The following is a 55346-nucleotide window of genomic DNA, read 5'->3' as shown; positions in this document are numbered from 1 at the left end:
GCGCAGGAAGCCGGTCCTGCGCCGGACGTCGAAGACCTTCTCCAGCCCGTCCAGCTCGATGAAGGCAGGCCCGCCGCCCGTGCCCGTACCCATGCCGTTTCCTCTCCCGTCCCGGTTCAACTTCCCGTACTGCGGTACGACCGCAGCCCCCTGCGCCACGCGAGCCCCGCCGCCGTCGCGCACACCGCCGCCACGACCGGCGGCAGGAACGCCACCCCGTCCGGCAGCCCCAGCGGCAGCGGCCTGTCCAGCAGATACAGCGCGGGCAGCCAGTTCACGAAGGCCAGCGGCACCACGAACGTCACGCCGCGCACCAGGTCCTGCGCGAACACCGTCGGCGGGTACTGGAGCAGCGTGTTCCCGCCGTACGTGAACGAGTTCTGCACCTGCGAGGCGTCCTGCGCGACGAACTGGAACGCGCCCCCCGCCACGAACAGCGAACCGAAGATCACCGCCCCGCTCAGCAGCATCAGCGGCAGCACCGGCACCTTGACCGCGGTCCAGTCGATGTCCGCGGCCACCAGGCCGTAGCCGAGGACCAGCAGCCCCTGGGTCACCCGGCCAAGACGGCGCAGCGCGAACCGGTCGGCCGCCACCTGCGCCAGGACCGGAACGGGCCGCACCAGCAGCGTGTCCAGCGTGCCGTCGCGGACCCGGCGGCCCAGCCGGTCCATCGACCCCATCAGCAGGTCCGCCAGGCCGAACGCCGTCCCCGACGCCCCGTACAGCAGTGCGATCTCCGGGAGCGTGTAGCCGCCCAGCGCGTCGACGTGCGCGAACATCAGCAGGATCGTCACGAAGTCGAACGCCGTCGCCACGAAGTTCCCGAACGCCGTCATCAGGAACGACGCCCGGTACGCCATCGTCGAGCGCAGCCACATCGCGACGATCAGGCCGTACGCCCGGACCCCCTCGACCAGCCGGGACCTCGGTTCGTACGCCGTCACCGGCGCCGGCTCCACCGCGGCCTCGGCCGCCTCGGCCACGTCAGCCACCCTGGACCACCACCCTCCGCGTCGCCGCCGACTGCACCAGCCGCCCCAGGAGCAGCAACACCGCGGCCCAGGACGCCTGGAACGCGTACACCCGCACCAGGCCCCAGCCCGTGTGCTTCCCCAGGAACACATCGGCCGGCAGCTGGAGCAGCGCCGACCACGGCAGCGCCCGCGCCACCTCGCCCAGCAGCCCCGGGAACAGGCTCAGCGGCAGCAGCATCCCGGTGAAGAACAGCCCGGCCAGGAACGCGATCTGCGCCGCGCCCGCCCCGTCCATCAGCCAGAAGGCGGACAGCGCCACCAGATAGCGGATCGCGAAGCTCACCACCACGCCGAGCGCCACCGCCACCAGGAACGCCAGCCAGGGGCCGGGGGACCCCGGAAGCGCCAGGTCGAAGGCGAGCGCGCCGAGCACCATCGGCACGATGCCGCGCCCCAGCAGATGGAAGGCCGCCCGCCCCAAGTCCTGCGCCAGCCACCACAGCTGGAGGTCGACCGGCCGGTAGAGGTCCACCGCGATGTCGCCCGTGCGGATGCGCTCGATCAGCTCGTCCTCGAAGCCGCCGCCCATCATCACGCAGGTCATCAGCAGGGCCTGGCCCAGCCAGACGAAGGTGAGGGCCTGCGGCATGTCGTAACCGCCCAGGTGGGGCCGCTCGTCCCACAACGCCCGGTAGGTGTAGGCGAGGATGAAGCCGAAGACGGTGTTGGTGAACACCCCCGCCGCCGTCTCGATCCGATAGGTGGCATAACGGCGGAAACCACCCGCCGCGACCACCGCGTAGACCCGCACAGCAACCGCCTCCCCGCTCACGGGTGCCGCACCGCGCGTGGACACCAAAGCGCAGAACCCTAGCCCGGCCGGGCCGGCCGCCGCGACCGTTTTTCGGCAGATGTTCCGAGGGTTATGAGACAGAAAAGGGCACTATGGGGGAACTGACCGCTGCCGAGGAGTCTGCACCGACATGAGCGACGAGCCACAGCAGAACGGGGAGACCGGCCCGCCGGGCTGGGCCCCCAGGGACCGGTCTGCCGACGCCGCCGCGGCCCCCGACGACACCGGCACGAACGGCACCGGCACCGGTAGCGACACCGACCCCGGCACCGGTGCGAAGAAGTCCGGCAAGGCCCGGCGGCCCAGGCGCACCGGCTGGCGGCGGCTGATCCCCACCTGGCGCATGGTCCTCGGCGGCGTCCTGCTCATCGCCCTGCTCCTGGTCGGCGGATTCGTCGCCGGCTACCAGCTCGTGGACATCCCGGCGGCCAACGCCAGCGCCACCGCCCAGTCCAACGTCTACCTGTACGCGGACGGCAGCGTCATCGCCCGCGACGGCGACGTCAACCGCGAGAACATCCGGCTCGCCCAGGTCCCGCGCAACGTCCAGCACGCCGTCCTCGCCGCCGAGGACCGCGACTTCTACTCCGAACGCGCCGTCGACATCAAGGCGATGTTCCGGGCCGGCTGGAACACCCTCACCGGCAAGGGCAAGCAGGGCGGCTCGACCATCACCCAGCAGTACGTCAAGAACTACTACCTGGGCCAGGAACAGACCGTCGTCCGCAAGGTGAAGGAATTCTTCATCGCCATCAAGCTCAACCGGGAACAGTCCAAGGACCAGATCCTGGAGGGCTACCTCAACACCAGCTACTTCGGCCGCAACGCCTACGGCATCCAGGCCGCCTCCCAGGCGTACTACGGCAAGGACGCCAAGGACGTCACCACCGCCGAAGGCGCGTACCTCGCCTCGCTGCTCAACGCGCCCAGCGCCTACGACGTCGTCGCCCACCCGCAGAACAAGCCCGCCGCCGTCGCCCGCTGGAACTACGTGCTCGACGGCATGGTCAAGGAGAAGTGGCTCACCCCCGCGCAGCGCGGGGCGATGACCTTCCCCGTCCCCGGACCGGTCAAACCGGCCAACAGCCTCTCCGGCCAGCGCGGCTACATCGTCAAGGCCGTCGACGACTACCTCGTGGACCACGGCATCCTCGACGAGAAGACCCTCGCCACCCGCGGCTACCGCATCACCACCACGCTCCAGAAGAAGAAGCAGAGCGCCCTCGTGGCCGCCGTCGACGACCAGGTCATGTCCAAGACCGACGACGAACGCGCGGCCGACCGCAACGTCCGCGTCGGCGGCGCCTCCATCGACCCCGGCAACGGCCACGTCGTCGCCCTGTACGGCGGCATCGACTACACCCGGCAGTACGTCAACAACGCCACCCGCCGCGACTACCAGGTCGGCTCCACCTTCAAGCCCTTCGTCTTCACCTCCGCCGTCGCCAACGACTCCACCACCCAGGACGGCCGCCGCATCACCCCCAGCACCATCTACGACGGCACCAACAAGCGCATGGTCCAGGGCCCGGACGGCCCCACCGGCTACGACCCCGCCAACGAGGACGACGTCGACTACGGCCCCGTCACCGTGCGCACCGCCACCGACAAGTCCGTCAACGCCGTATACGCCCAGATGGCCGAGGACGTCGGCCCCGAGAAGGTCCGGCGCACCGCCATCGGCCTCGGCATCCCGAAGAACACCCCCGACCTCACCCCCACCCCCTCCATCGCGCTCGGCGTCGCCACCGCCAGCGTCCTGGACATGACCGAGGCGTACGCGACCCTCGCCGCCCACGGCAAGCACGGCGACCACGTCCTGGTCACCGACGTCACCAAGGACGGCGAGCACGTCACGCTCCCCGGCCGCACGGTGAAGCAGGCCGTCAGCCGCGAGGCCGCCGACACCACCACCTCGATCCTCCGCAGCGTCGTCGACGGCGGAACCGGCACCGCCGCCCAGGGCGCGGGCCGCCCCGCCGCCGGGAAGACCGGCACCGCCGAGGAGGACCGGGCCGCCTGGTTCGCCGGCTACACCCCCGGCCTCGCCACCGTCATCGCCGTCATGGGCCAGGACCCCGACACCGGGGCGCAGAAGTCCCTCTACGGCGCGCTCGGGCTCCCCCGCGTCAACGGCGGCGGCGCCCCCGCCCAGACCTGGGCCCAGTACACCGGCGCCGCCCTGCGCGGCACCCCGGTCGAGGAGTTCGACCTGGACACGGAGGAGGAGAGCGGCGACACCGCGCTGCCCACCGAGGAGGACACCGCCCCCGGCGAGACCGGCCGCCGCACCCCCTCGGCCACGCCCCGGCGCACCCCGTCCACCACCCCGTCCCGGACGCCCTCCGCGCCCGGCACCACCCCCGGCACCACGGACTCCCCCGACGGCGGCACCGACAGCGGCGGCACCGCGGACGGCGGCGCGGACACCGGCGGCACGGACGGGGGCGACGGCGGGGACACCGGGGGCGGGGACGGCGGCGGCGACGGCGGCGACGGGGGCGGGGACGGCGGCACCCTCGAAGGGCCCCGCGGCACCCGCGCCCCCGTCGCGCGGCCCGCCGGGCGGGCCTGAGTCACGGACCCGAGTCAGTGACCCGAGGTGGCCTTCAGCCCCACGACGGCCACCAGCAGCAGACAGACGAAGAAGATCCGGGCCGCCGTCACCGGCTCGTGCAGCACCACCATGCCCAGGATCGCCGCGCCCGCGGCGCCGATGCCGACCCACACCCCGTACGCCGTACCGATCGGCAGCGTCCGGGCCGCGTGCGACAGCAGCACCATGCTCGCCACGATGCCCAGACCGGTGAACACACTCGGCCACAGCCGGGTGAACCCCTCGGTGTACTTCATCCCGATCGACCAGGCCACTTCCAGCAGACCGGCGACGATCAGCAGCACCCACGCCATGACAGAACCTCCGACGAGTCAGAACACGCGAACTTCACGGGTGCGTCGTCTTTGCCAACCCGGTACGGCGCGTCTCGTCGGGGTCCCTCCACCGTAGCAAAAAACAGGCAAAGGGCCTGGTGACAGCCGTCACCAGGCCCTTTCACGCCATCTCGGCGACTACAGATACAGGCCGGTCGAGTCCGTCGAGCCCTCGAACCGGTCGGCGGCCACCGCGTGCAGGTCGCGCTCGCGCATCAGTACGTACGCCACGCCCCGCACCTCGACCTCCGCCCGGTCCTCCGGGTCGAACAGCACCCGGTCCCCCGGCTCGACCGTGCGCACGTTCTGCCCCACCGCCACCACCACGGCCCACGCCAGCCGCCGGCCGACCGCGGCCGTCGCGGGAATCAGAATGCCGCCGCCGGAACGCCGCTCGCCCTCGGGCGACTCGGACCGGACCAGCACTCGGTCGTGCAGCATCCGGATGGGCAGCTTGTCGTCGGTGTTCTCGCTCACGCCCCGCAACCTACCGGGCGGCGGCCCGCGCACGCGCGAGGGGGCGGCGCTTCACGCCCGTACCGGCCGGGAGCGCCGGGGCGCCGCGTCAGCGCTTGTTGCGGCGGGAGGAGACCACGACCAGGCCGACCACGCCCGCCGCGAGCAGCGCCGCCGGGATCACGCGCTCCAGCCGGGGGCTGCCGGTCTCGGTGACGAACTGGGCCTTCACGTCCGAGACCGCGCGGTTCACCGCCACGTACGCGCGGCCGGCCGTCCGGTCCACGGTTCCGGCCACCTTCGCCTTCGCGTCACCGATGATCGTCTTCGGGTGCACCCGCACCCCGATCTCATCGAGTACCACCGCCAGCTGCTCGCGCCTGCTGATGATGTCCGCCTCGATCTGCGCAGGGGTCCTGGCATCCGACACCGCGCCGCCTCCGTGGTCCTCGTCCGGTAAACCTTCATCGACAGTCTGTCAGTTCCACCGCGTCCGCACCCGGCGGCACCCCCATTACGCTCGGTCCCGTAGACCCCACGTACCAACGAGGAGAACCATGAGCGAGCGCCTCACCACCGGCGACACCGCCCCCGCCTTCACCCTCCCCGACGCCGACGGCAACGACGTCTCGCTCGCGGACCACAAGGGCCGCAAGGTCATCGTCTACTTCTACCCCGCCGCTCTCACCCCCGGCTGCACCAAGCAGGCGTGCGACTTCACGGACAACCTCGACCTGCTCGCCGAGGCCGGCTACGACGTCATCGGGGTCTCCCCGGACAAGCCGGAGAAGCTGGCGAAGTTCCGCGAGAAGGAGAACCTCAAGGTCACGCTGGTGGGCGATCCCGCCAAGGAGACCCTTGAGGCGTACGGCGCGTACGGCGAGAAGAAGCTCTACGGCAAAACGGTGACGGGCGTCATCCGGTCCACCGTCGTGGTCGACGAGGACGGCAAGGTCGCGCACGCCTTCTACAACGTCAAGGCCACCGGCCATGTCGCGAAGATCATCAAGGACCTGAAGATCTGACGTCCGGGGTATTCCGGGGGAATGCGGTGCCTCTTCCCGGCCCGCCCGGAACGAACCGTCCATTGAGCCGTACGGCCGAAATCGTGTGACGGACATCGCATTCCCTCGCCGAACCGGTTTGCGACCACCATGTCCGCGCAGAAGCCTTTCCTGAAACAGTCGCCGAGGAAAGGAACCGGCCATGGCGGGCCCCGCCCCCCAGCAGGTGGCCGACCCGGAAGCGGTCAAACGCCATCCCGCGCTGTTCCGCGCCATCCGCAAGCGCCGGAACCCGAAGCTCCGGCGCACGGACATCACGGTCACGGACGACCGGGCGGTGAAGCGCGCGGTCAAGGCGGCCTCGCTCGGCAACGCGATGGAGTGGTTCGACTTCGGCATCTACTCCTATCTGGCCGGCACCATCGGGCATGTGTTCTTCCCGTCCGGGAACGACACCACCCAGTTGCTGTCCTCGTTCGCCACCTTCGCGGTCGCCTTCCTGGTCCGCCCGCTGGGCGGCATGTTCTTCGGGCCGATGGGCGACAAGATCGGCCGCAAGAAGGTCCTCGCCCTCACCATGATCCTGATGGCGACGGGCACCTTCGCGATCGGCCTCATCCCCTCGCACCGGACCATCGGCGTGTGGGCCGCGGTCCTGCTGATCTTCTTCCGCATGCTCCAGGGCTTCTCGACGGGCGGCGAGTACGGCGGTGCCTCGACGTTCATCGCGGAGTACGCGCCCGACAAGCGGCGTGGCTTCTTCGGCAGCTTCCTGGAGTTCGGCACCCTCGCCGGTTACGTGGGCGCGGCCGGCCTGGTGACGCTGCTGTACGCGCTCCTGGACGACGCCCAGATGAACTCCTGGGGCTGGCGCGTCCCGTTCCTGGTGGCCGGCCCGCTCGGCCTCGTCGGCCTCTACCTGCGGCTGCGGCTGGACGAGACCCCGGCCTTCCAGAAGCTGGAGGGCGGCACGGCGCACGCCACGGATGCGGCGGACAGCGTGGAGACCACGGCCAAGGGCGACCTCGCCAAGATCTTCCGGGACTACTGGCCGACGCTGATCCTGTGCATCTGCCTGGTCGGCGCGTACAACATCACCGACTACATGCTGCTGTCGTACATGCCGACGTACCTCTCGGACGAGCTGGGCTACAGCGAGACGCACGGTCTGCTGATCCTGCTCGGCGTGATGGTGTTCCTGATGCTGATCATCAATCAGGTCGGCAAGCTCTCGGACCGCTTCGGCCGCAAGCCGCTGCTGATGGCCGGCATGCTGGGCTTCCTGATCTTCTCGCTGCCGTCGTTCCTGCTGATCCGTCAGGGCAGCATCCCGGCCATCATCATCGGCATGGCGCTGCTGGGCCTCTCCCTGGTCTGCATGCTCGGCACGATGTCCGCGGCGCTCCCGGCCCTGTTCCCCACCCACGTCCGCTACGGCTCCCTCTCTGTGGGCTACAACCTCTCCGCGTCGATCTTCGGTGGCACGACCCCGCTGGTGATCACGGCCCTGATCAGCGTCTCGGGCTCCAACCTGATGCCGGCGTACTACTCGATGGCGGCGGCCCTGGTCGGCGTGATCGCGGTCGCCTGCATGAAGGAAACCGCCAACAAACCCCTGGCAGGCTCCCCACCCTCGGTGGAAACCCCGGAAGAAGCAGAAGAACTGGTCGCCTCCCAAACCCCGGACCCCAAATTCTGACCCCTGTCGAACGTGACTCCCCGATCACGGCTTCGTTACTCCGTACGAGGCCACGAACGAATGGCCGGAACGGGGAGGCACATGCCAGTTCGCTATACACGCGAGCTGCTCGAAGAGGCGGCGCGCATGACGACGAACATCAATGATGCCGTGCGGTGGTGCGGTGGGACACCGACGCCGGGAACGCGAAGCTACCTGCGGCAGAAGGTGGCGGAGTGGGGTGTGGACGTATCGCACTTCGCCGATACGAGAGTGCGTCACACAGAAGAGGTGCTGCGCGATCTGGTGGCCCGTTCCACGAGCGTGGCGGAGGTCGTACGCCGTCTCGGCATCAATCCGGTGGGCGGAAACCACACGCACATCAGCCGCCGCATCGCCGCTCTCCGCATCGACACCTCCCACTTCGTGCACACACCACCACGCCGCCCGAAGGGCACACGGGGAAACCCTCTTGTTCTCGGCGACCCGCAGAACGGCCGGATTCCCGGCGAACGGCTGCGCCGAGCGCTGGCACGCACGGGGGTGATCGACGTGTGCGCGGAGTGCGGCAACCCGGGCGAGTGGCAGGGACAGCCGCTTCGGCTCGAAGTCGATCACATCAACGGCGACTGGTGGGACAACCGTCCGACGAATCTCCGCATCCTGTGCCCGAACTGCCACGCGGCGACCGACACGTACCGCGGGCGCAACCGCGCGAGGACGGCATGAGCGGCACATACACGCGCAGTCGCCTCGAAAAGGCCGCAGCCACGGCGACCAGCCTGGTCGATCTGGTGCGTCGGCTCGACGGACCGCTTGGCAGCCGAACCTGCCGATACGTACGCGATCGGCTCCGGCACTACGGCATCGACACCTCCCACTTCGTGGATGAGCCTCTCCCCGAACGGCCGCGCACGGCCTACCCGGCCGCACTTCTCGCCGAAGCGGCCGCCAACTCGTGCAGTATCAGAGGGATGTTCGAGTACATGGGACTGCCGCCGAGCGACAGCCCGTACGGATATGTACGGGCGAAGCTCGATCGGCTCGGTATAGACACGTCCCACTTCACGAGCGGACACAGGCAGGGGGCGCCTTCGGTCCCGCGCGACCAACTGGAGGCCGCAGTCGCCGAATCCCGCAGCCTCGCCGCCGTACTGGAGGTGTTGGGGCAAGTCAACAACGGCGGCGCCCGCATCCGCCTGAAGCGAGACATCGAAAAGTACCAGCTGTCGACCGCCCACTTCGTCGGCCAGGGCCACTCGGCGGGAACGCGCTCCCCAAGTCGCAAAGGGGCTGACGAGATCCTTGTCCTGAGGGATGGCGCATCCCGGACACGGACGTCCCTCTTGAGACGCGCACTGGACGACGTGGGGCTGCCGCGTGCGTGCGCGGTGTGCGGAACCGGCGAGTCGTGGCGAGGGAAACGCCTCGTGCTGGAGATCGACCACATCAACGGGAACCGTGCCGACGACCGCCAAGCCAATCTGCGCTATCTCTGCCCTTCGCGCCACAGCCAAACGGCGACTTTCTCGAAGAGGCGTGCCACCACACAGTAGAGTGGGTTGCGGGAGCCCGTACCCCAGCAGGCTAGAGGGCGCTGGCTTAGAATCAGTGTGTCGTGGGTTCAAATCCCACCGGGCTCACAAGCGAGAAGCGGCTTTCACCTTCACTTCGAAGGTGAAAGCCGCTTCTCGCGTCAGCCCACCAACTCCCGCACCACTGGTACCAGCGCCCGGAACGCCTTGCCTCGGTGGCTGATCGCGTTCTTTTCGGGCGGGGTCAGTTCCGCGCAGGTGCGGGTTTCGCCGGAGGGTTCGAGGATCGGGTCGTAGCCGAAGCCGTGGGTGCCGGCCGGGGTGTGGCGCAGGGTGCCGGTGAGGCGGCCCTCGACCACGCGTTCCGTGCCGTCCGGGAGGGCGAGCGCTGCCGCGCAGGCGAAGTGGGCGGCGCGGTGCGGGGCGTCGATGTCCGCGAGCTGGGCCAGGAGCAGGTCCAGGTTGGCGCGGTCGTCGCCGTGGCGGCCGGACCAGCGGGCCGAGAAGATGCCGGGGGCGCCGCCGAGGACGTCCACGCAGAGGCCCGAGTCGTCCGCGATGGCCGGGTGGCCGGTGGCCCGCGCGAGGGCGTGGGCCTTGAGCAGGGCGTTCTCGGCGAAGGTGACGCCGGTCTCCTTGACGTCGGGGATCTCCGGATACGCGTCGGCGCCGACCAGTTCGTGGGTGAGGCCGGCGGCGGCGAGGATCGCGTGGAGCTCGGTGATCTTCCCGGCGTTCCGGGTGGCGAGGATGAGACGGGTCATGCGTCCAGTATCGCCTCGTCCACCCGGCCGGATCACGGGCTGCAGACCTTGGCGATCTCGCCGGCCGCGTCGGTGACCGGGGTGATGTCCGGGGTGGCGTCGCCCTTCTCGATGGCGTCGCGGACGTTGGTGACGCCGGCGCGGAGGTCGTCCACGGCCTTGCCGAGGTCGGCGTTGTCCGTGGTGTCGCTGAGGTCGCCCAGTTCCTTCTGGATGTCGTCGAGGGCCTCGGACGCCCGGGTGGGGTCGCTGGAGGCGTCGGACACCGCCTGCTGGAGGTTGTCGACGCTGGTGGCGATGGCGTCGGCGGTGCGGACGCAGTCGAGCGTCTTGTCGAGGGCGCCGCAGCCCGCCACCGCGGTGACGGTGACGAGCGCGGCCGTGACGGCCAGGGCGATGCGTGCGTGACGGTGGCGCGAGGCCATGGTGTGGTCCCTCCCCGGTGAGCGGATACGCGGACGGGCGCCCGGTTCGACCCGTGCGCCCGTATGCGTATCGACGCCGCCGGGGGCCTCTTGGTTGCCTCTTTACCCGTGTCAGGCGCCGAGGGTGGTGGCCAGCGCCTCGTTCTGGAGCCGGGCGAGGTCGACGCAGCCGGCGGTGGCGAGGTCGAGCAGGGCGTTCAGCTCCGCGCGGTCGAAGGGCTCGGCCTCGGCGGTGCCCTGGACCTCCACGAAACGGCCGTCGCCCGTGCAGACGACGTTCATGTCGGTCTCGGCCCGTACGTCCTCCTCGTAGCAGAGGTCGAGGAGCGGGGTGCCGGCCACGATGCCGACGCTGACGGCGGCGACGGTCCCGGTCAGCGGCTTGCGGCCGTGCTTGATCAGCTTGCGGCCCTGGGCCCAGGCGACCGCGTCGGCCAGGGCGACGTAGGCGCCGGTGATGGCGGCGGTGCGGGTGCCGCCGTCGGCCTGGAGGACGTCGCAGTCCAGCACGATCGTGTTCTCGCCGAGCGCCTTGTAGTCGATGACGGCGCGCAGGGAGCGGCCGATGAGCCGGCTGATCTCGTGCGTCCGGCCGCCGATCTTGCCGCGTACGGATTCGCGGTCGCCGCGGGTGTTGGTGGCCCGGGGCAGCATGGAGTACTCGGCGGTGACCCAGCCCTCGCCGCTGCCCTTGCGCCAGCGGGGCACGCCTTCGGTGACGGAGGCGGTGCAGAAGACCTTGGTGTCCCCGAAGGAGACGAGGACGGAACCTTCGGCGTGCTTGCTCCATCCGCGTTCGATGGTGACGGGGCGGAGCTGCTCGGGGGTACGGCCGTCGATACGAGACATGCGGCCGAGCCTATCGGTTGCGCGGGGCGGCGATTTCCGCCGCGGGCGGGTACGCCGAGGGCCCCGGTACCTGGGGGTGAACTCCAGGGGGGCCGGGGCCTTCGGTTATCGGCAGGTGGGGCGCCGACAGGCGTTCAGGGGTGTAAAACCGGTCGGTCTTACATCATGTCTTCGATGTCGGCGGCGATCGGGTCCGCGTCCGTGCCGATCACGACCTGGATCGCGGTGCCCATCTTGACGACGCCGTGGGCACCGGCGGCCTTGAGCGCGGCCTCGTCGACCTTGCTCGGGTCGACGACCTCGGTGCGCAGGCGCGTGATGCAGCCCTCGACCTCCTCGATGTTCTCGATTCCGCCGAGCCCGGCGACGATCTTCTCAGCCTTGCTGGCCATGGCCTTCTCCCTGGTTCTTCACGTACGTGCGACGGCCCACCCTGGGTCCGTTTCGTCACGGTAACGCACGGTTGGCCCAACTTCACGGGCGAGCACCCCGTCCATCACCAATGATGACGATCACCGGCACCCTGTCCCGACGGGCAGGCACCGCACCGTACCCCAACTGGTCTACACCAGTCTGCAACGACCGCCAAATACGCCGTGTTCCGGGAGGATGCCGATGAGCTCGAGCAGCGAAGCCGTCCCGCAGAAGAACGTGTGGAACAGACTGTTCCAGGGCCTTCAGAAGATGGGCCGCAGCCTCCAACTGCCGATCGCCGTGCTGCCCGCGGCCGGCATCCTCAACCGGCTGGGCCAGCCGGACGTCTTCGGCGACGACGGCCTGGGCTGGAACAACGTCGCCAAGGTGTTCGCGGCCGCGGGCGGCGCCCTGCTGGACTCCGGCATCGGCCTGCCGCTGCTGTTCTGCGTCGGGGTGGCGATCGGCATGGCCCGGAAGGCGGACGGCTCGACCGCACTCGCCGCCGTGACCGGCTTCCTCGTCTACTACGCGGTACTGCACGCGTTCCCGGTGGACTGCGACAAGGGCCAGACATTCGTCTCGGGCGGCATCTGGTTCGGCTCGTGCGTCGCGGGGGACGCGACCGTGACGCCGGCCGCGTACCAGAACCCGGGCGTCTTCGGCGGCATCGTGATGGGTCTGATGGCGGCCTGGTTCTGGCAGCGGTTCCACCGCGTCAAGCTGGTGGACTGGCTCGGCTTCTTCAACGGCCGCCGGCTCGTCCCGATCATCATGGCCTTCGTCGGCCTGCTCTTCGCGGCGCTGTGCGCCTGGCTGTGGCAGCCGATCGGCGACGGCCTGACGAGCTTCTCGAAGTGGCTGGTGGACCTGAACTGGCTGGGCTCCGGCATCTTCGGCGTCGCCAACCGCGCGCTGCTGGTCATCGGCATGCACCAGTTCCTGAACACCTTCGTCTGGTTCCAGTTCGGCGACTTCGAGAAGCCGGACGGCACGATGGTGCACGGTGACATCAACCGGTTCCTGGCGGGCGACCCCACGGCCGGCCAGTTCACCTCGGGCTTCTTCCCGATCATGATGTTCGCCCTGCCGGCGGCGGCCCTCGCCATCTACCACTGCGCCAAGCCGCACCGGCGCAAGGCGGTGGCGGGTCTGATGATCTCGGTCGGCCTGACCTCGTTCGTCACGGGCATCACCGAACCGATCGAGTACTCGTTCCTCTTCGTCGCTCCCCTCCTCTACGCGATCCACGCGGTGCTCACCGGTGTGTCGATGGCGGTGACGTGGGCACTGGGGGTGAAGGACGGCTTCAGCTTCTCGGCCGGCCTGATCGACTACGTCATCAACTGGAGCCTGGCGACGAAACCGTGGCTGATCATCCCCATCGGGCTGGCGTTCGCCGTCGTGTATTACGTCATCTTCAGGTTCGCGATCACCAAGTTCAATCTCCAGACGCCGGGCCGCGAGCCCGACGAACTGGAGGACGAGATCGAGAAGAACCTGACCAAGTAGCGGCATTATGCAAGGTCACTGACCTAGTCGGCGCAGACCCCCGGACCCTTTGGTCCGGGGGTTTCCCGCATGTCACGGTGCGTATGCGCCAGCTGCTGAGAAGTAGTCGGAAATTGCAGGTTCCTTATCTATCCCTCACCGTGCTACAACTGGTCTACACCACTCAGTGGTCCAGACCACGCGACGCCTCGCGCGCCGCGTTTCTCGAGTCGTCGCCCACCAAAAACCCCCTGTCCCCGGCGGCGCCTTGCTTACTGGAGGAAGTTGATGAGTACGGCCACCGCTTCGGCGGCCCCCGCGAAGAAGCGGGGCTCCGGCCTGTTCCAGGGCCTGCAAAAGGTGGGTCGCAGCCTGCAGCTGCCGATCGCGGTGCTGCCGGCAGCAGGCATTCTGCTCCGTCTCGGCCAGCCCGACGTCTTCGGTGACGACGGGCTGGGCTGGCACAAGGTCGCCTCCGTGTTCGCCACCGCGGGCGACGCGGTCTTCGGCAACCTGCCGCTGCTCTTCTGCATCGGTGTCGCCATCGGCTTCGCCAAGAAGTCGGACGGCTCGACCGCCCTCGCGGCGCTGGTCGGCTTCCTGGTGTACAGCAATGTGCTCAAGGCCTTCCCGGTCACCGAAGCGGTGGTCCAGAAGGGTGCGGACACGGCCGCCACGTACAACAACCCGGGTGTCCTCGGCGGCATCCTGATGGGTCTCGTCTCCGCGCTCCTGTGGCAGAAGTTCCACCGCACCAAGCTGGTGGACTGGCTCGGCTTCTTCAACGGCCGCCGCCTCGTCCCGATCATCATGGCCTTCGTCGGCGTGGTCTTCGGTGTCTTCTTCGGCCTGGTCTGGGAACCGATCGGGGACGGCATATCCAACTTCGGCGAGTGGATGACCAGTCTCGGCTCCGGCGGCGCCGCGCTGTTCGGCCTGATCAACCGCGCGCTGATCCCGATCGGCATGCACCAGTTCGTCAACACGGTCTCCTGGTTCCAGCTGGGTGACTTCACGGACGCCGCCGGTGCGGTCGTGCACGGTGACCTGAACCGCTTCTTCGCCGGTGACCCGACCGCCGGTCAGTTCATGACGGGCTTCTTCCCGATCATGATGTTCGGTCTTCCGGCCGCCGCCATCGCCATCGCGCACTCCGCCCGCCCCGAGCGCCGCAAGGCGGTCATGGGCATGATGGTCTCGCTGGCCCTGACCTCGTTCGTCACCGGTGTGACCGAGCCGATCGAGTTCTCGTTCATGTTCATCGCGCCGCTGCTGTACGCGATCCACGCGGTGCTCACCGCCATCTCGATGGCCGTCACCTGGGCCCTGGGTGTCCACGCCGGATTCACCTTCTCGGCCGGCTTCATCGACTACGCGCTGAACTGGAACCTGGCGACCAAGCCGTGGCTGATCATCCCGATCGGCCTGGTCTTCGCAGCGATCTACTACGTGGTCTTCCGCTTCGCGATCACGAAGTTCAACCTCACCACCCCGGGCCGCGAGCCCGAGGAAGAGGTCGAGGACCTGACCAAGTAGTCCGGTCCCCGCAGACCGAAGCCCTCACCTTCCCGGCGGAAGGTGAGGGCTTCGTCGTACCCGCGCCCGTACGCGTACGGGCGCGCCGCTCAGAGTTCGTACACCGCGCCCGGCGCCGCGAGTTCCGTGGGGCCGGTGAAGACCGCGCGGGCGTCGGTGAGGTTCTGGCCGGCGTCCGTCCACGGCGGGATGTGCGTCAGCACCAGGCGCCCGGCGCGCGCCCGCTCCGCCAGCTCGCCCGCTTCCCGGCCATTGAGATGGAGGTCCGGGATGTCCTCCTTGCCGTGCACGAACGACGCCTCGCACAGGAGGAGGTCCGTGTCCTCGGCCAGCTCGTCCAGGGCCTCGCAGGTGCCGGTGTCCCCGGAGTACGTGAGCGAGGCGCCGCCGTGCTCGATGCGGATGCCGAAGGTGTCGACGGGGTGGCGGAGCTTCTCCGTACGCACCGAGAAGGGGCCGACGTCGAACCAGCCGGACTTCAGCGTCCGGAAGTCGAAGACCTCGCTCATCGCGTGCTCGGACGGGGTGTCCGCGTGCGCCGTGGTGAGCCGCCGCTCCGTGCCCTCGGGTCCGTAGACCGGGATACGGGCGGGGCGCTCGCCGCCGTGCGGGTAGTAGCGGACGACGAAGTACGCGCACATGTCGATGCAGTGGTCGGCGTGCAGGTGGCTGAGGAAGATGGCGTCGAGGTCGTAGAGACCTACATGGCGCTGCAGCTCGCCGAGGGCACCGTTGCCCATGTCGAGGAGCAGCCGGAAGCCGTCGGCCTCTACGAGGTAGCTCGAGCATGCCGAACCCGCGGAGGGGAACGAGCCGGAGCAGCCGACGACGGTGAGCTTCATGGAGCGTGAACCTCCGAGACGTGGGAACGGGGAGGGTTCGTGCGGTTCTCGCGGTGCGGTTCGTTGAGCGTAAGGCGCGAAAGTGCGGGTCGCTCCTCCGGGGCGGGTCGTTGTGGGGGAACTCACCTGTGCTGTCACCGGTTCGGGTGGCGAAAGCGGGGCGGTGCCCCGGGGATACGACGACGCCGGGGCCGGACCTCTACGGTCCGGCCCCGGCGTGGGGTGTGCGCCGCGCGAGCGGCTAGGCCCAGAGTTGGCCCTGGAGGGTTTCGATGGCGGCTTCCGTCGTGGGTGCGGTGTAGACGCCGGTCGACAGGTACTTCCAGCCACCGTCGGCGACGACGAAGACGATGTCGGCCGGTTCGCCGGCCTTGACCGCCTTGCGGCCGACGCCGATCGCGGCGTGCAGTGCCGCGCCCGTGGAGACGCCCGCGAAGATGCCCTCCTGCTGGAGGAGTTCGCGGGTGCGGGTGACGGCGTCGGCGGAGCCGACCGAGAAGCGGGTCGTGAGGACCGAGGGGTCGTACAGCTCGGGCACGAAGCCCTCGTCGAGGTTGCGCAGCCCGTACACGAGGTCGTCGTAGCGCGGCTCGGCGGCCACGATGCTGATGCCCTCGACGTGCTCGCGGAGGTAGCGGCCGACGCCCATCAGGGTGCCCGTGGTGCCGAGGCCGGCGACGAAGTGGGTGATGGACGGGAGGTCGGCGAGGATCTCCGGGCCGGTGGTCGCGTAGTGGGCGCCCGCGTTGTCCGGGTTGCCGTACTGGTAGAGCATGACCCAGTCCGGGTGCTCGGCCGACAGCTCCTTGGCGACGCGGACCGCGGTGTTGGAGCCGCCCGCGGCCGGCGAGGAGATGATCTCGGCGCCCCACATGGCGAGGAGGTCGCGCCGTTCCTGGGAGGTGTTCTCGGGCATCACGCACACGATGCGGTAGCCCTTGAGCTTGGCCGCCATGGCGAGCGAGATGCCGGTGTTGCCGCTGGTGGGTTCGAGGATCGTGCAGCCGGGGGTGAGCCGGCCGTCCTTCTCGGCCTGCTCGACCATGTGGAGCGCGGGGCGGTCCTTGATCGAGCCGGTGGGGTTGCGGTCCTCCAGCTTGGCCCAGATGCGGACGTCCGCGGAGGGCGACAGCCGCGGCAGGCGCACCAGAGGGGTGTTGCCCACCGCGGCGAGGGGGCTGTCGAAGCGCATCAGTTCATGCCGCCGGCGACGGCCGGGAGGATGGTGATGCTGTCGCCGTCGCTGAGCGCGGTGGAGATGCCGTCCAGGAAGCGGACGTCCTCGTCGTTCAGGTAGACGTTGACGAAGCGGCGGAGCTGGTCGCCGTCCACGATCCGCTCCCGGATGCCGGTGTGGCGGCTCTCCAGGTCCGTCAGGAGGTCGGCGAGGGTGTCCCCCTTGCCCTCGACGGCCTTGGCGCCGTCGGTGTAGGTGCGGAGGATGGTCGGGATGCGGACCTCGATGGCCATGGCGTGGGCTCCTGTCGAAGCTGTGTGGTGGCGGTGGGCGTATGGCGTGCGGCTCTGCCCCCGCGCGGGGGTCGGTGCGTGGTGCGGTGGCGCCAGGCCGTACGGCGGCGCCCTGACGTGGTCCGGCTCAGGCCCGGCGGGCGGCGGACCGTTGGGTCGTACAGATCGCGCTGGCGAGGCGGCACAGGTCGACGTGCAGGCGCGCCACGAGCAGCGAGCCCGGCGTCTTGTCACTCACGTCATGGGGAACCATGCGGTCATCGTATCGATTCCCGGTCGGGGATTCGGAGTGTGATCTCATCTTGTGGATACTGAGCGTTCGAGGGGCGGACAGTGCTGGTCACAGGGCCTGTCCGCCCCTCGCGGGAGGGCTCAGGCCGCCGGGTACGCCTCGACGACCCGGACCTCCTCCTCGGTGATCTCGCCGTCCACGATCCGGTACGAGCGGAACTGGAAGGGGCCCGCGTCGTCGGTGTCCGCGGTGGAGACCAGCACGTAGTGGGCGCCGGGCTCGTTGGCGTACGTGACGTCGGTGCGCGAGGGGTACGCCTCGGTCGCCGTGTGCGAGTGGTAGACGATCACGGGCTCCTCGTCCCGGTCGTCCATCTCGCGGTAGAGCTTGAGCAGGTCGGCGGAGTCGAACTCGTAGAACGTGGGCGAGCGCGCGGCGTTGAGCATCGGGATGAAGCGCTCGGGGCGGCCGCTGCCCTCGGGGCCGGCGACGACGCCGCACGCCTCGTCGGGGTGATCGGCGCGGGCGTGCGCCACGATCCGGTCGTACAGCGTCTGGGTGATGGTCAGCATGGCGCCAGGATAGGCCGACCGGCCCCGGTGTACCGAGGGGTGGTACGCGGGGGCCCGCATCGTGGAACATCGCTGGTGGGGGGCGTACGCCTCAGCGCCTCGTACGCCCGGCGAAGGCCCGGCCCCGCGGGTTGCGGGAGCGCAGGACCAGGTAGGAGACGCCCAGGATCAGGGCCCACAGCGGGGCGCAGTACAGCGAGATCCTGGTGTCCTCGTCGATGCCCATCATGACGACGACCACGGCGATGAAGGCGAGCGCGAAGACGCTGGTGTACGGGGCGCCGGGGGCCCGGAACGTGGACTGCGGGAGCAGTCCGCGCACGGCCAGGCGGCGGTAGCGGAGCTGGCTGACCAGGATCATGATCCAGGCCCACATGCCGGAGATCGTGGCGAAGGAGACGACGTAGGTGAAGGCTTCGCCGGGCCACTGGTAGTTGATCCAGACGCCGACGAGCATGAGGGCGGCGGAGAACGTGGTGCCGACGAGGGGGGTGCCGCCGCGGGTGAGCCGGGTGAAGAGTGCCGGGCCCTGGCCGTTGAGCGCGAGGTCGCGCAGCATGCGGCCGGTGGAGTACATGCCGGAGTTGCAGGAGGAGAGCGCGGCGGTCAGGACGACGAAGTTGACGATGCCGGCGCCGAGGCCGAGGCCCATCTTCCGGAACGCCTCGACGAAGGGTGAGACGCCCGGTGAGAACGCGGTCCACGGCACCACCGAGAGGATCATGACCAGGGCGCCGACGTAGAAGACGGCGATGCGCCAGGGGACGGTGTTGATGGCCCTGGGCAGCACGGTCGCGGGGTCCTTGGACTCGCCGGCGGTGACGCCGACGAGTTCGACGGCGAGGAAGGCGAACATCACGATCTGGAGCGTCATCAGGGTGCCCTTGATCCCGTGCGGGAAGAAGCCGCCGTCGGACCAGAGGTGGGTGACGCTCGCGGTGTCCCCGGCGTCGGAGAAGCCGAGGGTGAGGATGCCGGCGCAGATGAGGATCATGCCTACGATGGCGGTGACCTTGACCATCGAGAACCAGAACTCCAGCTCGCCGAAGAGCTTCACGGAGATGAGGTTCACGCCGTAGAGGACGACCGTGAAGCCGAGGGCGGAGACCCAGGGCGGGATGGCGAACCAGTAGGTCATGTACTGGGCGGCGGCGGTGACTTCGGTGATCCCGGTGACGACCCAGAACAGCCAGTACGTCCAGCCGGTGACGAAGCCCGCGAAGGGGCCGACGAATTCGCGGGCGTACTCCGAGAAGGAGCCGGACACCGGGCGGTACATGAGGAGTTCGCCCAGGGCCCGCATGATGAAAAAAATAACCAGTCCGGCCACGGCGTAGGCGAGGACGATGCTGGGGCCGGCCTTGGCGATGGCCTTGCCGGCGCCGAGGAAGAGCCCGGTGCCGATGGCGCCGCCGATCGCGATCATCTGGATCTGGCGGGCGCCGAGCGCTCTGCGGTAGCCCTCGGCGGAGGTGGTGGTGTCCGCGGCCGCGGGGTGCGGGCCGTCCTGCCCCTTGTCGTCGATCTGCGCGGATGTCATTGGCTGCGCCCTTCTCCGGCCGGATCACCAGTAGACGCGGGCCGGGCGGGCGGGGCGCAGCCGGGGACGGCCGTTCGGGTGATGCCGGGGCGCCGGGGGGCGTCAGGGCATCATCGTCTCGACCAGGGTCTCCTGGAGGGCGCCGAGCCAGAGGTAGGCCATGACCATGGGCTTGCGGGGGTCGCTGTCGGGGAGCCGGTAGAGGGAGCCCTCCTCGCCGTCGTCCTCGTCGGTGACCTCCAGGCGGGTGCCGATGGTGAGCCGGAGGTCGTTGAGCGAGCGCAGCCAGTTGCGGCACTCCTCGGCGTTGAGCGTGAGCACGGCCGCCTGGTCGCCGGCGGGCGTCAGGGCGTCCAGGGTGCGTACGACCGCGAGGGCGTCCTCGCGCTTGCGGGTGCGCAGGTCGTTCTCGGTGAACCTGCGGAACTCGGCGGAGGCGGCGCGCAGTTCGTCGTCCCCGTCGCCGTACGCCTCGGGGAAGAGGCGGGCCAGGGCCGGGTCGGCGGGCGGTTCGCTGGGGCCCTCGGCGAAGAGGGCGGCGAGCGGGTCCTCGCCCTCGGCGGGCTCGTCGCCGGGGCCGATGAGTTCCAGGAGCTGGACGGCGAGGGAGCGCAGGATCGCGATCTCCACCTCGTCGAGCGCGACGGCCGCGCCGCCGGGGGTGGCCTCGAAGTGGCCGGCCATGGGTTCTCTCCGATGATGGTCGGGCGGGCGGTGCGGAAGGGACTGTGCGGGTGGGGCGCCGCGCGTGCGGCGCTAGTTGCGGTCCTGGGTGAGCGTGGCCCACAGGCCGTAGCCGTGCATGGCCTGGACGTCGCGTTCCATCTCCTCGCGGGTGCCGCTGGAGACGACGGCGCGGCCCTTCTGGTGGACGTCCAGCATCAGCTTGCGCGCCTTGTCCTTGGAGTAGCCGAAGTACGCCTGGAACACATACGTCACATAGCTCATGAGGTTGACCGGGTCGTTGTGGACCAGCGTCACCCAGGGGACGTCGGGCTCGGGGACGACGAGGTGTTCCTCGGCCGATTCGGGACGTTCGATCTCTGTAGGGGCGACGCTCACCTGTCCCATGCTGCCACCCTCAGTGGCGCATCGCACAAACGGCCCCCTCGCCGCGCCGCCCCCGGACCCCATCTCGTCACTTTGACGAAATAGGGGTAGCATCCCCGGCATGAACTCTCCGGACCTCGCGCGGCGGGTCGGTGTGCCGTCGACCGCGCTCTTCACCGACCAGTACGAGCTCACGATGGTGCAGGCCGCGCTGAAGGGCGGCACGGCCGGGCGGCGCTCCGTCTTCGAGGCGTTCACCCGCCGGCTGCCCGAGGGCAGGCGCTACGGCGTCGTCGCCGGCACCGGACGGGTCCTGGACGCGGTGGAGAACTTCCACTTCGACGACGAGATGCTCGGCTTCCTGCGCGACCGGGCCGTCGTGGACGGGCCGACCCTGGACTATCTGGCGGACTACCGGTTCAGCGGCGACATCTGGGGCTACCCGGAGGGCGAGGTGTACTTCCCGGGCTCGCCGATCCTGCGCGTGGAGGGCTCCTTCGCCGAGTGCGTGCTGCTGGAGACGGTGATCCTGTCGATCCTCAACCACGACTCGGCGATCGCCGCCGCGGCCTCCCGGATGTCGGCGGCGGCGGGCGGGCGCGGGCTGATCGAGATGGGCGCGCGCCGCACCCACGAGCTGTCGGCGGTCGCCTCGGCGCGCGCCGCGTACATCGGCGGCTTCGACACCACGTCCGACCTGGCCGCCGGCTTCCGCTACAACATCCCGACGGTCGGCACGAGCGCCCACGCCTTCACCCTGCTGCACGACTCGGAGCGGGACGCCTTCACGGCCCAGGTGGACTCGCTGGGGCGCGGGACGACGCTGCTGGTCGACACGTACGACGTGACGGAGGCCGTCCGCGCGGCGGTCGAGATCGCCGGGCCCGAGCTGGGCGCGGTACGGATCGACTCCGGCGATCTGCTGCTCGTCGCCCACCGGGTGCGCCAGCAGCTCGACGAGCTGGGCGCCACCGGGACGAAGATCGTGGTCACCTCGGACCTGGACGAGTACGCCATCGCCTCGCTGGCCGCCGCCCCGGTGGACGCGTACGGGGTGGGCACGCAGCTCGTCACGGGCAGCGGGCACCCCACCTGCTCGATGGTCTACAAGCTCGTCGCCCGCGCGGGGTCCGCCGACCCGGCCGACGAGCTGCGCCCGGTCGCGAAGAAGTCGATGGGCGCGAAGTCGTCCAAGGGCGGCCGCAAGTGGGCGGCGCGCCGGCTGGACGAGCACGGGGTCGCGGAGGCCGAGGTCGTCGGCACCGGGCCGGTCCCGGCGGAGCCGGCCGGCCGGCAGCTGCTGGTGGAGCTGGTCCGGGGCGGCGAGGTGGTCGCCCGCGAGCCGCTGGACGCGGCGCGGGAGCGGCACATCGCGGCGCGGGAGGGGCTGCCGCTGTCGGCGACGCAGCTGTCGCGCGGCGAGGCGGTCATCCCCACCGAGTACGTGTGACGCGGCCTGTCCGGCGTACCGGCGCGCCCCGCCGGGAGGCCGGACGGGCTTGATTTCCCCCTCGCCCCGCTGGAATCTCCAGTGACGGAACCATCTCCCCGTACCGCTCCGCACCGCTCCCCCACCACCGCTCCCCACCCCGAAGGACCACTGCCATGCACCGCGCCTTGATCGTCGTGGACGTTCAGAACGACTTCTGTGAGGGCGGGAGCCTCGCCGTGGCGGGGGGTGCCGATGTCGCCGCCGCCATCACGGACCTGATCGGCGAGAGCCGGCCCGCCTACCGGTACGTGGTGGCCACGCGGGACCACCACATCGATCCGGGCGACCACTTCTCGGCCACGCCGGACTTCGAGCACTCCTGGCCGCCCCACTGCGTGGCCGGTACGGAGGGCGTGGGCTTCCACCCCAATTTCGCCCCGGCGGTCGCCTCCGGGGCGATCGACACGGTGTTCGACAAGGGGGCCCACGCGGCGGCGTACAGCGGCTTCGAGGGGCTCGACGAGAACGGCACCGGGCTCGCCCGGTGGCTGCGCGAGCGCGACGTCGGCGAGGTGGACGTGGTCGGCATCGCGACCGACCACTGCGTCCGGGCCACCGCGCTGGACGCCGCCCGTGAGGGCTTCACCACGCAGGTGCTGCTCGGCCTGACGGCGGGGGTCGCCCCGGCGACGACGGAGCGGGCGCTGACGGAGCTGCGCGAGGCGGGCGTGGCGCTGACGGGCGAGCCGGTCGTCTGAGCGGCCGTACGGGCGCCACGGCCCTCCGGGGCCGGGCTCAGCCCCGCACGGCCGGGACGGCCGGTACAGCCGGTGCGGCGGTGGGTTCCAGCAGGGTGCGGATGGGGTGCCACAGCTCCTCGGCCCGTTCCGGGCGGGCGCGCCACAGCAGGCCGTCCGGGTGGTGCAGCACTGCGGTGATCTCGTCCGGGGTCGGCGGCTCGGCGTTGCCGCGCAGATAGACGGCGCGCAGGCCCAGGTTGCGCAGCCGGGTCAGGGCGCGGGGCCGGTTGGCGGCGTGCACCAGGACCCGGACCGGGGTGCCGGGTCCGGGGCCCCCCGCCGGGCGCGGCAGGGTGATCGCGACGACCACGCTGCCGTTCGGCAACTTGCTGAATCCTCCGCCTGCCATACGTACGCGCTCCCCCGTGAGACGTCGTGTCAATAAGAAAGTGAACAGGGGCACCTAAACACGATCGGCCGCCGCCCGCTAGTGGGCGACGGCCGATCATGCTGTGACCTGCGGTGATGCGGTACTACTTCTTCGAGGGACCCACCTTGACGGTCATCGTCTCGCCGCTGCGCGGCTCGCTGACGATGGTGATCCGGGTGTTGGTGTCAGGAACCTTGACGCTGCCGGTCGGGTTCTCCTTGTACCAGTACGTGCCCGTACGGTCGTCGAAGGCCGGGACGCCGAGCCGCGGCTTGATCTTCACGGCCTGGTCGGCCGAGTGCAGCGTGAAGCCGTCCGTCGGGTACCAGCTGAACGGGGCGTCGAAGGGCTGGATCTTGTTGCGCATGATCGAGCCGTTCGACCACTTCAGCGGCTTCGCGTGTGCGTCCACCGGCAGGATCAGGCCCTGGCCGGGGTGCTGCGAGACGTTGTTGTCCTTCTGGGAGGTGTCCCACAGCCAGACCAGCAGGCCGTTCTGGTAGGGGAAGTGCTCGACCCAGTCCGGACGGGTCTTGGAGAAGCCGAAGTTGTACGGGCCGACCTGGAGGGTCTTGTCGTAGCTGACGTACTGGCGGTTCTCCGCGATGTAGTACTGCGGGTAGTTCTTGGTGAACGACGCGCCGACCCGCGAGAAGCCCTTGCTGGTCCAGCCGTTGTCACCGGCCTCGGCGTTGTCCGAGAACAGCGCGGTGCCGTCCGCGGTCACCGAGATGGTGTCGGCGGTGAAGCCCTTGCCGCCCGCGCCGCCGTCGGTGGCGTAGCGGAAGCGGATGTCGATCTTCTGGCCCGCGTAGGCGTCCAGCGAGTACGACAGGTTCTTGTACGCGCCGGAGACGTCGGTCAGGGCCGGCTTGTCGCTGGCGTCGCGCGGGATGGCCTTGCCGTCGGCGGTGCCGTCGATCGCGGTCCAGCTGGCGCCGCCGTTGGTGGACACCTCGGTGTAGAGGTAGTCGTAGTCCTTCTCGATGTCCCACCAGCCCTGGAGGTCCAGGGACGCCTCGGTCTTGCCGGTGAGGTCGACCGGGCGGGACAGCGTGTTGCCGAGGTTGTCGCCCATGTTGCTCCACCACTGCGAGGCGCCCTCGGCGGGGGCCGTGACGTCGGTGGTGACGGGCTTCTCGGGCAGCGTGACGACGAGCGCCTGCTTGTCCTTGGTGTTGTACTCGGAGACGCCCAGCTTGTGGGTGGACTTCGTGGCGGCCTTGGCCTCGTCGAAGTTCAGCCAGCCCAGCTGGAGCTTGTCCCAGGAGGTCATGTCACCGGGCATGTCCCCGATGCTGTCCTTGCCGGTGCCGAGCCAGGAGCCCGCCGACATCAGCGACCAGAAGCCGACCGAGTTCTCGGCGGTGTTGGTCGTGTCGTAGAGGTCCGGGAGACCGAGGTCGTGGGCGTACTCGTGGGCGAAGACGCCCAGTCCGCCGTTCTCGGGCTGCGCGGTGTAGTCGCCGACCCAGATGCCGGTGTCGCCGATCTCGGTGCCGCCCGCCTTGTTGGCGGAGGGGCCGGTGGCGCCTGCGTCGGTGCCGTACGCGTACCAGCGGTGCGCCCAGACGGCGTCGGCGCCCTGGGCACCGCCGCCGGCGGACTCGTCCTCACCCGCGTGCACGATCTGGAAGTGATCGATGTAGCCGTCGGGCTCGTTGAAGTTGCCGTCGTTGTCGAAGTCGTAGCGGTCCCACTTGTCGTACTGCGACAGGTCCGCCTTGATCTGGTCGAGCGTGCGGCCCTTCGCCTTCTGGTCCGCGACCCAGGCGTTGACGCCGTCCCGGACCATGTCCCAGGAGTTGGCGCAGTTGCTCTGGCCGCAGTAGTTCGAGCCGTACCGGGCCTCGTTGTACGGGACCTTGACCCAGTCGGAGACCTCGCCCTCGACCGAGTAGCGGCCGGACGACGTCTTCTCGTAGTACGTCTTGAGCGAGTTGGTGCCCGCGCCCTCGCCGAAGTACAGCTGCTGGAAGTGCGCCTGGTCGTAGTCGGCCTGCCAGGCGGTGCTGTTGTCCTTCTTCGGGTCCGGCTGGGCTATCTGGTTGTGCAGCGGGCCCGGCGTGCCGCCGTAGGCCGGGACGGGCGGCTTGGGGCCGTCACCGTCCGGGTCGTACATGGTCGTGTTGTCGACCTGGTCGCCGAACTCCACCAGAACGGTGAAGATCTTGTCGGTCTTCTCGCGGCCCAGCTCGACGTACTTCTTGTCGTCGAGCTTGACGACCTTGGAGCCTCCGCGCGACGAAACCTTCTTGTCGCCGGATATGACCTGTTCCAGGGCAGCCTGGCGCTGAGCGGCCTGCTGCTTGCTGAACGGGCCCTCCAGATTGTGTTCGCCGCCCCTGGCCGACGCCGGGTCCCGGCGGTCGATCTTGGCGGTGCCTGACGCCTGGTCATCAGCCTGAGCGGTGGCGAAGGCGGATGCGGTCGCGGCGGTCGCGGCCATGGCCACGACAATCGCTCCGGTCCGAAGCGCCCGTCTCTTAATGATCACGTGATGCAGTCCTCCCCGGCGTCCGCGTCGGCGGCCCGGAGGTGTAGGAGAGGCCGCGCGCGCGGAAACGCGTCACAAGTGACGACATTCGACCGGAGTTACGGGAGAAAAGACAGACCTTGACTTGGACAGAGCAAGTGCACTATGCAGGAGCGCCATTCCGGTATCCGGACGAAATGTCGCCCCCTGTCCGTGACCTACCGGTGCGTCAGAAGCGTACCCGGGCGCCCGGCATGACTCCGTGCGCCCCCTGTGCACCGGCACTGTGGGTTAGGTTACGCTTACCAGCCGTTCCTCACGGGCATCCACCGACATAGAGTCGCTCGACAGCGCGACCGTGTCGAGAGAACGCCCATCCGACGTCCCGAGGACGGAATCAGCCATGCCGCGTCCCACTGCCGCACAGCTCGTCTACGGTTCGGTCACCGTCGTCTTCGCGGACCTGGCCATGTTGCTGCTGTTCCAGGTCGGTTCGGGCGTCGGCATCGCCGTGGCCGGGACGGCCGCGCTCGCGCTCGGACTCGCCGTGTCCGTCACCGTACCCACCGGGCACCGCCGCCACACCGCGCGATCGGCGGAGCCGGCGGGCGCCGCCCCGGTGCCGGCTCCGCGCCGCTCCGCGGCCGCCACGGAGGGCCGGGCGCCCGTCTCCGCCCAGAGCCACCGCTGAGCCCCGGCCGAGACCGGGCGGAATCTCAGTTGACGGTCACCACCACGGTCTTGGCCGCCTTGTCCTGGAGGCCCTGCCGGTAGGGCTTGTCGGTGAACATCAGCACGATGTTGATGAGCCACCACAGGCACGGGCAGCACAGCAGCGCCGGCAGCCACAGCACCACGGCCCGCATGAACGCCGCCCCGGTGTCCGGCACCCGGCCGTCGTCGAGCATCGCGACCCGCATCTTCAGCAGCCGCTTGCCGAGGGTGCGGCCGTCCTTGTGCGTGAAGTACGTGTCGTACGCGACGTAGACCACCAGGCCGATCAGCGTCCAGAGCAGCTGATGCCCGCTGTAGGTCTGGGCGAACAGGTCGCTGACGTCGTCGTCGTTGCCGTTGCCGTCGGTGTTGCCGACCGCGCCGCCCCAGGGCAGTGAGATCAGGTAGAGCGGGATGGAGATGATCAGGAAGTCGATCAGCCGGGCCAGGATGCGCTTGCCCGGTTCGGCGAGCGGCGGCATCCCCGCCAGCGGGTCCGCGCCGTACGGCCCGCCGCCGCCCCCGGAGGGCCCCGGATCGTACGGGGGCGGCGGCGGGGGCGCGCCGTCGTAGGGCGAGCCGGACGACGACGGCGGCTGGTCACCGGGCGGCCGCTTCCGGAACGGATCGTCCTCGGGCGGCTGACCGGGCGGCGGCTGATCGTTGCTCATGGGGGCAGTGCATCCCGGCGACCGGGCCCCCGCAACGGCTCAGGTGCGTTCGGGGGAAGGGGGTGCGGCCACGAAGGTGCCGGCCGCCTTGTCGTGCCAGCACTGCCGCCACGGCCGGTCGACCAGGCACCGGAGCACGCCGGCCGCCCCGACCACCAGCAGGCCGGGGACCGCGTACACCAGCCAGCGGCGGAGCGCGGCGCCGAAGCCGGGCGGTTCGTGGGACTCGATGTCCCGGACGTCGAGCCCGCACAGCTTCTTGCCGAGCGTACGGCCCCACTTCGCGGTGGGCAGCGCCTCCAGGAGGACGCCGAGGACCAGAAGGACGCCGAGGACCGCCCCGCCCAGCGCGGCCGTGGTGGAGTCCAGCAGCCATACGGTGACCGTCTCGCCGGACAGCTTCGCCGCGTCGATCTTGGCGTCGATGTGGTCCAGGGCCCGGCCGGCCAGGGGAACGGCCGCCGCCGCGGTGAGCGCGCCCAGCACCGCCGTGTCGATGAGCCGGGCGGCGAACCGTCTGCCGAGCGGGGCGGGCCGCCCCGCGCTCCGGGCCGCGACGAGCCGCTGGAACGGGTCCTCGACGGGCGGCTTCCACGGGGCGGGCCGCGCCTGCGGCACGGGGGCGGGGGCGGGCGCGGCAGGCTGCGGGGCGAGGGCCGGGCGCAGCTGCGGTGCCGGGGCGGGGGCGGGCGGCTGCGGGGCGGGGACGGGGCGCGCCTGCGGGACCGGGGCTCGGCTCACCGGACTCTGGCCCACGGGGCTCGGACCTGCCGAGGGCCGGCTCACCTCACTCGGGCTCACCGGACTCGGGCTCACCGAAGGCTGGCTCACCGGGCCCTGACGGTCCCACGGGGCGCTCGGGGTGCGCGGGTCCGTGTCGCGCACGGGGGCCGGGGCGCCGCTTGCGGCGGGCGGCCGGGCGGTGTCGCCGCCGGGGCGGTTCACCCGGAGGGCGACGGTGTTCTCGGGCACGGGCACGGGCGCGGGCGCGGGCACGGGCGCGGCGGGCTGCGGTTCCGGCTCGGGGGCGGCGGGCTCCGGTGCCTCCGGCGCCGCGCCCGTGCCCCGCTCGCCCCACGACACTCGGTGGTCGCCGAAGCCGGTCTGGCGGGAGGCGTCGGCCTGCCAGGCGGTCGCGGGTTCGGGGCGTGCCCCGTCGGGCGGGGCGTCCGCCGGCGCCTCGTCCAGGAAGACCGGACCGGTCTCCTCGACCGCGTCCTGCTTCGGGGCCGGACGGCTGGTGCCGGGCACCCAGGCGGCGCCGTTCCAGTAGCGGACGTAACCGGGGATGGACGGGTCGGGGTAGTACCCCTCGCGGGGGCTTTCGTCACCGGGTGCCGGGGTTGGGGCGCTCATCACCGTGGTCCCGTATCTCTTCGCGGCCTCAATACATCAATACAGGGGTCCACATCTACCAGACGGGCGTGGATCGCCGGGCCGGTCCGGGCGTTTGACCCCCATTTCGGTCACGCGAAGTTTTTTCCCGAAGTCGCGTAATGAACCGCGTGGAAGGCGCTCTCACCTGTGCGGGCCGGTCGAGGGACCGGCTTCTGACAACGGAAGGACGCCCCCATGAACACCGTCGTGGAACGCGAGCTTGAGCTCAAGCTGGTCCTGTCGCCCGAGCGCAGCATCCCGGTGCCGGCCCGGCTGACGTATCGCACCGAGGACCCGTACGCGGTGCACATCACCTTCCACATCACCTCGGAATCGCCCGTGTACTGGACGTTCGCCCGCGATCTGCTGGTGGAGGGGGTGTTCCGGCCGTGCGGGCAGGGCGATGTGCGGATCTGGCCCACCAAGGTGGACGGGAACAGCGTCATCTGTGTGGCGCTGACGTCCCCGGAGGGCAACGCGCTGCTGGAGGTCCCGGCGGCGGCCGTGGCGGTCTGGGTGGAGCGGACGCTGCGCGTCGTCCCGCCGGGCACCGAGAGCGAGCGGCTCGGCATCGACGAGGGCCTGGCCGAGCTGCTCGCGCCGCTGCCGGCCGACGACCTGTGGATGAGCGACCCGTGGCCGTCGGACGAGTCGCAGGCGCAGGAGGGGGAGAACTGAGCGGCGTGGGCCAGGGACGGTCAGAAGATTTTGCCGGGGTTGAGCAGCCCGAGCGGGTCGAAGGCCCGCTTCACGCCCCGGTGCAGTTCCACGCCGGTCTCGCCGAGTTCGCGGGCCAGCCACTCCTTCTTGAGGACGCCGACGCCGTGCTCGCCGGTGATCGTGCCGCCGAGGGCGAGGCCGAGGGCCATGATCTCGTCGAAGGACTCGCGCGCCCGCCGGGACTCGTCGGCGTCCGCCGGGTCGAAGCAGACGACGGGGTGGGTGTTGCCGTCGCCCGCGTGGGCGCAGACGCCGATGGTGAGGGCGTACTTCGCGGCGATCTCCGCCGTGCCCTCCAGCATGGCGGCGAGCCGGGAACGCGGTACGCACACGTCGTCGATCATCGTCGCCGGCTTGAGGGTCTCCAGCGCGGTCAGCGACATCCGCCGGGCCCTCAGCAGCATCTCGGACTCGGCCGCGTCCTCGGCCGGCACGACCTCGGTGGCCCCGGCCGCCGTGCACAGGGCGGCGACGGCGTCGAGGTCGGCGGCCGGGTCCGGGGTGTCGAAGGCGGCGAGGAGCAGGGCCTCGGTGGTCTCGGGGAGGCCCATGCGGGCCATGCGGTTGACGGCCCGGACGGTCGTACGGTCCATCAGTTCGAGGAGTGAGGGGGTGTGGCCGCTCTCCATGATCCGGCAGACGGCGTCGCAGGCGGCGGAGACGCTGGGGAACTCGGCGGCGAGGACGAGCTGCCGGGGCGGCCGGGGCTTCAGCGCGAGGACGGCCTTCACGATGATGCCGAGGCTGCCCTCGGAGCCGACGAGGAGTCGGGTGAGGTCGTAGCCCGCGACGCCCTTGGCGGTGCGCCGGCCGGTGCTGAGCAGGCGTCCGTCCGCGAGGACGACGTCGAGGCCGAGGACGTACTCGGCGGTGACCCCGTACTTCACGCAGCACAGGCCGCCGGACGCGGTGCCGATGTTGCCGCCGATGGTGCACATTTCCCAGCTGGAGGGGTCCGGCGGGTAGTACAGGCCGTGTTCCTCCACCGCGCGGGAGAGCACGGCGTTGATCACTCCGGGTTCGACGACGGCGATCCGGTCGACGGGGCTGATCTCCAGGATGCGGTCCATCTTGACCAGGGAGAGCACGATGCAGCCGTCGGTGGCGTTGGCGGCGCCCGACAGGCCCGTGCGGGCGCCCTGGGGGACGACCGGGACGCGCAGCGCGGTGGCGGTGCGCATGACGTGCTGGACCTGCTCGACGGTGCGCGGGAGCACCACGACGGCGGGGGTGCCGGCCGCGCAGAAGCTCGCCATGTCGTGGGCGTAGGAGGCGGTGACGTCCGGATCGGTGATCACTGCCCCGGCCGGGAGGCCCGCCCGCAGGAGTTCGGGGAGATCGTCCATGATCCAAGCGTGGCACCCGGACCCATTGGTGTGAACCCGTCTGCGGTGGCGATCCCAAGACACGGTGTGATCTTCATACTGACGCACAGTGAGCGGCATGGAACTCACGCCTCAGCAGCCCCCGAGGGCCTCCGGGCCCGAGGACTCCTCCGACACCGGCCTGCCCGACCCCGGTCTGCCGGACCCCGGCCTGCTCGACCCGGGCCCCTATCCGCCGGACGCCGCCTCCCTGGCCGAGCCGCCGCCCCCCACGATGCGCACGACGCTGCGCCGGGCGGCCTTCGGCATGGTCGCGGGGGCGGTCCTGGTGACGGGCGCGGTGGTCGCGGTGCCCGACGACGACAAGGACGCGGCGCCGCTGCCCGGTCCGGTCTCGCGCGCGATGTCCGCGACGGCCGCCGGTTCCCCGGCCTCGCTCGCCGATCTGACGGCGCTCATCGGGGACCGGCAGAAGTGGGTGGGCACGCATCCCTCGGACGCGCCCGCGTGGGCGGTGCTGGGGTCGGCGTACGTGGAGTGGGGGCGGCGCGCCGCCGACCCGGCGTACTACACGCGGGCCGAGCAGGCGCTCAAGCGTTCGCTGGACGTGCGGCCGGGCGAGCGGGGCAACACGGCGGCCTGGGTCGGCCTCGCCTCGCTCGCCAACGCCCGGCACGACTTCGTGACGGCCAAGAAGTGGGGCGAGACGGTCCGCAAGCGGCAGCCCAAGGAGTGGACGGTCTACCCGGAGCTGATCGACGCCTACAACGGCCTGGGCGACCGCAAGTCGGCGATCACCGCGGTGGAGAAGTTCACCGAGCTGCGGGCCGGGGTGCCGGCGCTGGGCCGGGCGGCCGAGATGTACCGGGACCGGGGCTGGCGCGAGGACGCGCTGGCCACCGCGCAGAACGCGGCGAACCGGGCGAGGACACCGGCCGAGAAGGCCGCCTGCCTGTCCCGGCTGGGCGAGCTGGCCTGGGAGCGCGGTGAGCCGAAGGAGGCCGTGGCCCAGTACGGGGCGGCGCTGCGCGTCCTGAAGGGCCATCACCCCGCGCTCGCAGGGCGGGCCCGCGCGCTGGCGGCCCTCGGGCGCACCGACGAGGCCGTACGGGACTACCAGGCGGCGCTCGCCAAGTCGCCGCGCCCGCAGTACCTGCTGGAGCTGGGCGAGCTGTACGAGTCGATGGGGCTGGACGGAGACTCGGTGGACCAGTTCAAGAAGCTGCGCGCGGCGCTGGACCGGGGCCGGGCCCGCGGGGTGGACGAGTCGCTGCCGCTGGGCCGCTTCGAGGCCGCGCACGGCGACGCGGACGCGGCGGTGGAGCTGCTGCGGGGCGCCTGGCAGCGGGGGCACCGCAGCCCGGCGACGGCCGACGCGCTGGGCTGGGCGCTGCACCGGGCGGGCGACCCGGACGCGGCCCTGGAGTACGCGCGGCGGGCGGTGGAGCAGGGCGGGCAGAACGCCTCGTACGCGTACCACCTGGGCATGACGGAGCGCGCGGTGGGCGACTACGGGTCGGCGCGCCGCCATCTGGAGGACGCGCTGCGCACCAATCCGGAGTTCTCGCCGCTGGACGCGTCGTCGGCGCGGGACGCGCTGGACGCGCTGGGTGAGCCGCCGGCGGGCGGTCCGGCGGACATGCGGCCGCCGGCGCCCCCGGCACCGCAGGCCCCGGCCCCTCAGTCCCCGGCACCGCAGGCTCCGGCGCCCGTTCCCGCGCCGCAGCAGCCCGCGCCGGGTGGCGGTGCGGCCGTGCCCGCGCCTCCGGCGGCCGCGGGTCCGCAGGCGGCCCCGGCGCCCTCGGCGGGCGGCGCGCAGGCCCCCGTACCGGCGCCGGCCGTCACGGTGGCGGCCGGCTGACGCGGGCGGGAGGCCGCGGCGCGAACGCGGACAGGGGCGGGCCGGATTCCGGCCCGCCCCTGCGTCATGCCCGGCGTGTCACAGGTTGCCGCGCTTCTCCTGCTCGCGCTCGATCGCCTCGAACAGGGCCTTGAAGTTGCCCTTGCCGAAGCCCATGGAGCCGTGGCGCTCGATCATCTCGAAGAAGACGGTCGGGCGGTCCTGGACCGGCTTGGTGAAGATCTGCAGCAGGTAGCCGTCCTCGTCGCGGTCCACGAGGATCTTCAGCTCGCGCAGGGTCTCCACGGGCACGCGGGTCTCGCCCGCCCACTCGCCGAGGGTGTCGTAGTACGAGTCCGGGGTGTCGAGGAACTGCACACCGGCGGCGCGCATCGCCTTCACCGAGGCGACGATGTCGTTCGTGGCGAGCGCCATGTGCTGGACGCCGGCGGCGCCGTAGAACTCCAGGTACTCGTCGATCTGCGACTTCTTCTTGGCGATGGCCGGCTCGTTGATCGGGAACTTGACCTTGAGCGTGCCGTCGGCGACGACCTTGGACATGAGCGCGGAGTACTCGGTGGCGATGTCGTCGCCCACGAACTCCTTCATGTTCGTGAAGCCCATGACCTTGTTGTAGAACTCGACCCACTCGTTCATCCGGCCGAGTTCGACGTTGCCGACGCAGTGGTCGATGGCCTGGAAGTAGCGCTTGGCCGGCGGCTCGACGATCGGCGCCGCCTCGACGTATCCGGGCAGGTAGGGGCCGGTGTAGCCGGTGCGCTCGACGAGGGTGTGGCGGGTCTTGCCGTACGTGGCGATGGCGGCGCGCACGACGGTGCCGTGCTCGTCCTTCGTCTCGTAGGGCTCCTCGATGCCGGTGGCGCCGTGCTCGACGGCGTAGGCGTAGGCGGCGCGGGCGTCCGGCACCTCGATGGCGAGGTCGATGACCCCGTCGCCGTGCGCCGTGACGTGGTCCTCCAGGAAGTGGCCCCAGTCGGTGGACGCCTTCACCACGGAGGTGAGGACGAAGCGGGCGGAGCCGCTGGTGAGGACGTAGCCGGCGGTCTCGCGGCTGCCGGTCTCCGGGCCCGCGTAGGCGACCAGCTTCATGCCGAAGGCCGTCGAGTAGAAGTGCGCGGCCTGCTTGGCGTTGCCCACGGCGAAGACGACGGCGTCCATCCCCTTGACGGGGAAGGGGTCGGCCTGCCGGGACGTCTCGGGAACGCTGTGCGTCGTCTCTGTCATGCCCCGAGGTTCCCGCCGCTTCGCAAGGTGCGCAACAGTTCGCGTTCTCACTGGTCAACCTGTACAGCGGTTGGCCATGATGGGCGGACGATCTGTACATGATGACCATCACACCGACGGAGGCCGGACATGGCGATCGACCGACTGGACGGGCGGCTCATCGTGCTGCTGGCCCGTGAACCCAGGATCGGGGTCCTGGAGGCGTCGCGCAGGCTGGGCGTGGCGCGCGGGACGGTGCAGGCGCGGCTCGACCGGCTTCAGTCGAATGGCGTCATCCGCGGATTCGGCCCGGACGTCGATCCGGCGGCCCTGGGCTATCCGGTCACCGCGTTCGCCACGCTGGAGATCAAACAGGGCCAAGGCGCCGACGTACGGGCGCACTTGAGCGGCGTACCGGAGGTGCTGGAGCTGCACACCACCACCGGGCACGGGGACATGCTGTGCCGGCTGGTGGCCCGGTCCAACGCGGATCTCCAGCGGGTGATCGACCGGGTTGTCGGATTTGATGGGATCGTCCGGGCCTCCACGGCCATCGTCATGGAGAACGCCGTGCCCCTGCGCGTCATCCCGCTCGTCGAACAGGCGGCGCAGGACACCGACTGAGCCGAGGAGTGACGGTGAGCTTCTGGGAGTATCTGGCCAACCGCCACCAGCAGTTGCTCACCGACGCGTTCCAGCACGTCAGCGCCGTCTTCCAGTGCATGGTCATCGCCACCCTGCTCGGGGTCCTGATCGGGGTCGTCAGCTACCGCAGCGGATGGGGCTCCTCACTGGCGATCACCTCGACGGCGACCGTGCTGACCATTCCGTCCCTGGCCGCGATCGGCCTGCTCATCCCGCTGGTCGGCCTCGGCGTCGCGCCCACGGTGATCACCCTGACGCTGTACGGGCTGCTGCCCGTCGTCCGCAACGCCATCGTGGGGCTGCGCGGCGTCGATCCGGCGCTGGTGGACGCGGCGAAGGGCATCGGGATGTCCCGTACGGCGCGGCTGCTGCGCGTGGAGCTGCCGCTGGCCTGGCCGCCGATCCTCACCGGCATCCGGGTCTCCACCCAGATGCTGATGGGCATCGCCGCCATCGCCGCGTACGCCTCCGGGCCCGGCCTGGGCAACGAGATCTTCCGCGGCATCGCCTCACTGGGCAGCGCCAACGCGATCAACCAGGTGCTCACGGGCACGCTCGGCATCGTCGTCCTCGCCCTGCTCTTCGACGCCGCCTACGTCCTGCTGGGGCGGCTCACCATTCCGAGGGGTATCCGTGTCTGAGACCGCAGCACCCTCCGATCGGCGCCCCGCGCCCGACGCCTCCTCCGGCGCCGCGTCCGGCGCGGCCATCGAGCTGGAGAACCTCTCCAAGCGCTACCCGGGCAACCCCAGCCCGGCAGTGGACAACGTGTCGATGGAGATCAGGGCCGGCGAGACGGTGATCTTCGTGGGCCCGTCCGGCTGCGGGAAGTCCACCACCCTGAAGATGATCAACCGGCTGATCGAGCCCAGCTCCGGCCGGATCAGGATCGACGACGAGGACGTCACCGACATCGACCCGGTGAAGCTGCGCCGCAAGATCGGTTACGCGATCCAGTCCTCCGGGCTCTTCCCGCACATGACGGTCGCCGAGAACATCGCGCTCGTCCCGAGGATGGTGGGCTGGTCCAAGGCGCGGGTGAAGGACCGGGTCGAGGAGATGCTCGACCTGGTCGGGCTCGACCCGCGCGAGTTCCACGGCCGCTATCCGCGCGCCCTGTCCGGCGGCCAGCAGCAGCGCGTCGGCGTGGCCAGGGCGCTGGCCGCCGACCCGCCGGTGCTGCTGATGGACGAGCCGTTCGGCGCGGTCGACCCGATCACCCGCGACCACCTCCAGGACGAGCTGATCCGGCTCCAGCACGAACTCCGCAAGACGATCGTCTTCGTCACCCACGACTTCGACGAGGCGATCAAGCTGGGCGACCGGATCGCCGTGCTGCGCGAGCGCTCGCACATCGCGCAGTTCGACACCCCGGAGGCCATCCTCACCAACCCGACCGACGACTTCGTCTCCGGCTTCGTCGGCGCGGGCGCGGCGCTGAAACGGCTCAATCTGACCCGGGTGCGCGAGGTGGAGATCGCCGACTTCCCGACCGTCACCGTGGACGACCCGCTCCAGTCGATCTTCAACAAGCTGCGCTCCGGCCCGCACAACGAGCTGCTGATGCTGGACCGCAGGAACCGCCCCTACAAATGGCTGCGGCGCGGCGACCTGATGCGGGCGCGCGGCTCCCTGGCACGGGCCGGGCAGCTGGTCCACGACACGGTGACCCGCGACGCCACGCTGCACGACGCGCTGGAGGCGGTCCTCACCGACAGCGGCGGGCGGGTCGCGGTGACCGGCCGGCGCGGCGAGTTCACCGGGGTCGTGGACATGCACACCCTGATGAACTCGGTGCACGAACTCCTGGAGGCGGACCGGCTCACCGCCATCGAGCACCAGCACGTGCTGGAGGAGCTGCGCGAACACCGCACCGCCGAGGAGCTGGAGGGCGGTGCGGGCGCATGACCTCCGGCCCCTCCCCCACACCCGGCCCCTCCCCCGCCCCCGGCCGCGAACGGCCGCCGGGCGAGCACGACGTGAAGGGCCACGCCTTCCGGGACGAGGAGGAGGAGCCCGCCCCGCAACCCGCCGGGCCGCCGCGCCGGATCACCTGGCGGAAGCTGGTGGTGCTCCCGGCCGTGCTGGCCGTGGTGCTGGTCCTGACCTACATCTGGATCGAGAACGTGTCCCTGGACTCGATCGCGGAGAACTCGCTGGCCGGTGACACGGTCGAGGTGCGCTGGTGGCAGCATGTGCGGCTGACCGCGATCTCCACGTTCTGGGTGCTGGTCATCGCCATTCCGCTGGGCATCGCGCTGACCCGGCGGGGGCTGAGCCGGGCGGCCCCGGTGGTGACGGCGATCGCCAACATCGGGCAGGCCACCCCGGCGATCGGGCTGCTGGCCCTGCTGGTGATCTGGCTCGGCATCGGCCCGTCCACGGCGATCACCGGCATGGTGATCTACGCGGTGCTGCCGGTGCTCTCCAACACGGTCGCCGGTCTCAAGGCGATCGAGCCCGGCATGGTGGAGGCGGCGCGCGGCATCGGCATGTCGGCCATGGGCACCCTGACCCGCGTCGAACTCCCGCTCGCCGTCCCGCTGATCCTGGCCGGGGTGCGCACGGCGCTCGTCCTGAACGTCGGCACGGCGACCCTGGCGACCTTCGGGGGCGGCGGCGGGCTCGGCGACCTGATCACCTCGGGCATCCAGACCCAGCGCATGCCGGTCCTGGTCCTCGGCTCGATCCTGACGGTGGTGCTGGCGCTCCTGGTGGACTGGCTGGCCTCACTGGCCGAGGTCGCGCTCACCCCGCGCGGCCTGGAGGTGGGGCGATGAGGGCGCGGCGGGTGCGTACGGCCCTGGCGGGCGGGGCCGCGCTGGCCCTGGTGCTGGCGGGGTGCGGGCTGAAGAGCGGGTCGCCGATGGTGGACGACGTGGTGCCCGGGTCGGTCGGGCGGGGGGAGCCGCTGGACGGTGCCTCGCTGACCGTGACCTCGAAGAACTTCAGCGAGAACATCATCCTGGGCCAGATGATCGGGCTGATCTTCAAGGCGGCCGGGGCGGAGGTCCTGGACCGGACGAACCTGCCGGGCTCGATCAGCGCCCGCGAGGCGATCGCCCAGGGCGAGGCGGACGCCATGTACGAGTACACGGGCACCGGCTGGATCACGTACCTCGGGCACGCGAAGCCCATCTCCGACCCGCTGGAGCAGTGGAAGGCGGTGCGCGACGCGGACCTGCGCAACGGGGTGACCTGGCTGCGGCCGTCCACCCTCAACAACACGTACGCGCTCGCCGTCAGCCGCCGCAACAACGCCAAGTACCACCTCAAGACGCTGTCCGACGCGGCAGCTCTGGCGAAGAAGGACCCGTCGGCGGTGACGGTCTGCGTCGAGAACGAGTTCGCCTCGCGCGACGACGGACTGCCCGGCATGGAGAAGGCGTACGGGATGTCCCTGCCGTCCGCCAACATCAAGAAGATGGACGCGGGGATCATCTACACCCAGGTCTCGAAGTCCGACTCCTGCCTGCTCGGCGAGGTCTTCACCACGGACGGCCGCATCAATGCGATGGACCTGGAGGTCCTGGCGGACGACAAGCACTTCTTCCCCAACTACAACGCGGCGCCCGTGGTGCACACCCCCACGCTGGAGAAGTACCCGGAGATCGCCGGCCTCCTCGACCCCCTCAGCAAGCGGCTGACCACGGAGGTGGCCCAGGAGCTGAACGCCCGCGTAGACGTGGACGGCCGGGACCCGCACGAGGTGGCCAAGGACTGGCTGGTCGAGGAGGGCTTCATCAAGGAGGGCTGAACCCCCGCGACCGCGTGGGGCGAGCCCGCCGCGAACCGCGTGCAAAGGTTCTTTGCAAAAACCCGTTGCAAAACACTCTTTGCAACTCTACGGTGGAGCCATGCCCTCCAGCGAAGTTCACGACGACCACAGCGCCACGGCGGTGGACCCCAGCCTCCTGCACATCGACGCCCGCGCCCTGCGCGGACTCGCCCACCCGCTGCGGCTCCGCCTGCTCAACGCCCTGCGCGAGCACGGCCCCGCCACCGCGTCCGGCGTCGCCGAGCGGCTCGGCGAGTCCAGCGGCGCCACCAGTTACCACCTGCGCCAGCTGGCTTCGTACGGCTTCGTCGAGGACGACCCGACCCGCGGCAAGGGCCGCGAACGCTGGTGGCGGGCCGCACACGCCGGTGCCGCCTTCGACTCCGACCTCATGCAGCACGCCGACCCCGAGGTGCGGGGCGCCATGGGCGTCGTCCTGCACGAGATCGCCACCCTGCACGCGCAGGAGCTCAGCACCTGGCTCGGCACGATGCACGAGTGGTCCCACGAGTGGTACGAGGGCTCCGGCCTCAGCGACTTCAAGCTCCGCCTGACGCCCGAGCTCTCCCTCGAACTCACCCAGAAGGTCAATGACCTGATCAACAGCTACCGCGGCCGCGTCCCCGAGGGCACCGAGGGTTCCGCCGTGGTCCGCGCCCATGTGCACGTCTTCCCGCGCCGCACCGACTGAAAGGACCGACCGTCATGGACCCCGAAACCTGCCTCGCCCCGTACCGCGTCCACTCCTCCGAGATGCGCCTGCACGTCCGCGACCTCCGTCTCGCCCGCCGCACGGCCCTGCGCCGGAAGCTGCGAAACCGGCTGGGCTGGGCCATCGTCGAGATGGGGCTGCGCGTGCTCCCGGCCGGCGCCGCGGGCCGCCCGGCCCGCGCTCCCCGTCCCGCGTAGCGCCGCCGGGTTCAGCAGCCCGGGACCTTCCCCCCGCGCTCCAAGGCGCGCAGCGAGTCCACCGCCCCCTTGAGCGTGGTGACCGGGATCAGCCGCAGGCCGTCGGGGAGTTCGGACTTCGCCTGCGAGCACTCCGCCTTCGGCACCAGGAAGACGGTCGCCCCGTCCCGGCGGGCCGCCTGCGTCTTGAGCGAGACCCCGCCGACCGCGCCGACGTCCCCGTCCGCGTCGATCGTGCCCGTGCCCGCGATGACACGGCCGCCGGTGAGGTCGCCGCCGGAGCCGTCGCCGTCCAGCTTGTCCACGATGCCCAGCGCGAAGAAGAGGCCGGCGCTGGGGCCGCCGATGTCCGCCAGATGCAGCGTGATGTCCACGGAGCCGGGCTTCCGGCCCAGGTAGTTCAGCGCGGCGTCCACGGCGGCGTCCTGCGACTTCGCCATGTCGTCCAGGTTGTGCCGCTCGATCTCCTTCTCGGAGCCGCCCGTCGGGTACACCGAGTCGCGGGGCATCACGGCCCGGTCCGTACGGAACCAGCTGTCCACGACGTCCCCGAGGCCGACGTCCGCCTCCGGGCCCGTCGCCACGATCGTCGTCATCCGCAGCTCGCCCTCGGTGGAGCGGGTCGGGGTGCCCTTGACGCTGATCACGGGCGTGCCGTGGTCGTCCCCCAGCACATTCGCGGTCGTCCCCGGCTGCGCCAGCGTGAACGGCAGCGGCGCGAAGGCGGCCGTGCCGATGAGGGCGGCGACGGGCAGGGCGGCGAGGGCGAGGGTACGGGCGCGCGGTGTGAACACGCGCCCAATCTAACGTGCCTCCCTCAGCGCAACGCGTCCGCGACCTCACGGGCGGCGTCCACCACGCGGGGGCCGACGCGCTCCGGCACGGAGTCCGCCAGCATGACCACGCCGACGCTTCCCTCCACCCCGGTCACCCCCATCAGCGCCGCCGCCGCACCGCTCGCGCCCGCCTCCAGCTCCCCGTGGGTGAGCGTGAAGGCGGTCTCGGCCACCGGCCGCTGGCGGGCGGCCAGGATCGCGCGCCCGGCGGCGCCCCGGTCCAGCGGATGGCGGAAGCCCGCCCGGTAGGCGACGTGGTAGTCGGTCCAGGTCGGCTCCACCACCGCGACCGCCAGCGCGTCCGAGCCGTCGACCAGCGTGAGGTGGGCGGTGGCCCCGATGTCCTCGGCCAGCGAGCGCAGCGCCGGCAGCGCCGCTTCCCGGACCAGCGGATGCACCTGGCGGCCCAGGCGCAGCACGCCGAGGCCGACCCGTGCCCGGCCGCCCAAGTCGCGGCGTATCAGGGTGTGTTGTTCGAGCGTGGCGAGCAGACGGTAGACCACGGTCCGGTTGACGCCGAGTTTGTTGGACAACTCGGTGACCGTGAGGCCGTGGTCGGTGTCGGCGAGCAGTTTGAGGACACGCAGTCCTCTGTCGAGCGTCTGGGAGGTTTCCGCGGTCACGACGCCCTCTCCTCCGTGGGTGAGCGGCGGCGGCTGTCCCGTGGGAAGTGCGCCACCGGTCCCGGAGGCGACGCACGGAGAGGCCGCCGGCCTGGCCAAGGCACCGGCTGCGCTCCGCGGCGGCATTGCCACGGGGCGTTCACTTTTTTTGGACAGTAGCGAGCGAGTCCGCTCAGCGGAAGACCTCGTCCAGAATCCGGGCGCCCGCGCGAGCCCGGTTGTGCGGCACGAGCATAAGCGCCGGTCAGCGGCGCGCGGGCGGCGGGTGGTCCATCTACGCGCGTCCATGTCGGTCGACGCCGTCGCGACGCTCCGTAGACGGGATGTGAACTGGGGTTAACTCACCGTGAAAATTTTTCTGGCGATTTTCGAGCTGCCCCAGGGTGCGCGGCGGCCCCGGAACCCTCGCGGGGAGGGTTCCGGGGCCGTGGCGGTACGCGGCGGACGGGGGCCGTCGGGGGCCGTCACCTCATGCGGGTGGCCCACTCCTGGACCTTCTTGATGCGCTGCTCGATCTGCCCGGCGGTGGCCTCCGCGCTCGGCGGCCCGCCGCAGACCCGGCGCAGTTCGGTGTGGATGACGCCGTGCGGCTTGCCGCTCTGGTGGGTGTAGGCCGACACCATGGTGTTGAGCTGCTTGCGCAGCCCGAGGAGCTGCTTGTGCGTGACGACCGGCCGGTCCTTGGCGGGCTTCTCCAGCAGGTCGGCCTCGGACGCGGGCTTCTGCCTGCTGTGCGCGATCTGCCGGGTCTGCCGCTTCTGGAGGAGCAGCTGCACCTGGTCGGGTTCGAGGAGGCCGGGGATGCCGAGGTAGTCCTGCTCCTCCTCGCTGCCGGGGTGGGCCTGCATGCCGAACTCGGCGCCGTCGTACAGCACCCGGTCGAAGACGGCGTCGGACTCCAGCGCCTCGAAGGGCAGCTGGTCCTCGGTCTCCTCGTCCTCCAGCCGCTCGGCGTCGGCAAGGAGCTTGTCCTCCTCGGCGAACGGGTTCTCCTCGTCGCCGGCCTTCTTGGGGCGGTCGAGCACGTGGTCCCGCTCGACCTCCATCTCGTTGGCGAACTCCAGGAGCATCGGGATGGTGGGGACGAAGACGGACGCGGTCTCGCCGCGCCTGCGGGAGCGCACGAAGCGGCCGACGGCCTGGGCGAAGAAGAGCGGGGTCGAGATGGTGGTGGCGTACACCCCGACCGCGAGGCGCGGCACGTCCACGCCCTCGGAGACCATCCGGACCGCGACCATCCAGCGCGAGTCGCCCTGGCTGAACGTGTCGATCCTCTTCGACGCGGCCTTCTCGTCGGACAGGACGACGGTGGCGGACTCGCCGGTGACCTTCTTGAGGATCTTGGCGTACGCGCGTGCCGACTCCTGGTCCGTGGCGATGACGAGCCCGCCGGCGTCCGGGATGCCCTTGCGGACCTCGGTGAGCCGCTTGTCGGCGGCGCTCAGCACATTGGGAATCCACTCGCCGGTGGGCGCCAGGGCGGTGCGCCACGCCTGCCCGATGGCGTCCTTGGTCATGGGCTCGCCGAGCCGGGCCTCGATCTCGTCGCCGGCCTTGGTGCGCCAGCGCATGTTGCCGCTGTAGCTGAGGAATATCACCGGGCGCACGACGCCGTCGGCCAGGGCGTTGCCGTAGCCGTAGGTGTAGTCGGCGGAGGAGCGCCGGATGCCGTCGTCGCCCTCCTCGTACACGACGAACGGGATGGGGTTGGTGTCCGAGCGGAACGGGGTGCCGGTGAGGGCGAGCCGGCGGGTGGCCGGGTCGAACGCCTCCTGGCACGCCTCGCCCCAGGACTTGGAGTCCCCGGCGTGGTGGATCTCGTCGAGGATGACGAGCGTCTTGCGCTGCTCGCACCGGTTGCGGTGCAGCATCGGGCGGACGCCGACGCCCGCGTAGGTGACGGCTACCCCGTGGTACTCCTTGCTCAGCGGACCGGCGCTGTAGTCGGGGTCGAGCTTGATCCCTATCCGGGCGGCCGCCTCGGCCCACTGCTTCTTCAGATGCTCGGTGGGTGCGACGACGGTGACCTGCTGCACGACGTGGTGGTGCAGCAGCCAGGAGGCGAGGGTCAGCGCGAAGGTGGTCTTCCCCGCGCCGGGGGTGGCGACGGCGAGGAAGTCGCGCGGCTGCTCCTGGATGTACTTCTCCATGGCGCCCTGCTGCCAGGCTCGCAGCTTGCCGGCCGTGCCCCAGGGGGCGCGGCCGGGGAAGGCGGGTGAGAGGTGGTGGGAGGCGGTAGTAGTCACGGTCTCCGGTTCGGGTCTCTCGGGTACGTGGGCGCTGTCCGCGCGGGCCGGACCGGCTCCACGCGATACGACAACCGGGCCACCCTACCGGGGTCCCGCCCCCGCCCGACGGCGATCCACCCCGCCCGACACGGAAGTGCGACCGCTCTCACACGGGGGCGGTCACCAGGTCGCGCAGTCTGTCGGCGATGGCCTTCAACTCGTCCACCTCGCCCGTCGCAACCGCGATGACCAGGCGTTCCGCCGCGTCGATGTCCGGCCGGAGGTCGATCCCGTTCATGACGAGGAAGGTCACGCAGGACAGCCAGGCGGTGCGTTTGTTCCCGTCGAAGAACGGGTGGTTGACCGACAGGGACTGAAGCAGCGCGGCCGCCTTCTCGAGGACGTCCGGGTACGCCTCCTGGCCGAACATGGCGGCCGAGGGCCGGTGGACCGCCGACTCCAGGAGACCGCCGTCGCGGAGCACGATCCGCATGTCCGGACAGGCGTGCTCGGCGATGACGAGAACGTCCTCGGAGCTCAGGTAGACACAGCTCACTTGAGCCGCTCCATGAGTTCGCTCCACTTGGCCGCCTGCTCCTGCGCCGTGCGGCGGACGATCGCCTGCTGAGCCGTGCGGGCCAGATAGTCGTCCACGGCCCTGAGCAGTATGGCGTGCATGCTGGTGCCCTCCTGCTCGGCACGCTGCTTGAGGGCTTCCGTCTGGTCGTCGCGGAGACGCAGGTTCATGGCCATACCAAAACGGTACCACCGCATGGGGTTAATCCGGTACCAGTCAGCGCTCCCGTACTCGTGCCGCCACCCACGCGCCCGCCAGGGCGACCGCCGCCATAGGGAAGAAGACCACCGCGAAGGCGGCCGGGTGGGAGTTGGTGGCGGCGGCTTCGTGGGCGGCGTCCATCGTGCCGCCGCCCAGGGCGGCGAACGCGGCTCCGCCCGCGGCCAGCAGGAGCACGTTGGAGAGGCCGTCGGAGATCTGGAGGGCGGCGGAGTTGGCGCCCGCCTCCTCGGGGGCGGAGAGCTTCAGCAGGAGCACGCTGGTGGAGGCGATCACCAGGCCCATGCCGAAGCAGCCGAACGCCCAGGCCACCGCCACCGTCCACACCGGCACGGAGTCGATCAGCACCGCCGGGGCGGCCGCGATGGAGAGCGCGACCAGGATCATCGCGCCGACCATCAGGCGCCCCCGGTACGGCTCCACGCGGGGCCGGGACTGTACGAAGGAGCCCAGCGCCCACGTACCGCCGCCGGCCGCCAGCGAGAGGCCCGCCAGGGTCGGCGAGAGCCCGCGCTGGGTGACCAGCATCAGCGGGACGAAGGACTCGGCGGCGATGAAGGAACCGGCGGCCACCCCGCGCAGCAGCACCACCGCGGGCAGCCCGCGCGCCGCGCGCCAGGTGCCGTGCGGCAGCAGGCCCCGGATCGCCGGTACGAGCAGCGCGGCCCCGGCCACCGCCGGCAGCAGGGACAGCCAGTCCAGCTCCTGGCCGGCGTACTGGAGCAGCCCGGCCCCCAGCGAGATCCCCAGCGCGAGCGCGATGCGCCGCCGGTCGAACCCCGCCGCGGCCACCGCCGGGTCCGCGGCCCCGGACGCCTTGCGCCGGATCTCCGGCAGCGCCAGCGCGAGCGGGAAGACCACCAGGACCGGGATGCCGACGAACACCCACCGCCAGCCCAGGTGCTCGGTCACGCTGCCGGCGGCCAGCGGTCCGACGACCGACGGGATGACCCAGCTCGCGACGAACGCCGCCAGGATCGCCGGCCGCAGACGCTCCGGATAGGCGCGGCTGATCACCACGTACAGCGCGACGATCACCAGCCCGCCGCCGAGCCCCTGCACGGCACGCCCCGCGATGAACAGCCACATCGTGCCCGCGGTCCCGGACAGCAGCAGCCCCGCCCCGAAGGCGCTGATCCCGGCGGCCAGGGGTGCCATCGGGCCGCGCCGGTCGGCCCATTGCCCGGACAGCACCATGGCGAAGAGGCTGGTGGTGAAGTACGCCGAGAACGCGAACGCGTACAGCGGGATGCCGTGCAGTTCCCGCGCGGCGACCGGCATCGCGGTGCCCACGGCCGTCGCCTCGAAGGCGATCAGGAAGACCACGGAGACGATGCCGACGCTGAGCGCCCGGTACGTCCGCCCGAGGACCCCCTCCGGCGGTGCGGGCTTCGCGACGCCGGGGGCGTCGGGGTCTTCGATGAGGCAGGGGACATCGGCGTCCCGCGGTTCCAGGGCGGTCATGAGCCAAGAGTAAGGGGCGAAACGCGAGGTGAACCCTGTCGAAGGTCCCGGCCGTCCTACGCTCCTGGTCCTACGTCCCGCGCCGAACGTGAACGGCGTGTGGCAGTCGCGTTGCACGCCGGGCCGAACCCTTGAGCGCCCGTGCGGCCGGGCCTACGTTCAGTTGCGCGACACCACGCAGGACCGTGTGCCCGAGAGGCTCAGGGGCTCGACTGCAAATCGAGTTACACCGGTTCGAATCCGGTCACGGTCTCCGAATGGCGAACCGCCCGCCCCCTCACCGAGGGTGCGGGCGGTTCGGCGTTCCGGGTCATTGCGGTGCACCGGTGGCCGACCAGTAGGGCGAGTGTTCGTGAGGAATCCGCTCCACCTTCTTCGGCCCTCCAGGCCGGAAGGGCGTCCCCTTCGGGTAGGTCATCTCGGAGTCCCGTACGCATCCGAAACCAGCATCGACATTGACATTTCCGATACTGCCGACGCCCAGGATCACGGTGAGTCCGTCAGCAGCCGTGGCCCGGAGCTCCGGCATCTTCTCGTCGTGGTCGATGTCGAAGTCCCCGAAACCTTGACTCTCCAAGTACCGCTGGACCATCGCCAACAATTCACCGCGCCGGTGCGCGGATACCACAGTGAGGATGTTCCTGCCGCGCATAACGGTCGTCGTCCCGGTCGGCTCATTCAGGCCGGTGCTGCACGCCGACTCCATCGCCACCCCTCGCACCCATTTCACCGGCGGCTGGATTGCCTCCATCGTGCCATCGAGGATCTCCTCCGCACGCTGGCCCGCCTGCTGCATGTCCATCTTGGGCTCCTCCTGCTCCTTCCCGGCTTGACAAGCTGTGAGAAACACTGTCAGAAGCAGACAGCCCAGCAGCCGCGCCGAACTCCTCACACTCATCACCTCGGCGCCGCGGTGGTGATCGCATCACCATGACCGGCCACGACACGCGCGATGTTTTTCAGAGAGTCGCCTCCGTCCGTCCGGTCAAAATAGATCGAATGCGCAGGAGTGTCCCCCATCACCAGCCCCCGCAGACCGGTGTCTTCGCCGTCGGCTACGCTGAAATGATGTCCTCCGAAATGGTCGTCGGCCGGGTCGGTGCCGAACCAATTCACCTTGGGTCCGTACTCGCTCCCGGGGGAGACATACCTCAGAATGTTTCCCGAGGGCAGGTTGGTCACCTGATCGTGCTCCGCCGCTCCGACGTAGACATGATCGGCGCCCACGCCCAAATCCTCGGCGTGATCGACTCCGGCGCCCGGGCTACCCACGAGAATGACGTCGTCGGCGGGGATTCCGCCAGGCAGCTGGGTGGCCTGGCCCACGGTCAGGGAACCGTACGAATGGCCGATGGCCGTCACATGTGGGAACCCGGATTCATTCGTGGCCCGAATTCCGTGCAGAAATTCGTTGTAGGCCGGAGCACCTGCCTTGGCGTCGTCATCACGCATGACATCGGTGGACGACCACTCCAAGCCGTTCATCTGGGGTGCGTCATAGCCCAGCCAGACGATGGAGGCAGTGGTGGTATCCGGGTACCTCTCGTTCGCCATGTCCGCCACGTTCCGGGCACGGTCCAAGTCCGAAGAGGCGAAGTGCGCGTTCAACTTCGTTTTGAGACCCGGCACATACGCGGACACGTTCTTCGACGTGTCCGGGTTGCCGTACGACACGATCGCGCGGCCGTTGCCCTCCTCACCGAGGCCAAGGAGATACGGGTAGGGCTTGCGTTCCCGATCCAACCGCTCCTGGATCCCCTTCACCCCCTCGATCTTGTCCTTCAGCGCCGCCGCTTCGTCCCCCGAGGCCGCCGCGTACTGGGCCTCAAGGCTGTCCAGCAGGGTCGGCAGGTACAGGCGGTTGGCGTGGTCGCGGTCGGCCGCCGGGATGCCGTCGCGGTTGCCGAGCAGCTGCGGGTAGTCCTCGATCAGCTCGGTGCGGAGCGCCGGTGAGAGCGAGGCCCACCAGGACTGGACGGCGTCGGCCGGGGCCTTGGCATCCGGCATGCCGAGCCGGGTCAGCAGTTCGTTGTCGGCCCCGCTCGCCGTAGCCAGTTCCAGCAGACGGGCCGACCAGTCGCCCTTGGCGCACCGGTCGGCCGCGTCGGTGAAGATCTTGATGCTCGCCGCGTACTCCTTGTCCGCCGCCCGCGCCCCGCGCCACGCCTCGGCGATCCGGTCGGCGTACTCCTGGGCGCGGGCCGCCTGGTCGCGGTGCATCATCCCGACGTCGCCCGGCGCCATGTGGGCGGTGTCGATGGTCGGAGCGGTGACCGAGCCGTCGTCGGCGACTTTGTAGCCGGCGCCCGACGCGTCGTCGAGGGCGGTCCTGAGCCGGACCTGCTGGAGGGCCAGTTCCTCACCGCAGGCACGTAACACGGTGCCGACGCCCGCCAGTTCCTCCTTGGCGATGTTCATGTACCAGCGAATCCGGCCGAGCCGTTCGGCGGCGGTCTCGGCGGTGAGTCCGCCCCACACCTTCTCCTCGACGAGAGGACGGTGCAGGTACGTGCCGAATTCGCCGGCCCGGGTGACGACCTTCTCCGCCAGCGCGTTCCAGGCGTCACCGGCGTCGGTCAGCAGGAAGGGCTCGGCGTCGCGGAGTTCCGGCAGGCGCATCTCAGTGCCCGCCGTTCACAGCGGGTGGGGAGTAGTACATGTCCGGTGGACTCATGCCCGGCGCGTACGGGCCGAGGAACGCGTCCCGGCGCTGCCGGTCGTCCTGGGCGAAGGCGTTGTTCGAGTCGCGGACCGCGTCTCCGGCGCCCTCCACCAGGTCCGCCAGCGCGCGCAGCGCCTTCGTCCACGCGTCCAGGCACTCGTCCAGCGCGTGCGCGGAGTCGAATCCCGTGAGCCCGGCCACTGCCGCGTCCGTCGGTTCGAACAGGCTCTTGGCGTCGCCGGGTATGTCCTCGGCGACCTTGCCGGCGGCGGCTGCCGCCTTCCCCACCTGGTGCGGGTCGATCCAGAGCCCTTGTGTGCCGCCGTCGATCGGCGTGGTCATGCTTCCCCCCTCGGTCGCAGCTGCGCCACACGCTAACGCCCGGTGGGGTGGGGCGACTTGAGTACGCGTACTCAAGTCGCCCCACCCCACCGGGCGTTACGGGGAGGCCCTGCGGTCAGCCCTGCGAGGTGACGACCGCGGCCTGGGGGCGGATCGGGAGGCGGTTGACCGGGCGGCCCGTCGCCGCGCGGACCGCCGACGCCACGGCGGCCGGGGAGGTCACGACCGGCACCGCCGACGCGGGCTTCGCGCCGAACGGCGCCACCACGTCCCGCTCCTCGATCAGCTTCACGATGCGGATCTCCGGCGCGTCCAGCGTCGTCGGCAGCGCGTAGCCGGTCAGGTCCGGGTGGCGGACGAGGCCGCGGGCGGTGCGCAGGTTCTCGGTGAGGGCGGCGCCGATGCCCTGGGTGACGCCCGCCTCGATACGGGTCGCCAGCTGGGCCGGGTTGAGGACCCGGCCCACGTCCTGGGCGACCGCCATCTCCACCACGCGTACGGAGCCCAGCTCGATGTCCACGTCCACCACCGCGCGGATCGCGCAGAAGGCCATGCCCACGAAGGCGTCGCCCTGCCCCGACTCGTCCAGCGGCTCGGTGGGGTGCGGGCGGCACTGCGCGGTGGCCCACAGCTCCTTGCCGTCCAGCGCCTCCGACACCGTCGTGGAGAGCACCCCGTCGTACGAGGTGATCTTGCCGTCGGCGATCTGGAGCAGCTCCGTGGACATGCCGAACTTGTGGGCCAGCGGCTGGAGGAGCTGGGTGCGGACCATCCTGGCGGCGCGTTCGACGGCGCCGGCCGAGACCCAGGTGTGGCGGCCGTGGGTGGCCGCGCCGGCCGGTGGCTGGTCGGTGTCCACGGCGGCGACGTGCACCTCCTCGACGCCCAGGGTCTCCTGGACCACCTGGCGGGCCAGCGTGGAGAAGCCCTGGCCCGTCTCGACGGCCGCGCAGATGACCGTGGCGACCGAGTCGTGGACCCGGACCGTGGCCGTGGACACCTCGTCGGCGCCCTCCGCGCCGAGCATGTGGACCATGCCCAGCGCGTATCCGACGCCACGCCGCACCGCGCCCGGCTCCCCCGCGCCCTCGGGCCCGCCCGGCAGCAGCCAGTCGTCCTCCGGGGCGTCCTTGGGCAGCGCGGGCAGCGGGAAGTCCCGTACGGCGGTGAGCAGTTCGGCGACCGGCGCGGGGCAGGTCACCGTCTGGCCGGTGGGCAGGATGTCCCCGGTGGCCAGGACGTTGCGCATGCGCAGCTCGGCCGGGTCGACGCCCAGCTTGGCCGCCAGCTTGTCCATCTGGCCCTCGTAGGCCGCGCACACCTGCATCGCGCCCTCGCCCCGGACATGGCCGGACGGCGGGTTGTTCGTCCGTACCGCCCAGCCCTCGATGAAGGCGTGCGGGACGACGTAGGGGCCGCAGGCGAAGGCCACCGCGGCGGCCAGCGACTCCGACGAGTCGTCCGCGTACGCCCCGGCGTCCAGCAGGATCTGCGCCTCCACCTTGACCAGCCGGCCCTCGGCGTCCGCGTGGTGGCGGTAGCGCAGCAGCGTGGGGTGGCGGTGGGCGTGGCCGAGGAAGGACTCCTCGCGGGTGGCGGCGAGCTTCACCGGGCAGCCGGTGCGCAGGGCAAGCAGCCCCAGCGGCAGCTGGAAGCCGGGGTCCTCGCGGTCGCCGGTGGCGCCGGGCACCCCGGTGACGACGACCTTGACCCGTTCCGGTTCCAGGCCGAAGCAGGCGGCGGCCAGGTCGCGGTCGGTGTGCGGGTCCGTGGAGGCGGTGTACAGCTCGACCCCGCCGTCCGGCCGGGGCACGGCGAGGCCGGCCTCGGCGCCGATCGGGGCCGGGTCCTGGCGGCCGATGCGGTACAGCCCCTCCACGACGACCTCGCCGGTGGCCTCGGGGTCGCCGTAGCGCAGCGGGATGTGGCGTACGAGGTTGCCGTCGGGGTGCAGCGGCTCGGCCGCGAACGCCTTCTCCGGGTCGGTGACGGCCTCCAGCACCTCGTACTCGACGGCGATGGCGGCGGCGGCCAGCCGGGCCGTGTCCGGGTGGTCGGCGGCGACGGCCGCGATCGGCTCGCCGTGGTGGCGGACCAGGTCGGCGGCGAACACCGGCCGGTCCACGACCTTGCGGCCGTACAGGGCTTCGCCCGGCACGTCCTCATGGGTGACGACCGCCCGTACGCCGGGCATCGCGGCGGCCGCCGAGGTGTCGATGGACAGGATGCGGGCGTGCGCGTGCGGGGAGCGCAGGACGGCCGCCCAGAGCAGGCCCTCGGCCCACAGGTCGGCGGCGTACGGGAAGGTGCCCTCGGTCTTGGCGCGGGTGTCCGCGGCCGGCAGCGAGGCGCCGATGCCCAGCCGGGGCCGCTCGGCCTCCGCCGCGCCGGGACCGGCCGGCGACGGGATGGTGATCGTCGTGGGGGTGGCGCCCGCCGCGTCGTTGCTCACGCCATGCCTCCGTCCTGCTGGTGGACCGCCTGATGGGGAATGCGGGCCTCTTCGTGCTCCGCCGCCGCGGCCTCGGCGGCGGCCTCGCGGCCCGCGATGACCTCGTTGACCGCCTCCAGGACGCCCCGGTAGCCGGAGCAGCGGCAGAGGTTGCCGCAGAGCGCCCGGCGGGTCTCCAGCTCGCTGGGGCGGTGGTTGCCCTCCAGGAGGTCGTGCACGGTCATCGCCATGCCGGGGATGCAGAAGCCGCACTGGACGGCGCCCCGGTCGGCGAGCGCCCGCTGCACGTCGGAGGGCTCCCCGTCGACGGCCAGGCCCTCGACCGTGCGGACCTCGCTGCCGGCGGTGGTGGCGGCGGGGACCAGGCAGGACGCGACGAGCCGCCCGTCCACCTGGACGTTGCACGCCCCGCACTCGCCCTGCGAGCAGCCGTCCTTGGCCCCGGCGAGCCCGAGGCGCTCGCGCAGCACGTAGAGCAGCGACTCGCCGATCCAGGCGTCCGCGACGGGCCGGTCCGCGCCGTTGACGTGCAGCACGTAGGAGACGGCGGGGTGCTCGGTGGCGCCGGGCAGCACGGGGCCGGGGGCGGCCGTGCCGGGGTCCGGCGCGGGGCCGGCCGTCCCGGCGTCGTCCGCGGCTTCCGGCTCCGCGGCTTCCGGTTCCGCCGCTTCCGCGCCGGGGGCGTCGGTGCCGGCGTCGGTGCCGGGGTCCGGGTCGGGGGCCGGGTCCGCTTCGGCCGGGGCGGGGGCGGGCTCCTCCTGGGCCGCCTCCGCGTCGGGGGCCTGTTCGTGGACCGGGTCCGGGTGGGGCCGCTCGTCGGGACCGGGCGCCGCCTCCGCCTCGGGAGCGCTCTCGGCGTGGGGCTCCTGGGCCGGGACGGCCCACGGGGCCGGGGCGCCGCCCGGCAGGGTGGCCGGGCGGTCGGCGTACCAGTCGGCGGCCGGCGGGGCCGTGTACAGCTCGCCGGAGTCGTCGGAGAGGGCGGTCTCCGCGGTGGGCCAGGCCGTCGAGGTGTCCTGGCCGGCCGTGCCCGCGTCGGCCGGGTACGGCTCCTGGTAGCCGTAGCCGGTCTGCTGGTTGGGGTCCGGCCAGTGCACCGCGTCCGGGGCGGACGGCTCGGGCTGCGGGGCGGCGGCCTGGACCGGGGGCTGGACGGCCCAGTTACCGGTGGCCGCCGGGTCGAGACCGGCCGCCGGGGTCAGCGGCAGGATCATCGGCGGGACGTAGCCGTGACCGGGCGCGGCCAGCGGAATGTCCGCCAGGTCCTCCGGCGGCAGCTGGACGAAGGCCGTCGCGTCGCCGTCGTAGTCGCCCTGCGGGGTCGGCTGCCAGCCGCCCGGCTGCTCGGCGGGGTTCTCCTTGCTCACGACAGTGCCCTCCCCAGCGCGCGTCGGGCCAGTGCGGCGACGGTGCGCCGCAGATGCAGTACGGCGGGGGGCAGCGGTGGTGCCTGGCCCCCGTCGGCGGGTGGTTCCTGGTCCGGGATGCAGGCGGCCGCGACGTACTCGCCGAAGGCGGCCAGCGCGTCCGGCGCGAGGCCGCGCGCCCCGTCCCAGTCGATCAGCGAGGCGATCCAGCGCTCGGCCTCCAGCGGGCGCAGCGGCATCGGCGCGATGGCGCCGACCGCGCAGCGCACTCCGCGCCTGGCCGGGTCGAGGACGATCGCGACGGAGGCGGTGGCGCGGCCGGGCCCGGTGCGCCCGGTGGCCTTGAGGAAGACCTGCGGGGCGTGCAGCAGCGGTACGCGGACGAAGCCGATCAGCTCGGCGGGCTCCAGCATCTCGCGGCCGGCCAGCAGATGGGAGACGGGGATCTCGCGGCGGGCGCCGCCGGGGCCCGCGATGACGAGTTCGGCCTCCAGCGCGGCGAGCACCGGCAGCGCGTCCCCGGTGGGGGCGGCGGTCGCGATGTTGCCGCCGAGCGTGCCGGCGTTGCGGATCTGCGGGGGGCCCGCCGCGCGGGCGGCGGCGGCGAGCGCGGGGATGAGGGCCGCGAAGTCGGGCCGCCCCATGCGCGCGTGGGTCAGGCCGGCGCCCAGCAGGGCGTGTCCGTCCTGGTAGTGCCAGCCGCGCAGTTCGCTGATCCGGCCGAGCCCGACGAGGCCGGAGGGGCGCAGGAGCCCCTTGTTGACGGCCGACATCAGGTCCGTGCCGCCTGCCACGGGGACGGCGGCCGGCATGGCGCCGAGTGCCGCCACCGCCTCGTCCAGCGAGGCAGGCAGCGTCACGGACTGCGTCGCCTGCGGTGCGTGCGTGGTCAACCCAGCTGCCCCTTCCCGGTGTCCCGGCGCTCCCGCCTGTTTCGCCGTACGGTACGTGCTCGAAGCCCGGACGTGGCAACTCTGGCACATCTTCGGACCGGCCCGACGCGCAGGTCCGCGAAGGGAGTGTCCGCCCGACGTCAGGGTAATGGTCCCGGTTTGCCGCCTGTTCGGCCCCAAGGACCCTTTACCAGCGTTCTGTAGGCCCGTACGGCTTTCGCCCCTGCGGGGGACGCCCCGGAAACACCGCCGCCACCGCGGTCGCGGGGACCGTGGTGGCGGCGGTACGGGCCGGTGCCCGGGTCACACGTTCGGGGGTGTTCCCTCGATCGGGCGTCCGAGGATGCCGGGGCGCTTCTGCCAGGGCAGCGGTCCGGACGGCGGCCGGTAGCCGACGCCGAGCGCGTCGAGCCGGGCGTAATGGGCGGTCATCCGCCGCTCGAAGCCGGCGAAGTCCCGTTCGTCCGGCGCGGGCAGGGCGGACCAGGCGACCTCGGCGAAGGCGGCGAGGCGGGGGAAGACCTGGTAGTCGACGCGGGCCCGGTTCTGCATGACCTCGGACCAGACGTTGGCCTGGGTGCCGAGGACGTGCCGGGCCGCCTCCTCGCTCAGGGCGGGCGGCACGGGCTCGAAGCGGTAGACGTCCTCCAGGGTGCGGATGTAGCCGATGGGCATCGGCTCGTCGGGGCCGCCGTGCTGGCGGTGGTCCAGGTAGACCTGCTGCTCGGGGCACATGACGACGTCGTGTCCGGCCTCGGCGGCCGCGATGCCGCCCGCGTAGCCGCGCCAGGAGGAGACGGCGGCGCCGGGGGCGAGGCCGCCCTCCAGGATCTCGTCCCAGCCGATGAGGCGGCGGCCGCGCGCGGTGAGCCAGGTGTCGAAGTGGCGGATGAACCAGGACTGGAGTTCGTCCTCGTCGGCCAGGCCCAGTTCCTTGATGCGGGCCTGCGCGGTGGGCGACTGCTTCCACTGGTCCTTGGGGCACTCGTCGCCGCCGATGTGGACGAAGGGCGAGATCTCGGCCGGGAAGAGTTCGAGGAGTTCCTCGAAGACGCCCTCGTAGAACCGCAGGACGTGGTCGGTGGGGGCCAGGACGTTCGGGGTGACGCCCCAGTCGTCCCAGACGCCGAGCGCGGAGGTGTCCACGACGTCGGTGTTGCCCAGCTCCGGGTAGGCGCTGATGGCGGCCTGGGAGTGGCCGGGGATGTCGATCTCGGGGACGACCCGGATGTGCCGGGCGGCGGCGTAGGCGACGATCTCGCGGATGTCGTCCTGGGTGTAGTAGCCGCCGTGCGGCATGTCGTCCCACAGCTCGGACGCGCGGTGGCCGAACTTGGTGCGCGGGCGCCAGGCGCCGACCTCGGTGAGGCGGGGGTGGCGCTTGATCTCGACGCGCCAGCCCTGGTCGTCGCTGAGGTGGAAGTGGAAGACGTTCAGCTTGTGGGCGGCGAGCAGGTCGAGGTAGCGCAGGACGTCGTCCTTGGGCATGAAGTGGCGGGCCACGTCGAGCATCAGTCCGCGCCAGCCGAAGCGGGGCGCGTCCTCGATGTCGGTGGCGCCGAAGCCGCGCGTCGCCGCGTCGCCGACGGGCGCCCGGCGGAACGCCTCGGGGCCCAGCAGCTGGCGCAGGGTCTGGGCGCCCCAGAACACCCCGGCGGGGCTGCCGCCGGTGATGTCGACGCCCTCGTCGGGCCGGGTGGTGAGCCGGTAGCCCTCGGGGTCCAGGGAGTCGTCCAGGCGCAGTGCGATGGCGCGCGGGGCGTCGTCGGGGCCGGGGGCGAGGGGCAGGCCGAAGGCGGCGCCCAGGGTGGCGCGCAGCCAGCGTTCGGTGTCCGCGGTGCCGGGGGCCGCCGCGATGGTGGTGGACGGATCGAGGACGAATCCACCGCGTCCCCGGTCGTCGGCGCGCAGGGGCGCCGGGATCAGTTCCATGTCCATGACGTCAGTCCTTAACCGCTCCGCCGAGTCCGGAGACCAGGCGTCGCTGTACGAGTACGAAGAAGACCAGCACGGGCACGGTCATCACCGTCGAGGCTGCCATGATCCCGCCCCAGTCGTTCTCATCGGGTTTGAAGAAGACCAGCAGCGCCATCGGAAGCGTCGACTGGGAGGTGTCGCTGATGATGAACGACTTCGCGAAGAGGAAGTCGTTCCAGGTGGAGATGAACGAAAAGACGCTGGTCGCCACGAGGCCGGGGAGGACCAGCGGGAAGAGGATCTGCCACAAAAAGCGGGTGCGGCTCGCCCCGTCGAGGTACGCGGCCTCCTCCAGTGACTCCGGCACGGCCCGTACGAAGCCGCGCAGCATCCAGATGGCGAACGGCAGCGAGAACGCCAGGTGCGGCAGGATCAGCGAGCCGAGGGTGTTGAGCTGGCCGAAGTCGCGCATCAGGAAGAACAGCGGGATCGTCAGCGCCTCGACCGGCACCATCTGGGCGATCAGGAACATGATCAGCAGCGTGGTGCGGAAGCGGAACCGGAACCGGGTGACCGCCGTGGCCGCCAGGAACGCGACGAGCGCGGACAGCACGACGACCGTGCCGGCGACGAGCAGGCTGTTGAGGAAGTAGCGGCCGAACTCCTGCTGCTGGAAGACCCGCCGGAAGGAGTCCAGGGACGGCGCCAGGGTCCAGGGCCTGGGGTTCGTGGACTGGATCTCGCCCGCCGGTTTGAGGGCGGAGAGCACCATCCAGTACAGCGGGAAGGCGACGGCGGCGGCGATGAGCAGCGCGGCGGCCTCGGCGGCGAGCCGGCCGGGCCTGCGGATCGGGAAGCGGGCGGGC

General features: G+C 71.1%; 57 protein-coding genes, 2 tRNA genes and 1 riboswitch (2 of these 60 running past the window's edge). Of the genes, 21 read left to right on the top strand and 38 right to left on the bottom strand.

All coding sequences use genetic code 11. The features are described 5' to 3' along the window. The 3 genes in view from DNK56_RS06055 to DNK56_RS06045 are tightly spaced (at most 23 nt apart) and all read right to left on the bottom strand, a layout consistent with a single transcriptional unit that may run on beyond the window. Positions 1-93 carry the 5' end (the start) of an ABC transporter ATP-binding protein gene (locus tag DNK56_RS06055; RefSeq protein ID WP_111331154.1) on the bottom strand. Its footprint begins 900 nt before the window's first position, so the window shows 93 of its 993 coding nt (coding positions 1-93); its start codon is at positions 91-93; its stop codon lies beyond the left edge, outside the window. Between the two features lie 23 nt (positions 94-116). Continuing rightward, the gene (locus tag DNK56_RS06050; protein ID WP_199563932.1) at positions 117-986 is read right to left on the bottom strand and encodes an ABC transporter permease; all 870 of its coding nucleotides are present in this window, start codon (positions 984-986) and stop codon (positions 117-119) included. Position 987: 1 nt separating this feature from the next. Continuing rightward, on the bottom strand, positions 988-1788 hold the full coding sequence (locus DNK56_RS06045; RefSeq protein ID WP_111331152.1) for an ABC transporter permease: 801 nt from the start codon (positions 1786-1788) through the stop codon (positions 988-990). A gap of 172 nt (positions 1789-1960) precedes the next feature. Here DNK56_RS06045 and DNK56_RS06040 point away from each other — a divergent pair, with 172 nt between their 5' ends. After that, positions 1961-4405: a transglycosylase domain-containing protein gene (locus DNK56_RS06040; protein ID WP_111331150.1), complete on the top strand. Its 2445-nt coding sequence runs from the start codon at positions 1961-1963 to the stop codon at positions 4403-4405. Positions 4406-4419: 14 nt separating this feature from the next. Here the strand turns inward: DNK56_RS06040 and DNK56_RS06035 are convergent, their stop codons facing one another. The 3 genes from DNK56_RS06035 to DNK56_RS06025 all read right to left on the bottom strand — a co-directional run bounded on the left by DNK56_RS06035 (position 4420) and on the right by DNK56_RS06025 (position 5647). Next, positions 4420-4740 (bottom strand): DMT family transporter, encoded by a 321-nt coding sequence (locus DNK56_RS06035; protein WP_111331148.1) that lies wholly within the window; start codon positions 4738-4740, stop codon positions 4420-4422. A 39-nt stretch (positions 4741-4779) separates the two neighbouring features. Continuing rightward, positions 4780-4843: riboswitch (guanidine-III (ykkC-III) riboswitch) on the bottom strand. Between the two features lie 56 nt (positions 4844-4899). After that, on the bottom strand, positions 4900-5238 hold the full coding sequence (locus tag DNK56_RS06030; RefSeq protein WP_111331146.1) for a GroES family chaperonin: 339 nt from the start codon (positions 5236-5238) through the stop codon (positions 4900-4902). 88 nt (positions 5239-5326) lie between these two features. Then, a complete protein-coding gene (locus DNK56_RS06025; protein WP_111331144.1) occupies positions 5327-5647 on the bottom strand; it encodes a DUF3618 domain-containing protein in 321 nt (106 codons plus the stop codon). A gap of 127 nt (positions 5648-5774) precedes the next feature. Between DNK56_RS06025 and bcp the strand changes: the two genes are divergently transcribed. The 5 genes from bcp (at position 5775) to DNK56_RS06000 (ending at position 9542) form a co-directional block, all read left to right on the top strand. Next, positions 5775-6242 carry a thioredoxin-dependent thiol peroxidase gene (gene bcp, locus DNK56_RS06020; RefSeq protein WP_111331142.1) on the top strand — a complete coding sequence of 156 codons (468 nt, stop codon included), beginning with the start codon at positions 5775-5777 and terminating at the stop codon, positions 6240-6242. Between the two features lie 181 nt (positions 6243-6423). Further along, positions 6424-7920, top strand: a complete 1497-nt coding sequence (proP, locus tag DNK56_RS06015; RefSeq protein ID WP_111331140.1) for a glycine betaine/L-proline transporter ProP — start codon at positions 6424-6426, stop codon at positions 7918-7920. 60 nt (positions 7921-7980) lie between these two features. Further along, positions 7981-8628 carry an HNH endonuclease signature motif containing protein gene (locus tag DNK56_RS06010; protein ID WP_446750444.1) on the top strand — a complete coding sequence of 216 codons (648 nt, stop codon included), beginning with the start codon at positions 7981-7983 and terminating at the stop codon, positions 8626-8628. Continuing rightward, entirely contained in the window at positions 8625-9455 is an 831-nt protein-coding gene (locus DNK56_RS06005; RefSeq protein ID WP_111331136.1) for an HNH endonuclease signature motif containing protein, read from the top strand. The genes DNK56_RS06010 and DNK56_RS06005 overlap by 4 nt, the downstream gene beginning before the upstream one ends. 12 nt (positions 9456-9467) lie before the next feature. Then, positions 9468-9542 (top strand) — tRNA-Leu (locus tag DNK56_RS06000). A 53-nt stretch (positions 9543-9595) separates the two neighbouring features. Here the strand turns inward: DNK56_RS06000 and rdgB are convergent. The 4 genes from rdgB to DNK56_RS05980 all read right to left on the bottom strand — a co-directional run bounded on the left by rdgB (position 9596) and on the right by DNK56_RS05980 (position 11864). Beyond that, positions 9596-10198, bottom strand: coding sequence for an RdgB/HAM1 family non-canonical purine NTP pyrophosphatase (gene rdgB / locus DNK56_RS05995; protein WP_111331134.1), 603 nt, complete (start codon positions 10196-10198; stop codon positions 9596-9598). A 32-nt stretch (positions 10199-10230) separates the two neighbouring features. Beyond that, positions 10231-10623: a hypothetical protein gene (locus DNK56_RS05990; RefSeq protein ID WP_111331132.1), complete on the bottom strand. Its 393-nt coding sequence runs from the start codon at positions 10621-10623 to the stop codon at positions 10231-10233. A 111-nt stretch (positions 10624-10734) separates the two neighbouring features. After that, complete coding sequence (gene rph / locus DNK56_RS05985) at positions 10735-11472, bottom strand: ribonuclease PH (RefSeq protein ID WP_111331130.1); 738 nt, start codon at positions 11470-11472, stop codon at positions 10735-10737. 158 nt (positions 11473-11630) lie between these two features. Further along, positions 11631-11864: a glucose PTS transporter subunit EIIB gene (locus tag DNK56_RS05980; RefSeq protein ID WP_018105617.1), complete on the bottom strand. Its 234-nt coding sequence runs from the start codon at positions 11862-11864 to the stop codon at positions 11631-11633. Between the two features lie 223 nt (positions 11865-12087). Between DNK56_RS05980 and DNK56_RS05975 the strand changes: the two genes are divergently transcribed. Continuing rightward, entirely contained in the window at positions 12088-13398 is a 1311-nt protein-coding gene (locus DNK56_RS05975; RefSeq protein ID WP_111331128.1) for a PTS transporter subunit EIIC, read from the top strand. 267 nt (positions 13399-13665) lie between these two features. Beyond that, entirely contained in the window at positions 13666-14913 is a 1248-nt protein-coding gene (locus DNK56_RS05970) for a PTS transporter subunit EIIC (protein WP_111331126.1), read from the top strand. A gap of 89 nt (positions 14914-15002) precedes the next feature. Here the strand turns inward: DNK56_RS05970 and DNK56_RS05965 are convergent, their stop codons facing one another. From DNK56_RS05965 to clpS, 8 genes are all read right to left on the bottom strand, one after another. After that, a complete protein-coding gene (locus DNK56_RS05965) occupies positions 15003-15755 on the bottom strand; it encodes an MBL fold metallo-hydrolase (RefSeq protein WP_111331124.1) in 753 nt (250 codons plus the stop codon). A gap of 241 nt (positions 15756-15996) precedes the next feature. Beyond that, positions 15997-16947, bottom strand: coding sequence for a PLP-dependent cysteine synthase family protein (locus DNK56_RS05955; protein WP_111331122.1), 951 nt, complete (start codon positions 16945-16947; stop codon positions 15997-15999). Further along, positions 16947-17225, bottom strand: a complete 279-nt coding sequence (locus tag DNK56_RS05950) for a MoaD/ThiS family protein (protein WP_111331120.1) — start codon at positions 17223-17225, stop codon at positions 16947-16949. The genes DNK56_RS05955 and DNK56_RS05950 overlap by 1 nt, the downstream gene beginning before the upstream one ends. A gap of 127 nt (positions 17226-17352) precedes the next feature. Continuing rightward, on the bottom strand, positions 17353-17478 hold the full coding sequence (locus DNK56_RS36425) for a putative leader peptide (protein WP_274543586.1): 126 nt from the start codon (positions 17476-17478) through the stop codon (positions 17353-17355). Positions 17479-17597: 119 nt separating this feature from the next. Then, on the bottom strand, positions 17598-18029 hold the full coding sequence (locus DNK56_RS05940) for a Mov34/MPN/PAD-1 family protein (protein WP_111331115.1): 432 nt from the start codon (positions 18027-18029) through the stop codon (positions 17598-17600). 91 nt (positions 18030-18120) lie between these two features. Beyond that, positions 18121-19569 carry an amino acid permease gene (locus DNK56_RS05935; protein ID WP_111331113.1) on the bottom strand — a complete coding sequence of 483 codons (1449 nt, stop codon included), beginning with the start codon at positions 19567-19569 and terminating at the stop codon, positions 18121-18123. A 102-nt stretch (positions 19570-19671) separates the two neighbouring features. Then, positions 19672-20253, bottom strand: a complete 582-nt coding sequence (locus tag DNK56_RS05930) for a DUF2017 domain-containing protein (RefSeq protein ID WP_111331111.1) — start codon at positions 20251-20253, stop codon at positions 19672-19674. Positions 20254-20325: 72 nt separating this feature from the next. Beyond that, positions 20326-20640, bottom strand: coding sequence for an ATP-dependent Clp protease adapter ClpS (clpS, locus tag DNK56_RS05925; RefSeq protein ID WP_111331109.1), 315 nt, complete (start codon positions 20638-20640; stop codon positions 20326-20328). A 100-nt stretch (positions 20641-20740) separates the two neighbouring features. Between clpS and DNK56_RS05920 the strand changes: the two genes are divergently transcribed. Together DNK56_RS05920 and DNK56_RS05915 are read left to right on the top strand one after the other, a co-directional pair. After that, positions 20741-22069: a nicotinate phosphoribosyltransferase gene (locus DNK56_RS05920; RefSeq protein ID WP_111331107.1), complete on the top strand. Its 1329-nt coding sequence runs from the start codon at positions 20741-20743 to the stop codon at positions 22067-22069. A 155-nt stretch (positions 22070-22224) separates the two neighbouring features. Beyond that, complete coding sequence (locus DNK56_RS05915) at positions 22225-22809, top strand: isochorismatase family protein (RefSeq protein WP_111331104.1); 585 nt, start codon at positions 22225-22227, stop codon at positions 22807-22809. A 37-nt stretch (positions 22810-22846) separates the two neighbouring features. On the opposite strand, the gene DNK56_RS05910 is transcribed toward DNK56_RS05915, so the two are convergent. After that, the gene (locus tag DNK56_RS05910) at positions 22847-23200 is read right to left on the bottom strand and encodes a hypothetical protein (protein WP_199563866.1); all 354 of its coding nucleotides are present in this window, start codon (positions 23198-23200) and stop codon (positions 22847-22849) included. Between the two features lie 124 nt (positions 23201-23324). Continuing rightward, a complete protein-coding gene (locus tag DNK56_RS05905) occupies positions 23325-25718 on the bottom strand; it encodes an immune inhibitor A domain-containing protein (RefSeq protein ID WP_199563867.1) in 2394 nt (797 codons plus the stop codon). 382 nt (positions 25719-26100) lie between these two features. Between DNK56_RS05905 and DNK56_RS05900 the strand changes: the two genes are divergently transcribed. After that, positions 26101-26388 (top strand): hypothetical protein, encoded by a 288-nt coding sequence (locus DNK56_RS05900; RefSeq protein ID WP_111331098.1) that lies wholly within the window; start codon positions 26101-26103, stop codon positions 26386-26388. Positions 26389-26413: 25 nt separating this feature from the next. On the opposite strand, the gene DNK56_RS05895 is transcribed toward DNK56_RS05900, so the two are convergent. After that, positions 26414-27082, bottom strand: coding sequence for an RDD family protein (locus DNK56_RS05895; RefSeq protein ID WP_111331095.1), 669 nt, complete (start codon positions 27080-27082; stop codon positions 26414-26416). Positions 27083-27121: 39 nt separating this feature from the next. Beyond that, the gene (locus DNK56_RS05890) at positions 27122-28438 is read right to left on the bottom strand and encodes an RDD family protein (RefSeq protein WP_111331093.1); all 1317 of its coding nucleotides are present in this window, start codon (positions 28436-28438) and stop codon (positions 27122-27124) included. Positions 28439-28654: 216 nt separating this feature from the next. Here DNK56_RS05890 and DNK56_RS05885 point away from each other — a divergent pair, with 216 nt between their 5' ends. Next, complete coding sequence (locus tag DNK56_RS05885; RefSeq protein WP_111331090.1) at positions 28655-29137, top strand: SsgA family sporulation/cell division regulator; 483 nt, start codon at positions 28655-28657, stop codon at positions 29135-29137. A 20-nt stretch (positions 29138-29157) separates the two neighbouring features. On the opposite strand, the gene DNK56_RS05880 is transcribed toward DNK56_RS05885, so the two are convergent. Continuing rightward, a complete protein-coding gene (locus DNK56_RS05880; protein WP_111331088.1) occupies positions 29158-30525 on the bottom strand; it encodes an FAD-binding oxidoreductase in 1368 nt (455 codons plus the stop codon). 97 nt (positions 30526-30622) lie between these two features. Between DNK56_RS05880 and DNK56_RS05875 the strand changes: the two genes are divergently transcribed. Further along, on the top strand, positions 30623-32365 hold the full coding sequence (locus tag DNK56_RS05875; protein ID WP_111331085.1) for a tetratricopeptide repeat protein: 1743 nt from the start codon (positions 30623-30625) through the stop codon (positions 32363-32365). 78 nt (positions 32366-32443) lie between these two features. Here the strand turns inward: DNK56_RS05875 and hppD are convergent, their stop codons facing one another. Then, positions 32444-33589: a 4-hydroxyphenylpyruvate dioxygenase gene (gene hppD, locus DNK56_RS05870; protein WP_111331083.1), complete on the bottom strand. Its 1146-nt coding sequence runs from the start codon at positions 33587-33589 to the stop codon at positions 32444-32446. A gap of 129 nt (positions 33590-33718) precedes the next feature. On the opposite strand from hppD, the gene DNK56_RS05865 reads away from it, so the two are divergent. The 7 genes from DNK56_RS05865 to DNK56_RS05835 all read left to right on the top strand — a co-directional run bounded on the left by DNK56_RS05865 (position 33719) and on the right by DNK56_RS05835 (position 38900). Next, positions 33719-34192: an Lrp/AsnC family transcriptional regulator gene (locus DNK56_RS05865; protein ID WP_111331080.1), complete on the top strand. Its 474-nt coding sequence runs from the start codon at positions 33719-33721 to the stop codon at positions 34190-34192. Positions 34193-34206: 14 nt separating this feature from the next. Further along, positions 34207-34854 carry an ABC transporter permease gene (locus DNK56_RS05860; protein ID WP_111331078.1) on the top strand — a complete coding sequence of 216 codons (648 nt, stop codon included), beginning with the start codon at positions 34207-34209 and terminating at the stop codon, positions 34852-34854. Next, positions 34847-36121 carry an ABC transporter ATP-binding protein gene (locus tag DNK56_RS05855; protein ID WP_199563868.1) on the top strand — a complete coding sequence of 425 codons (1275 nt, stop codon included), beginning with the start codon at positions 34847-34849 and terminating at the stop codon, positions 36119-36121. The genes DNK56_RS05860 and DNK56_RS05855 overlap by 8 nt, the downstream gene beginning before the upstream one ends. Further along, positions 36118-36993 (top strand): ABC transporter permease, encoded by an 876-nt coding sequence (locus tag DNK56_RS05850; RefSeq protein WP_111331075.1) that lies wholly within the window; start codon positions 36118-36120, stop codon positions 36991-36993. Before DNK56_RS05855 ends, DNK56_RS05850 begins: the two co-directional genes overlap by 4 nt. Further along, the gene (locus tag DNK56_RS05845; RefSeq protein ID WP_199563869.1) at positions 36990-37970 is read left to right on the top strand and encodes a glycine betaine ABC transporter substrate-binding protein; all 981 of its coding nucleotides are present in this window, start codon (positions 36990-36992) and stop codon (positions 37968-37970) included. The genes DNK56_RS05850 and DNK56_RS05845 overlap by 4 nt, the downstream gene beginning before the upstream one ends. A gap of 100 nt (positions 37971-38070) precedes the next feature. Then, positions 38071-38682 (top strand): winged helix-turn-helix domain-containing protein, encoded by a 612-nt coding sequence (locus DNK56_RS05840; RefSeq protein ID WP_111331070.1) that lies wholly within the window; start codon positions 38071-38073, stop codon positions 38680-38682. Positions 38683-38696: 14 nt separating this feature from the next. Next, positions 38697-38900 (top strand): hypothetical protein, encoded by a 204-nt coding sequence (locus DNK56_RS05835; RefSeq protein ID WP_111331067.1) that lies wholly within the window; start codon positions 38697-38699, stop codon positions 38898-38900. An 11-nt stretch (positions 38901-38911) separates the two neighbouring features. Here DNK56_RS05835 and DNK56_RS05830 read toward each other — a convergent pair whose 3' ends face one another. From DNK56_RS05830 to DNK56_RS05805, 6 genes are all read right to left on the bottom strand, one after another. Then, complete coding sequence (locus DNK56_RS05830) at positions 38912-39694, bottom strand: S16 family serine protease (protein WP_111331065.1); 783 nt, start codon at positions 39692-39694, stop codon at positions 38912-38914. Between the two features lie 23 nt (positions 39695-39717). Continuing rightward, positions 39718-40359, bottom strand: coding sequence for an IclR family transcriptional regulator (locus DNK56_RS05825; RefSeq protein ID WP_111331062.1), 642 nt, complete (start codon positions 40357-40359; stop codon positions 39718-39720). Between the two features lie 464 nt (positions 40360-40823). After that, positions 40824-42605 (bottom strand): DEAD/DEAH box helicase, encoded by a 1782-nt coding sequence (locus tag DNK56_RS05820; protein WP_111331060.1) that lies wholly within the window; start codon positions 42603-42605, stop codon positions 40824-40826. A gap of 148 nt (positions 42606-42753) precedes the next feature. Then, the gene (locus tag DNK56_RS05815; RefSeq protein ID WP_111331057.1) at positions 42754-43143 is read right to left on the bottom strand and encodes a type II toxin-antitoxin system death-on-curing family toxin; all 390 of its coding nucleotides are present in this window, start codon (positions 43141-43143) and stop codon (positions 42754-42756) included. Then, on the bottom strand, positions 43140-43340 hold the full coding sequence (locus tag DNK56_RS05810; RefSeq protein ID WP_111331055.1) for a ribbon-helix-helix protein, CopG family: 201 nt from the start codon (positions 43338-43340) through the stop codon (positions 43140-43142). The genes DNK56_RS05815 and DNK56_RS05810 overlap by 4 nt, the downstream gene beginning before the upstream one ends. Positions 43341-43380: 40 nt before the next feature. After that, on the bottom strand, positions 43381-44847 hold the full coding sequence (locus DNK56_RS05805) for an MFS transporter (RefSeq protein WP_111331052.1): 1467 nt from the start codon (positions 44845-44847) through the stop codon (positions 43381-43383). A gap of 181 nt (positions 44848-45028) precedes the next feature. On the opposite strand from DNK56_RS05805, the gene DNK56_RS05800 reads away from it, so the two are divergent. Next, a tRNA-Cys gene (locus DNK56_RS05800) sits at positions 45029-45100 on the top strand. A gap of 57 nt (positions 45101-45157) precedes the next feature. Here the strand turns inward: DNK56_RS05800 and DNK56_RS05795 are convergent. The 8 genes from DNK56_RS05795 to DNK56_RS05760 form a co-directional block, all read right to left on the bottom strand. Further along, positions 45158-45649 (bottom strand): hypothetical protein, encoded by a 492-nt coding sequence (locus tag DNK56_RS05795; protein ID WP_111331049.1) that lies wholly within the window; start codon positions 45647-45649, stop codon positions 45158-45160. A gap of 95 nt (positions 45650-45744) precedes the next feature. Beyond that, positions 45745-47466: an alpha/beta hydrolase gene (locus DNK56_RS05790; protein ID WP_241989773.1), complete on the bottom strand. Its 1722-nt coding sequence runs from the start codon at positions 47464-47466 to the stop codon at positions 45745-45747. Between the two features lies 1 nt (position 47467). Then, positions 47468-47851, bottom strand: a complete 384-nt coding sequence (locus DNK56_RS05785) for a hypothetical protein (RefSeq protein WP_111331046.1) — start codon at positions 47849-47851, stop codon at positions 47468-47470. 115 nt (positions 47852-47966) lie between these two features. Further along, positions 47967-50303 (bottom strand): xanthine dehydrogenase family protein molybdopterin-binding subunit, encoded by a 2337-nt coding sequence (locus DNK56_RS05780; RefSeq protein ID WP_111331044.1) that lies wholly within the window; start codon positions 50301-50303, stop codon positions 47967-47969. Continuing rightward, on the bottom strand, positions 50300-51670 hold the full coding sequence (locus DNK56_RS05775; protein WP_111331041.1) for a 2Fe-2S iron-sulfur cluster-binding protein: 1371 nt from the start codon (positions 51668-51670) through the stop codon (positions 50300-50302). Before DNK56_RS05775 ends, DNK56_RS05780 begins: the two co-directional genes overlap by 4 nt. After that, positions 51667-52563: an FAD binding domain-containing protein gene (locus DNK56_RS05770; RefSeq protein ID WP_111331039.1), complete on the bottom strand. Its 897-nt coding sequence runs from the start codon at positions 52561-52563 to the stop codon at positions 51667-51669. The genes DNK56_RS05775 and DNK56_RS05770 overlap by 4 nt, the downstream gene beginning before the upstream one ends. 303 nt (positions 52564-52866) lie before the next feature. Further along, positions 52867-54501 carry a beta-N-acetylhexosaminidase gene (locus DNK56_RS05765; RefSeq protein WP_111331036.1) on the bottom strand — a complete coding sequence of 545 codons (1635 nt, stop codon included), beginning with the start codon at positions 54499-54501 and terminating at the stop codon, positions 52867-52869. 4 nt (positions 54502-54505) lie between these two features. After that, positions 54506-55346, bottom strand: partial view of a carbohydrate ABC transporter permease gene (locus DNK56_RS05760; RefSeq protein WP_111331034.1) — the 3' portion only. The gene runs 8 nt beyond the window's last position; only the last 841 of its 849 coding nucleotides appear in the window; its start codon lies beyond the right edge, outside the window — the gene reads right to left on this strand; the stop codon is at positions 54506-54508.

It is taken from the genome of Streptomyces sp. AC1-42W, assembly GCF_003248355.1.
In the GTDB taxonomy this organism is placed as follows: domain Bacteria; phylum Actinomycetota; class Actinomycetes; order Streptomycetales; family Streptomycetaceae; genus Streptomyces.
The sequence above is the reverse complement of the archived record's forward strand: the minus strand, read 5'-3'. Positions and strand labels throughout refer to the sequence as shown.

Coding starts and splice junctions, on each gene's coding strand:
- DNK56_RS06040 (WP_111331150.1), top strand. CDS start 1,961: ATGAGCGACGAGCCACAGCAGAACGGGGAGACCGGCCCGCCGGGCTGG.
- DNK56_RS06035 (WP_111331148.1), bottom strand. CDS start 4,740: ATGGCGTGGGTGCTGCTGATCGTCGCCGGTCTGCTGGAAGTGGCCTGG.
- bcp (WP_111331142.1), top strand. CDS start 5,775: ATGAGCGAGCGCCTCACCACCGGCGACACCGCCCCCGCCTTCACCCTC.
- proP (WP_111331140.1), top strand. CDS start 6,424: ATGGCGGGCCCCGCCCCCCAGCAGGTGGCCGACCCGGAAGCGGTCAAA.
- DNK56_RS06010 (WP_446750444.1), top strand. CDS start 7,981: ATGGCCGGAACGGGGAGGCACATGCCAGTTCGCTATACACGCGAGCTG.
- DNK56_RS06005 (WP_111331136.1), top strand. CDS start 8,625: ATGAGCGGCACATACACGCGCAGTCGCCTCGAAAAGGCCGCAGCCACG.
- rdgB (WP_111331134.1), bottom strand. CDS start 10,198: ATGACCCGTCTCATCCTCGCCACCCGGAACGCCGGGAAGATCACCGAG.
- DNK56_RS05990 (WP_111331132.1), bottom strand. CDS start 10,623: ATGGCCTCGCGCCACCGTCACGCACGCATCGCCCTGGCCGTCACGGCC.
- rph (WP_111331130.1), bottom strand. CDS start 11,472: ATGTCTCGTATCGACGGCCGTACCCCCGAGCAGCTCCGCCCCGTCACC.
- DNK56_RS05980 (WP_018105617.1), bottom strand. CDS start 11,864: ATGGCCAGCAAGGCTGAGAAGATCGTCGCCGGGCTCGGCGGAATCGAG.
- DNK56_RS05975 (WP_111331128.1), top strand. CDS start 12,088: ATGAGCTCGAGCAGCGAAGCCGTCCCGCAGAAGAACGTGTGGAACAGA.
- DNK56_RS05970 (WP_111331126.1), top strand. CDS start 13,666: ATGAGTACGGCCACCGCTTCGGCGGCCCCCGCGAAGAAGCGGGGCTCC.
- DNK56_RS05965 (WP_111331124.1), bottom strand. CDS start 15,755: ATGAAGCTCACCGTCGTCGGCTGCTCCGGCTCGTTCCCCTCCGCGGGT.
- DNK56_RS05955 (WP_111331122.1), bottom strand. CDS start 16,947: ATGCGCTTCGACAGCCCCCTCGCCGCGGTGGGCAACACCCCTCTGGTG.
- DNK56_RS05950 (WP_111331120.1), bottom strand. CDS start 17,225: ATGGCCATCGAGGTCCGCATCCCGACCATCCTCCGCACCTACACCGAC.
- DNK56_RS36425 (WP_274543586.1), bottom strand. CDS start 17,478: ATGGTTCCCCATGACGTGAGTGACAAGACGCCGGGCTCGCTGCTCGTG.
- DNK56_RS05940 (WP_111331115.1), bottom strand. CDS start 18,029: ATGCTGACCATCACCCAGACGCTGTACGACCGGATCGTGGCGCACGCC.
- DNK56_RS05935 (WP_111331113.1), bottom strand. CDS start 19,569: ATGACATCCGCGCAGATCGACGACAAGGGGCAGGACGGCCCGCACCCC.
- DNK56_RS05930 (WP_111331111.1), bottom strand. CDS start 20,253: ATGGCCGGCCACTTCGAGGCCACCCCCGGCGGCGCGGCCGTCGCGCTC.
- clpS (WP_111331109.1), bottom strand. CDS start 20,640: ATGGGACAGGTGAGCGTCGCCCCTACAGAGATCGAACGTCCCGAATCG.
- DNK56_RS05920 (WP_111331107.1), top strand. CDS start 20,741: ATGAACTCTCCGGACCTCGCGCGGCGGGTCGGTGTGCCGTCGACCGCG.
- DNK56_RS05915 (WP_111331104.1), top strand. CDS start 22,225: ATGCACCGCGCCTTGATCGTCGTGGACGTTCAGAACGACTTCTGTGAG.
- DNK56_RS05910 (WP_199563866.1), bottom strand. CDS start 23,200: ATGGCAGGCGGAGGATTCAGCAAGTTGCCGAACGGCAGCGTGGTCGTC.
- DNK56_RS05900 (WP_111331098.1), top strand. CDS start 26,101: ATGCCGCGTCCCACTGCCGCACAGCTCGTCTACGGTTCGGTCACCGTC.
- DNK56_RS05895 (WP_111331095.1), bottom strand. CDS start 27,082: ATGAGCAACGATCAGCCGCCGCCCGGTCAGCCGCCCGAGGACGATCCG.
- DNK56_RS05890 (WP_111331093.1), bottom strand. CDS start 28,438: ATGAGCGCCCCAACCCCGGCACCCGGTGACGAAAGCCCCCGCGAGGGG.
- DNK56_RS05885 (WP_111331090.1), top strand. CDS start 28,655: ATGAACACCGTCGTGGAACGCGAGCTTGAGCTCAAGCTGGTCCTGTCG.
- DNK56_RS05880 (WP_111331088.1), bottom strand. CDS start 30,525: ATGGACGATCTCCCCGAACTCCTGCGGGCGGGCCTCCCGGCCGGGGCA.
- DNK56_RS05875 (WP_111331085.1), top strand. CDS start 30,623: ATGGAACTCACGCCTCAGCAGCCCCCGAGGGCCTCCGGGCCCGAGGAC.
- hppD (WP_111331083.1), bottom strand. CDS start 33,589: ATGACAGAGACGACGCACAGCGTTCCCGAGACGTCCCGGCAGGCCGAC.
- DNK56_RS05865 (WP_111331080.1), top strand. CDS start 33,719: ATGGCGATCGACCGACTGGACGGGCGGCTCATCGTGCTGCTGGCCCGT.
- DNK56_RS05850 (WP_111331075.1), top strand. CDS start 36,118: ATGACCTCCGGCCCCTCCCCCACACCCGGCCCCTCCCCCGCCCCCGGC.
- DNK56_RS05845 (WP_199563869.1), top strand. CDS start 36,990: ATGAGGGCGCGGCGGGTGCGTACGGCCCTGGCGGGCGGGGCCGCGCTG.
- DNK56_RS05840 (WP_111331070.1), top strand. CDS start 38,071: ATGCCCTCCAGCGAAGTTCACGACGACCACAGCGCCACGGCGGTGGAC.
- DNK56_RS05835 (WP_111331067.1), top strand. CDS start 38,697: ATGGACCCCGAAACCTGCCTCGCCCCGTACCGCGTCCACTCCTCCGAG.
- DNK56_RS05810 (WP_111331055.1), bottom strand. CDS start 43,340: ATGGCCATGAACCTGCGTCTCCGCGACGACCAGACGGAAGCCCTCAAG.
- DNK56_RS05805 (WP_111331052.1), bottom strand. CDS start 44,847: ATGACCGCCCTGGAACCGCGGGACGCCGATGTCCCCTGCCTCATCGAA.
- DNK56_RS05795 (WP_111331049.1), bottom strand. CDS start 45,649: ATGGACATGCAGCAGGCGGGCCAGCGTGCGGAGGAGATCCTCGATGGC.
- DNK56_RS05790 (WP_241989773.1), bottom strand. CDS start 47,466: ATGCGCCTGCCGGAACTCCGCGACGCCGAGCCCTTCCTGCTGACCGAC.
- DNK56_RS05785 (WP_111331046.1), bottom strand. CDS start 47,851: ATGACCACGCCGATCGACGGCGGCACACAAGGGCTCTGGATCGACCCG.
- DNK56_RS05765 (WP_111331036.1), bottom strand. CDS start 54,501: ATGGACATGGAACTGATCCCGGCGCCCCTGCGCGCCGACGACCGGGGA.